The 46,009-nt window shown below is 40.8% G+C and carries 40 protein-coding genes and 1 pseudogene (1 of these 41 only partly in view); 16 read left to right on the top strand and 25 right to left on the bottom strand.

Annotated elements, in window-relative coordinates:
• Positions 1–3,750, top strand: a pseudogene (locus J1G40_RS14900) (hypothetical protein); the annotation flags it as partial.
• 278 nt (positions 3,751–4,028) lie between these two features.
• On the opposite strand, the gene J1G40_RS14895 reads toward J1G40_RS14900, so the two are convergent.
• Together J1G40_RS14895 and J1G40_RS14890 are read right to left on the bottom strand one after the other, a co-directional pair.
• On the bottom strand, positions 4,029–5,429 hold the full coding sequence (locus tag J1G40_RS14895; protein ID WP_265243450.1) for a fasciclin domain-containing protein: 1,401 nt from the start codon (positions 5,427–5,429) through the stop codon (positions 4,029–4,031).
• 350 nt (positions 5,430–5,779) lie between these two features.
• Entirely contained in the window at positions 5,780–6,763 is a 984-nt protein-coding gene (locus J1G40_RS14890; protein ID WP_265243449.1) for a fasciclin domain-containing protein, read from the bottom strand.
• Between the two features lie 170 nt (positions 6,764–6,933).
• Between J1G40_RS14890 and mnmA the strand changes: the two genes are divergently transcribed.
• On the top strand, positions 6,934–8,124 hold the full coding sequence (mnmA, locus tag J1G40_RS14885) for a tRNA 2-thiouridine(34) synthase MnmA (protein WP_265243448.1): 1,191 nt from the start codon (positions 6,934–6,936) through the stop codon (positions 8,122–8,124).
• A 104-nt stretch (positions 8,125–8,228) separates the two neighbouring features.
• The gene (locus J1G40_RS14880; RefSeq protein WP_265243447.1) at positions 8,229–9,173 is read left to right on the top strand and encodes an NAD(P)H-dependent flavin oxidoreductase; all 945 of its coding nucleotides are present in this window, start codon (positions 8,229–8,231) and stop codon (positions 9,171–9,173) included.
• Positions 9,174–9,185: 12 nt separating this feature from the next.
• Here J1G40_RS14880 and J1G40_RS14875 read toward each other — a convergent pair whose 3' ends face one another.
• From J1G40_RS14875 to J1G40_RS14815, 13 genes are all read right to left on the bottom strand, one after another.
• Positions 9,186–10,226 (bottom strand): SMP-30/gluconolactonase/LRE family protein, encoded by a 1,041-nt coding sequence (locus J1G40_RS14875; protein ID WP_265243446.1) that lies wholly within the window; start codon positions 10,224–10,226, stop codon positions 9,186–9,188.
• A 60-nt stretch (positions 10,227–10,286) separates the two neighbouring features.
• Positions 10,287–12,014: a hypothetical protein gene (locus J1G40_RS14870; RefSeq protein ID WP_265243445.1), complete on the bottom strand. Its 1,728-nt coding sequence runs from the start codon at positions 12,012–12,014 to the stop codon at positions 10,287–10,289.
• A gap of 169 nt (positions 12,015–12,183) precedes the next feature.
• Positions 12,184–12,621 carry a PaaI family thioesterase gene (locus J1G40_RS14865; RefSeq protein WP_265243444.1) on the bottom strand — a complete coding sequence of 146 codons (438 nt, stop codon included), beginning with the start codon at positions 12,619–12,621 and terminating at the stop codon, positions 12,184–12,186.
• A gap of 110 nt (positions 12,622–12,731) precedes the next feature.
• Positions 12,732–13,622 carry a hypothetical protein gene (locus J1G40_RS14860; protein ID WP_265243443.1) on the bottom strand — a complete coding sequence of 297 codons (891 nt, stop codon included), beginning with the start codon at positions 13,620–13,622 and terminating at the stop codon, positions 12,732–12,734.
• A gap of 175 nt (positions 13,623–13,797) precedes the next feature.
• On the bottom strand, positions 13,798–17,205 hold the full coding sequence (locus J1G40_RS14855; RefSeq protein WP_265243442.1) for a HEAT repeat domain-containing protein: 3,408 nt from the start codon (positions 17,203–17,205) through the stop codon (positions 13,798–13,800).
• 64 nt (positions 17,206–17,269) lie between these two features.
• Positions 17,270–19,465, bottom strand: coding sequence for a M28 family metallopeptidase (locus J1G40_RS14850; protein ID WP_265243441.1), 2,196 nt, complete (start codon positions 19,463–19,465; stop codon positions 17,270–17,272).
• 55 nt (positions 19,466–19,520) lie between these two features.
• The gene (locus J1G40_RS14845) at positions 19,521–19,931 is read right to left on the bottom strand and encodes a response regulator (RefSeq protein ID WP_265243440.1); all 411 of its coding nucleotides are present in this window, start codon (positions 19,929–19,931) and stop codon (positions 19,521–19,523) included.
• 9 nt (positions 19,932–19,940) lie between these two features.
• Entirely contained in the window at positions 19,941–21,275 is a 1,335-nt protein-coding gene (locus tag J1G40_RS14840) for a DUF58 domain-containing protein (protein ID WP_265243439.1), read from the bottom strand.
• A gap of 21 nt (positions 21,276–21,296) precedes the next feature.
• Positions 21,297–22,316 (bottom strand): AAA family ATPase, encoded by a 1,020-nt coding sequence (locus tag J1G40_RS14835; protein ID WP_265243438.1) that lies wholly within the window; start codon positions 22,314–22,316, stop codon positions 21,297–21,299.
• Between the two features lie 4 nt (positions 22,317–22,320).
• Complete coding sequence (locus J1G40_RS14830) at positions 22,321–23,526, bottom strand: DUF4350 domain-containing protein (protein WP_265243437.1); 1,206 nt, start codon at positions 23,524–23,526, stop codon at positions 22,321–22,323.
• Between the two features lies 1 nt (position 23,527).
• A complete protein-coding gene (locus tag J1G40_RS14825) occupies positions 23,528–24,253 on the bottom strand; it encodes a DUF4129 domain-containing protein (RefSeq protein ID WP_265243436.1) in 726 nt (241 codons plus the stop codon).
• Entirely contained in the window at positions 24,250–25,197 is a 948-nt protein-coding gene (locus J1G40_RS14820; RefSeq protein ID WP_265243435.1) for a hypothetical protein, read from the bottom strand. Before J1G40_RS14820 ends, J1G40_RS14825 begins: the two co-directional genes overlap by 4 nt.
• Complete coding sequence (locus J1G40_RS14815; protein WP_265243434.1) at positions 25,163–26,146, bottom strand: stage II sporulation protein M; 984 nt, start codon at positions 26,144–26,146, stop codon at positions 25,163–25,165. The genes J1G40_RS14820 and J1G40_RS14815 overlap by 35 nt, the downstream gene beginning before the upstream one ends.
• 38 nt (positions 26,147–26,184) lie before the next feature.
• Here J1G40_RS14815 and J1G40_RS14810 point away from each other — a divergent pair, with 38 nt between their 5' ends.
• A complete protein-coding gene (locus J1G40_RS14810; RefSeq protein ID WP_265243433.1) occupies positions 26,185–26,910 on the top strand; it encodes an RDD family protein in 726 nt (241 codons plus the stop codon).
• A gap of 3 nt (positions 26,911–26,913) precedes the next feature.
• Complete coding sequence (locus J1G40_RS14805; protein WP_265243432.1) at positions 26,914–27,528, top strand: trimeric intracellular cation channel family protein; 615 nt, start codon at positions 26,914–26,916, stop codon at positions 27,526–27,528.
• A gap of 44 nt (positions 27,529–27,572) precedes the next feature.
• Here the strand turns inward: J1G40_RS14805 and J1G40_RS14800 are convergent, their stop codons facing one another.
• Positions 27,573–28,286 carry a peptidylprolyl isomerase gene (locus J1G40_RS14800; protein ID WP_265243431.1) on the bottom strand — a complete coding sequence of 238 codons (714 nt, stop codon included), beginning with the start codon at positions 28,284–28,286 and terminating at the stop codon, positions 27,573–27,575.
• On the opposite strand from J1G40_RS14800, the gene J1G40_RS14795 reads away from it, so the two are divergent.
• Both J1G40_RS14795 and J1G40_RS14790 read left to right on the top strand, forming a co-directional pair.
• Entirely contained in the window at positions 28,285–28,926 is a 642-nt protein-coding gene (locus J1G40_RS14795) for an NUDIX hydrolase (protein WP_265243430.1), read from the top strand. The genes J1G40_RS14800 and J1G40_RS14795 overlap by 2 nt on opposite strands.
• A gap of 25 nt (positions 28,927–28,951) precedes the next feature.
• Entirely contained in the window at positions 28,952–29,764 is an 813-nt protein-coding gene (locus J1G40_RS14790; RefSeq protein ID WP_265243429.1) for a lysophospholipid acyltransferase family protein, read from the top strand.
• Here the strand turns inward: J1G40_RS14790 and J1G40_RS14785 are convergent.
• The 4 genes from J1G40_RS14785 to xerD all read right to left on the bottom strand — a co-directional run bounded on the left by J1G40_RS14785 (position 29,761) and on the right by xerD (position 32,797).
• The gene (locus J1G40_RS14785) at positions 29,761–30,405 is read right to left on the bottom strand and encodes a hypothetical protein (RefSeq protein WP_265243428.1); all 645 of its coding nucleotides are present in this window, start codon (positions 30,403–30,405) and stop codon (positions 29,761–29,763) included. The genes J1G40_RS14790 and J1G40_RS14785 overlap by 4 nt on opposite strands.
• A gap of 4 nt (positions 30,406–30,409) precedes the next feature.
• Complete coding sequence (locus J1G40_RS14780) at positions 30,410–30,904, bottom strand: RNA polymerase sigma factor (RefSeq protein WP_265243427.1); 495 nt, start codon at positions 30,902–30,904, stop codon at positions 30,410–30,412.
• A gap of 124 nt (positions 30,905–31,028) precedes the next feature.
• Positions 31,029–31,709, bottom strand: coding sequence for a lysoplasmalogenase (locus tag J1G40_RS14775; RefSeq protein ID WP_265243426.1), 681 nt, complete (start codon positions 31,707–31,709; stop codon positions 31,029–31,031).
• A 191-nt stretch (positions 31,710–31,900) separates the two neighbouring features.
• Entirely contained in the window at positions 31,901–32,797 is an 897-nt protein-coding gene (gene xerD / locus J1G40_RS14770) for a site-specific tyrosine recombinase XerD (protein ID WP_265243425.1), read from the bottom strand.
• Between the two features lie 193 nt (positions 32,798–32,990).
• On the opposite strand from xerD, the gene J1G40_RS14765 reads away from it, so the two are divergent.
• From J1G40_RS14765 to aroQ, 5 genes are all read left to right on the top strand, one after another.
• Positions 32,991–33,485, top strand: coding sequence for an outer membrane beta-barrel protein (locus J1G40_RS14765; RefSeq protein ID WP_265243424.1), 495 nt, complete (start codon positions 32,991–32,993; stop codon positions 33,483–33,485).
• Positions 33,486–33,565: 80 nt separating this feature from the next.
• Positions 33,566–34,075, top strand: a complete 510-nt coding sequence (locus J1G40_RS14760) for a porin family protein (RefSeq protein ID WP_265243423.1) — start codon at positions 33,566–33,568, stop codon at positions 34,073–34,075.
• 139 nt (positions 34,076–34,214) lie between these two features.
• On the top strand, positions 34,215–34,811 hold the full coding sequence (locus tag J1G40_RS14755) for a porin family protein (protein ID WP_265243422.1): 597 nt from the start codon (positions 34,215–34,217) through the stop codon (positions 34,809–34,811).
• A gap of 276 nt (positions 34,812–35,087) precedes the next feature.
• Entirely contained in the window at positions 35,088–35,594 is a 507-nt protein-coding gene (locus J1G40_RS14750) for an outer membrane beta-barrel protein (RefSeq protein ID WP_265243421.1), read from the top strand.
• 97 nt (positions 35,595–35,691) lie between these two features.
• Entirely contained in the window at positions 35,692–36,108 is a 417-nt protein-coding gene (aroQ, locus tag J1G40_RS14745; RefSeq protein WP_265243420.1) for a type II 3-dehydroquinate dehydratase, read from the top strand.
• Here aroQ and J1G40_RS14740 read toward each other — a convergent pair.
• The 5 genes from J1G40_RS14740 to J1G40_RS14720 form a co-directional block, all read right to left on the bottom strand.
• On the bottom strand, positions 36,100–36,387 hold the full coding sequence (locus tag J1G40_RS14740; protein ID WP_265243419.1) for a DUF3817 domain-containing protein: 288 nt from the start codon (positions 36,385–36,387) through the stop codon (positions 36,100–36,102). The two genes, aroQ and J1G40_RS14740, sit on opposite strands and share 9 nt — an antisense overlap.
• Before the next feature lie 46 nt (positions 36,388–36,433).
• Complete coding sequence (gene lpdA / locus J1G40_RS14735; protein ID WP_265243418.1) at positions 36,434–37,825, bottom strand: dihydrolipoyl dehydrogenase; 1,392 nt, start codon at positions 37,823–37,825, stop codon at positions 36,434–36,436.
• A gap of 109 nt (positions 37,826–37,934) precedes the next feature.
• Entirely contained in the window at positions 37,935–38,462 is a 528-nt protein-coding gene (locus J1G40_RS14730; RefSeq protein ID WP_265243417.1) for a DUF1572 domain-containing protein, read from the bottom strand.
• Between the two features lie 32 nt (positions 38,463–38,494).
• Positions 38,495–38,995, bottom strand: a complete 501-nt coding sequence (msrB, locus tag J1G40_RS14725) for a peptide-methionine (R)-S-oxide reductase MsrB (protein ID WP_265243416.1) — start codon at positions 38,993–38,995, stop codon at positions 38,495–38,497.
• A gap of 115 nt (positions 38,996–39,110) precedes the next feature.
• Positions 39,111–39,677 carry a collagen-like protein gene (locus J1G40_RS14720; protein WP_265243415.1) on the bottom strand — a complete coding sequence of 189 codons (567 nt, stop codon included), beginning with the start codon at positions 39,675–39,677 and terminating at the stop codon, positions 39,111–39,113.
• Positions 39,678–39,875: 198 nt separating this feature from the next.
• On the opposite strand from J1G40_RS14720, the gene J1G40_RS14715 reads away from it, so the two are divergent.
• The 4 genes from J1G40_RS14715 to J1G40_RS14700 form a co-directional block, all read left to right on the top strand.
• A complete protein-coding gene (locus tag J1G40_RS14715; protein ID WP_265243414.1) occupies positions 39,876–41,813 on the top strand; it encodes an alpha-1,4-glucan--maltose-1-phosphate maltosyltransferase in 1,938 nt (645 codons plus the stop codon).
• 2 nt (positions 41,814–41,815) lie between these two features.
• Positions 41,816–43,450: a maltokinase N-terminal cap-like domain-containing protein gene (locus J1G40_RS14710; protein WP_265243413.1), complete on the top strand. Its 1,635-nt coding sequence runs from the start codon at positions 41,816–41,818 to the stop codon at positions 43,448–43,450.
• Positions 43,451–43,457: 7 nt separating this feature from the next.
• Entirely contained in the window at positions 43,458–45,353 is a 1,896-nt protein-coding gene (gene glgB / locus J1G40_RS14705; protein WP_265243412.1) for a 1,4-alpha-glucan branching protein GlgB, read from the top strand.
• A gap of 110 nt (positions 45,354–45,463) precedes the next feature.
• A protein-coding gene (locus J1G40_RS14700; protein WP_265243411.1) for a TIM-barrel domain-containing protein crosses the window boundary here: on the top strand, positions 45,464–46,009 show its 5' end (the start). It continues 1,854 nt past the right edge of the window; 546 of the gene's 2,400 nt are visible here — the first part of the coding sequence; the start codon lies at positions 45,464–45,466; the stop codon falls past the right edge of the window.

Below are 46,009 nucleotides of genomic sequence, written 5' to 3'. Positions count from 1 at the left end.
TTTGGGGAGTCTACAGGCAGTGCCACTGCCAATCCAACAGGAGGCGTAGCACCTTTTAGTTACAGCTGGGATAATGGTGAAACCACCCAGACAGCGACGGCGTTGAATGTAGGACTACATTCGGTGATGATCACAGATGCCAATGGGGCGCAAACCAGTTGTGAGATCACATTAACAGAACCTGCAGAATTGACATGCACCATTATGTTGGATAGTGGAATAACTATTAATGGATTAAGCGATGGCATGGCAACTGTTATGCCGGTAGGAGGTACGGCAGTGTATACCTATTTGTGGGATAACGGGGAGACTACTCAACAGGCTATTGCTTTAAGTGCAGGAACCCATAGTGTAACCGTTACCGATGTCAATGGTTGTGAGACCAGCTGCGAGATTTTAATACCAGAACCCGATGTATTGAGTTGTTCAATAGCACTGGAAAATGATGTCTTGTGCTTTGGGGAGTCTACAGGCAGTGCCACTGCCAATCCAACAGGAGGCGTAGCACCTTTTAGCTACAGCTGGGATAATGGAGAAAGCACCCAGACAGCGACGGCGTTGAATGTAGGACTACATTCGGTGATGATCACAGATGCCAATGGAGCAGAAACCAGCTGTGAAATAACAATTAATCAGCCCCCACCTCCAAATGCCGGAGAAGACAATGCAACATCAGTTTGTGAAGGAACTATAGTAGACCTTTTGCAATTGGTAAGTGAACCCGGAGGAACATTTACAGGAGCCGGAGTCAGTGGTACTTCATTTGATACTACAGGATTAACTCCCGGTACTTATGAAATCACATATACCGTTACTACTGGAAACAATTGCCCTGGAGACACTGCAACCATTAATATAGTAGTTGCAGAAGATGTTGTAGAACAGGCCTGTAAGGTAATGGACGTAGATTTCTGTAACCCGGATGAAGAACCATTCTATAGTTTTTACTGGGCGCAGATGCGTGCCCTGGGAGATAATGCTGAATTCTTTTCTCAGAATGCAACGCATACCTTAACCTTTACAGAATTTACCGACGGGACGGCCCTGATAGAAGGCGATGTTCAATCCGGAGCCTGTTCGGCCCAATTATATATTGCTTTAAAAGATAAAAAAGACTGGGCCACCTGGAGTGCCGATGGAGGAAACTTTAAACCACAGGGATGTGATCCTGATGCATTGGTCAAAGAAGCATTGAGGTATTACCTGGTAGACGGCACAAAAAGTTTTATTACTACCACCGGTGGAGATTGTCTTGAAGAAGGAACTTTTGTAGTAACCCAACGCCCGGATCCCTTCGATCTTAGTACACCAAATTTAGGCGTACATGCAGGACCAGGTGGTGCCCTTACAGATTCTGATACCTCTGCAGAAGGGGTAGCCGGATGGGCTTGGATGGGACCTCAGGGTGATGAACAGAAGTACCATATCGATTTCAATTTCCATATAGAATGTGAAGAACAAACCGAGTGTAAAATGGACAATGAGGTTTGTGATGGCGTTGATAATGATGGGGACGGACTAATAGATGAAGACCTACCTGATAGTGATCAGGATGGTATTCCGGATGGTTGTGATGTTTGTGAAGGCGGTGATGACAATCAGGATGCCGATGGTGATGGAATTCCTGATGCCTGCGATACCTGTCCTGATGGAGACGATTCGGCCGATGCAGACAATGACAATGTACCAGACAGCTGCGATGTTTGTGAACAAGGGGATGATAATTTAGATACAGATGGCGATGGTGTTCCTGATGCTTGTGATATTTGCGACGGTGATGATACCGTTGATACGGATCAGGATGGAGTACCGGATGCTTGCGATGTCTGCCCTGACGGCGATGATACCAAAGATGAAGATGGTGATGGAGTGCCTGATGATTGTGATGTATGTGCAGATGGTGATGACGGTATAGACACAGACGGCGATGGTATTCCTAACAGTTGTGATGTTTGTACAGATGGAGACAATAACCTGGATGCTGATAATGATGGCGTACCGGATGATTGTGATATCTGTGCACAGGGAGATGACAATGTGGACACAGACCAGGACGGCGTGCCTGATGCTTGTGATGTTTGTGAGGATGCTGATGATACTGCCGATGCCGATGGCGATGGGGTACCGGATGGATGTGATGTGTGTGCTCAGGGAGATGATAGTGCTGATGCAGATGGCGATGGTGTTGCGGATAGCTGCGATATTTGCGAGTTGGGCGATGACAATATAGATACAGATCAGGATGGGGTGCCAGATGCATGTGATATTTGTGCCCAAGGAGATGATAGTGCCGATGCCGATGGTGACGGAGTTCCGGACAATTGCGACATCTGTGAATTAGGTGATGATAATATAGATATGGACGGAGATGGAGTACCCTATGCATGCGATATCTGTCCGGCAAATGATGATAATACAGATACAGATCAGGATGGAGTGCCAGACGGATGTGATATTTGTGCCCAGGGTGATGATAATGTAGATACAGATGGAGATGGTGTTCCTGATAGTTGTGATGTTTGCGAACAAGGAGATGATAATGTGGATACAGACGGAGACGGCGTACCGGATAGCTGTGACATTTGTGAAGGCAATGACGACAATATAGATTCGGACGGCGATGGGGTACCAGATGGATGCGACCAATGTGAAGGCAACGATGATAGTGCAGACTTAGATGGTGACGGGGTAGCTGATGGTTGTGATATTTGTACTCAGGGTGATGACAATGTGGACTCGGATGGGGACGGCGTGCCCGATGCATGTGATATCTGCGATGGAGATGATAGTCTGGATGAAGATGGCGATGGTGTCCCGGATGCCTGTGATATCTGCGATGGAGATGATAGTGTGGATACAGATGGCGATGGAGTTCCAGACGCCTGTGATATTTGCGAGCAGGGTGATGACAGTGTAGATACAGACGGTGACGGTGTGCCCGATGCTTGTGATGTTTGTGAATTGGGAGATGATAGTTTGGATGAAGATGGTAATGGTATCCCGGATGCCTGTGATGAGGACGAAGAAGCCCCTCCTGCCGGTTGTCAGACTGCCTACGCGCGATACGCTGAAAGCAATAGTTGTTTTATTGATGATGGCTTAGGAGCCAACAGATGGGGATGGACCAATTATCTTCCTACTACAGGTATATTTGAACTGGATCTTTATTCTGGTGCAGGACAATGTGTAATTTCCAACGGTGAGAAGTCTGGGGATGTTTTAGTTACCTATGGCGATGGGGAGATTACTGTAACGATTAATCTTCTTAACGGGTTCACAATGACCGAGGCACAATTGTACATTGGAGATGCACCATATCCGTTAAAGAATGGCGACCCTACAGTGGCTTCAGGGCAGTTCCCGTACAAGGCTGAAAATCTCAACAATGTTACCAGCCACACTTTTGGCCCAATTGATGTAAGCAATGAAGGGGTTCATTTAATCCTTCATGCAGTTACCTGTGGATCTGCTATACCAACTATACCTGTACAACTTGTAACGGTACAACCGTACCATAAACGATTCGAGAATAGCATCGATTTGGAAATTACTACTCCTTACGATGCTGTGATAGATGTTCAGTTTATGGATGTGTCCGGTAAAGTGGTGATGAAGAAAAGAGCAGGTAATGTAACTAAAGGAAAGAATATGTTACCACTCAGAATTCACAGATTGGCTACTGAAGTACATATCATGACAGTGAATACAGGGAAAGAATTAATAAGACAAAAAGTGTATTTCCATAAATAGGATTGCATCTGTTGATTATTAATCCCTTAAATGAAAAAAGCCCTGACGAATCGTCGGGGCTTTTAGCATTAAGTAGTTGGTTATGTTTGATAAGATTTGGGACTACGAATATGGGATTATAGCGACGCAAAAAAAAAGAATAGTTGTAAAGCGTCTGAATTTGTATGTTAACCGTTTCAATTTTGATGTGTGATTTTCAGAGGGCTATAAATTTGGTGTCAAATTAAAATCCCTGCCGTGAATGGCAGGGATTTTATTAAAGCATTAGTCACTTCATTTTAGTTTTGTGTATCAGGGATCAATACACTATTCAATGCATGGATAACTCCGTTGGCAGCCTGCACATCTACCACAATAATTCCGTTGTTACCATTTCCGGCACCATCAGTTATATCAGCTATATTATCACCGGTTCCTGGGAGGTTAATGGTAACATTATCGCCTTCTAAAGTTGGGGCAGAAATTCCATCGGTTAAATCTGCAGAACGAATATTGCTATTGGCAATTACATGATGCTGAAGTACACTGGTTAATAATCCTTCTTCTATATCACTAACGCTGTTCCAATCTCCATTGGTATCAAGTAACGCCTGGAAGGCATTTGCTGTTGGGGCAAATACAGTGAACGGGCCATCACCAGAAAGTACACTTACGAAATCAGTTGCCGGGGTGGCGTCTGTAAGAGCCGTAACAAGGGGTGCAAAGGTAGGATCGGCAACAGCAAAAGTAACTACAGTAGGAATATCAATTACCGTATCTACAGCGTGTATCACACCGTTGGTTGCAACTATATCTGCAGCGGCTACTGTACTACTTCCATTGATAACTACTCCGTTATCTGTGTTGATATAAAGACTAAGGTTATCCCCGTCTGTATTTGTTGCGGCAGTAGAAACGTAAGAGTTGCTAAGATCTGCTGCGAAGGCAGCGGCACCAACAATTACATGATTAGATAAAATGTTTGCCAATTCATTATCATTCGGATTTGTGAATGCTGTAAAAGCTCCATTTACAGGTGCAAAAACCGTGAAGTCGGTTGTGCTTCCAGAAAGTAAATCTGTAAAAGTAGTATTGCCACCTGCTGTAAGTGCTCCCACCAATTCGGATAAATCCCCGTTGGCTAGTGCATGGTCTACTATCGTAGGCAACCCTATTACTCCATCAACAATATGGATAACCCCATTTGAGGCATCAATATCGGCCTGAATTACATTAGAAACACCATTAATACCAACACCGTTAGCAGTATCAATATATAAACTTAGATTATTATTTCCGGCTCCGGCTGTTGATAGTGAAGACACATAACCTGTGCTCAGGGCAGTAGATACGTTTTCCCCAGATACAACATGGTTAAGCAATACCTGTGTAAGCACATCAACGGGGACGTCTTCGAGCGTGGCAAAATTGTTAGCGGTCAGGAAAGCTTCAAATGCCACATTTGTTGGGGCAAAAACGGTAAACGGTCCATCGGCCTGCAGAGCGGTTACCAGGTCTGCTCTCTGAAGGGCAGCCACCAAATTACTAAGTTCGCCAGTTGCAATTGCCAGGTCCACGATATCGTTTTGTTCCATCGGTATAGGATCTTGGTCTTCATCATCATTTGAACAGGATACTGCCAGAAGAGAAAAGAAAACGACGGCATAAATGGGTAGGTACTTAAACATTACTTTTTTCATTGTTTTAGATTTATTGTTTAATAAAATTTAAAATATGTTGAACAAAATAAAAATTGGCTAAAAAATTTTCCATGAAGAGTTTGTTGCTTTTAAAACACATCATGGAATGTTATCTAATTCTCGACTTTAGGATGACGAAATTAAAGAGCGTTGCTTTTGTTTAATTATTATTAGTAAAAGTTTAACAAAAATTCGATGAAATGATAATAATGAGGTGAGTTTAATGGTAAATAATCACTCTTTAATTAAGTTGTAGTGGTTTGATAAACAATGATTTAACTAGGAGTAGTTATCAAATTAATGACCATATCCGTTCTAAAGATCAATCCGAAACGGGTTTTTGGGTAATACTAATTCATAAGATCTGGCAGTAAAACATTATTGACCAATCCGTGAATTACGCCATTGGAGGCCTGTATATCCTGTATGCCTACAATGCTTCCTTCATTACCCGAACCGTCGGTTATTTCCAAATTTCCATCATTATTCTGGAAAGTTATTTCATCACCTTCCAGTGTTGGCAGGGAACTGCCGAAACTAATTTCAGAAAGTCTGAAATTTCCATTAACTACATGATGCTCCAATACCTGAGCTAAAAATGTCTCATCCAAATCGCTGATCATCTCCCAATCATTATTAGTGGCAAGTAAATTTTCAAAAGCGTGCTCTATTGGCGCAAACAGCGTATAAGGTCCGCTTTCTTCAATGGCATCGGTAATATCAGAAAAGGGAGCTGCCAGGTCTAGGGCGGTTTTTAAAGTCTCAAAGTTCAGATCATTGGCCACAAAGGTGGCAATCGTTGGTAATTCAATAACAGCATTTACCTTGTGCATAATGCCATTGGCCGCCAAAAGATCTGCTTGTGTAACGGTGGAAATGCCGTTAAAAATGAGCCCGTTTACGGCATCAAAATATAAAGACAACTTGGATCCGATATCCGGGCCATCGGCTAGTGTTTGCAGATAATTGCGTTGCAAATTAACTAGAGGAGTGCTATCTACCTGTCCCAGGATGACATGATTTAGCAGCAGTTGGGTTAGGTCTTCCAGGGGCACATCGTTAAGGGTTGCATACCCCTTGGCACTTAAGAAGTTGCTGAATGCACTGTTAGTAGGTGCCAATATGGTGTATTTTGTACTCCCCTGAAAAGTGGAAATGAAATTAACCCGTTCAAGGGCTGCAGCCAGAGAGGAGAGTTCAGGATCTGAAATTATATTATCCGCCAGGGTAGTCTCTGGGATAGGCAGGGTATTGCCATCATCCAGATTGCAAGACAACATGCTGGTAAACACCAAAATCAGCATACAATTTTTGAAACTAAATAATCGATCCATAAAAATGAAATTTCATTTATAATTCATGTTATTACTTAAGATGAATTGAAACTAATATGGTTGCTTTTAATCAGGGCTTTTGGATTGTAGAACATCAGCATATGTTTAAGGCTTCTTAAAATGGCTGGCTTGCAATGGGTTTTTCGTATTTTTGCACTTTAAAACAAGTCATGAAAAAGGTAGTAATAGGACTTTCAGGGGGAGTAGACTCCAGTGTTGCCGCGTATCTCTTAAAAGAACAGGGATATGAGGTGATTGGTCTTTTTATGAAGAACTGGCATGATGACTCTGTGACTATTTCCAAGGAGTGCCCCTGGTTAGAAGATAGTAATGATGCCCTAATTGTGGCAGAAAAGTTGGGTATTCCATTTCAAACAGTTGATCTTAGCAAGGAGTATAAAGAAAAGATAGTAGACTATATGTTCCGGGAGTATGAAAAGGGGAGAACCCCCAATCCGGACGTACTATGCAACAGAGAGATAAAGTTTGATGTTTTCCTTAAGATTGCGCTTCAACTAGGTGCAGACTATGTAGCCACAGGGCATTATTGCAGGAAAGGGATTATAGATAATCCGGATGGTACACAGACCTATCAACTACTGGCGGGTAAGGACGGGAATAAAGACCAGTCTTATTTTTTATGCCAGCTTTCCCAGGAACAATTATCCAGAACATTGTTCCCGATTGGGGAATTATCCAAGCCCGAAGTACGCCAAATTGCTGCGGATAATAAATTAATTACGGCAGAAAAGAAAGATTCTCAAGGCTTGTGTTTTATTGGGAAAGTTCGCTTACCCGATTTTTTACAACAACAGTTAAAACCAAAAAAAGGAGTAATTGTAGAAGTTCCTGCTTCTATTCCACAATACCATCGCCCGGAAATAGAGTTTCTTTCCAAGGAGGCCGAGTTGGCCCATTATGCCGAAAAACCGGTATATGAAATTCACGACGGCAAGGTGGTAGGGGAACATCAGGGGGCTCATTATTTTACCATTGGTCAGCGCAAAGGTCTGGATGTTGGTGGCACAAAAGAACCGCTGTTTGTAATAGAGACCGATGTAAAAGAAAATATCATATATACCGGTCAAGGAAAACAACATCCGGGTCTTTACAGAAGAACCCTCTTTGTTTCAAATGACGAATTGCATTGGGTACGCCCGGACCTGGCTTTGGAAGTAGACCAGGGTATGGAGGTAATGGCCCGTATTCGTTACAGACAACCCTTGCAAAAGGCACGCTTGTATAAAATAGACAGCGGACTCTATGTAGATTTTGAAGAACAGCAAGCCGCAATTACAGAAGGGCAGTTTGTTACCTGGTATAAAGAAGAAGAGTTAATAGGATCTGGAGTTATCTCCTAATTTTCTTTTGTTAGGTATAATTCCCGGAAGAAAATTATATTCTGAAAAGCCACACAAGAGGTAGCCAATTCAGTATCTTATCCTTGGGATAAATAACAACTTTTATGCAGAACAGAATTACCGACCTTTTTAAAATTGAATATCCAATCATCCAGGCAGGGATGATATGGGCCAGCGGGTGGCGTTTGGCCTCTGCTGTATCTAATGCCGGAGGATTGGGATTAATAGGAGCAGGAAGTATGTACCCCGAAGTACTAAAGGAGCATATTGCCAAGTGTCAGCAGGCAACAGATAAACCTTTTGGTGTAAATGTTCCTATGCTATACCCGGAAATAGATAAACTTATTGATATTATTATACAATCCGGGGTAAAAGTGGTGTTTACTTCCGCCGGAAACCCCAAAACATGGACTACCCACCTAAAGGCCCATGGAATAACCGTGGTGCATGTGGTTAGTAGTGTAAAATTTGCAATTAAGGCCCAGCAGGCGGGGGTGGATGCCATAGTTGCAGAAGGTTTTGAAGCCGGGGGCCATAACGGACGAGACGAGACAACTACCCTGACCTTAATACCAGCGGTGAGGGAACAAATAAATATCCCATTAATTGCTGCAGGTGGTATTGCCACAGGTGCTGCCATGTTAGCTTGTATGATACTGGGCGCAGATGGGGTACAGGTGGGGAGCAGATTTGTAGCCAGTCCTGAAGCTTCTTCGCACCAGTTGTTTAAGGAAAAAGTAGTAGAGGCCAAGGAAGGGGATACCCATCTTACCTTAAAAGAACTGGCGCCAGTACGGCTCCTCAAGAACCAATTCTATGAGGAAGTTCAACAGGCCTATTCTAATTGCGCAACAACAGAGGATCTCAAGACACTTTTGGGAAAAGCCAGGGCTAAAAAAGGCATGTTCGAGGGTGATATGGAAAAAGGCGAATTGGAAATCGGGCAAGTCTCCGCTATAATTCACGATATTAAACCGGCCGCAGAAATTGTAAGGGATATGATGAAAGAATTTCAACTGGCCAGGGAAGCGGTCAGCAAGATGTCCTGATCGTAATCTTCCTTATTCAGTTAATTTTACTCTTAGTATATAACTGTCTGCTGTAATAAATAGTACAGATTTGTCTGCATTGAACGCACAATTAGAAGTAGCCCGTCCTGTTTTAATTTTTCCTAAAACCTCCCCTTCAGGCGTGAATATAAAAACCCCACCGGGCCCCGTGGCAAATATATTTCCGTTTCGATCTACCTTCAAACCATCAGGTAATCCTTTTTCAGTACCCACTAAATCAGTGGCATCGTAAAATAGTTTGCCGGAACCCAGAGTACCATCTTCCTTTATTTCAAAAACTTTCCAGATAGCCTGTTCCGGGTCAGAGTTGGCAACATAAAGTTGTTTACTGTCGAGTGAGAAAGCAATCCCATTAGGCCGTGTAAATTCTTTGGTCAAGAGGGTAAGTTCTCCTTCGGTATCTAACCGATAAACCCCTTGAAAATCTAATTCCTTTGCAGGATCATCCATTCGTTCTGGCAGGCCATAGGGAGGATCAGTAAAGTAAAGATCCCCATTATTTCTGTATGCAGCGTCATTTGGGCTGTTAAACCGCTTTTGGTTATATTCTGCTACCAAAGCGGTATATGATGGCTTAGGTGCGTCTAAGGTACTGTTCATTTTGGCCATGCGTCTTTCACCGTGCTGACATAGTACAAGCGCCCCTTCCGAATCTAGTAAAAGTCCGTTAGCTCCTGGCTCGCCTCCGGTAAAATTCTCCCCAAGAAAGCCCGAAGGTTCTAAATACACCTCAGCTTCTTTCCCTTCTTTCCAGACATATATGGCGTTTCGCGGAATATCGGTATAGAGCAGCATTTGCTGTTGTTCTACCCATAAGGGTCCCTCGGTCCAATAATGACCTTCAGCTAAAATTTCAATTTTGGCTTCCTTAGATACAATATCCCAGAGGGCTTCCGAATTAGCTGCAATACTAGCTCCTTCTAAAATGGGGTAAGTAATACTACTATTGTCCGTTTCTGGTACAACAGTTTCTTTTTTCTCCTTACAGCTCATTGCTATAAAAAAGACAGCAATTATCTTTATGTATTTCATAATAATTTAGACCAGTTTTGCTATAAAATTAATGTCAGGTAAATATTGTTAGGTTCTGGCTTAATATACTGAAGTGCTTAGTTCCACGTCTGCATCTGCCCAGGCCTTATTATATTCTTCCTTAACGGCTTTGGCTTCCTCCAGTTTACCCTGTGCTTTTAAACTCTGATACAAACCCATTAATGACCAGCCGTTTTGTCTAAGTACTTCCAGATCCTCTTTGTATATTTTTTCTGCCTCAGAGTATTTCTTGTCTTTCATGAGAATTGCACCCAAATTTTGCCTGGTGGGAATATGCCAGGCCGCAGGTTCGGTATAGGTTAAATTATCTTCCCCTTCAACAGCGCTTTTTAAATGTTCGGCAGCCTTGGACAGATCTCCATTAAGCGCGGCTAACTCCCCCGCTACCACCTCATATGCAATTTTCGCAATATTGGAAGACGGATTATGAGCTGTAGCAACAATATCTTCAAGATCAGCATCATCTTTCATCGCCCTGAGTGCATCTAACTCTTCCTGTGCTTCCTTGGCATTACCCTTTCTTATAAAAGCAATACCCCTGGCATAATGCCTTATCAGGTTGAGATGTTTAATTTCAGGATTGGGTGCAGGAATGGTGAGGATATCATTCCATTTGCCAAACCGGGTATATGCCAATAAGGGAGTGGAAGCAAAATCTTGCAAAAATGGCAGGGTAATCAATTCCCCGGTGGGCACTTTCTCGGCTGTTTTTTTTGCAGCATCAATAGCAATTTCACTAGAACCCAATAAGCTGGCAGCAGACCACAAGAAATGAATGTTATGAGGATAATACCCCAAAGGATACATCCCTTGCGAATAACATTGAGAAATATAGTCTTCGTCCGCAAGAATTGCAGCCTGGTTTGCGGTTACTGCATCTTTATAACGCCCCACACGAATGTATATATGTGATGGCATATGTACAATGTGCCCAGCAGCCGGCATCAAAGCTCCTAATTTATCGGCGCTTGGAACAGCAAGATCTGGTTTTGGTAATTCTACCATATGGATGTAATAGTGATGTGCTCCGGGATGATCCGGATTAATTTCCATAGCCTTTTCCAAAGCAGCTTTTGCCTCTGATATATTAGGAGAAGGATTCCCCTGAGCATCCCAATAGTTCCATGGTACAGTATTCATTACAGCTGCCGCATATAATACCTGAACATTAGCGTCTTCCGGGAATTTTTCCAAAACACCTTCCATGGCCTTCATGTAAGCCACATTAAGTTTAGCGACATCTGCTCCTAAATCCTCACTGTACCGAGAACTTAAGGCCTTTATTATTGCCTGCTCTTTTATGGTAGCATTTTTTGAATGTTTTACTGCTTTTGCAAGAGCTTCGTTGCATTTTGTTTTGCGCTCATCATCTGGCAAGGGATCATTAATATTGGGGCCTAAGGCGTAGGCCTGTCCCCAATAGGTCATCGCGGCATCCGGATCTAAACGGGATGCTTCCATAAAAGACCTGTGCGCTTCGGCATGGTTAAAGGCATATGTCAGCTTTAAACCCTGATTAAAAAAGGTCTGTGCAAGTGCTTCCCTGGTAGAAATAGCCGAATGCAGGTTACCCAAATTTTCGAATAATGGTGATATTTGTTTTGTGGTATCCACATCAGAAAGCAGGTATTTGGCTACTGTACATTTTATACTGCCAAAGGAGGCAGTCTGTATTTTTTTGGTGTCGTTTTCCCGGGATTTAGGAATTAAAAAAATAATTGCACATAGCAATACTGCTACTATTGCAAATTGAATTTTGGTTTTCATGGTATTGTTCTAAATATTAAACCTATTAAAAAACGGGGGAGCTACAGCCAGTAAATACAATAGCCCTGGCTTATACGGCTTACTAATATACTAAAATGTAATTTTTAATTTTTGCTTGGCCTAATTAATTTAAGACCGGTTACTATCGGAATATACCACTGCTTTATGCCTAGTTATTTTCATATGCAGACTTCATCAGATTGGAATATCCCCTGGCAATCATTCTGGATCTGTCTTCGTTCCAAACCTCGCACTGGGCGTTTATTATTTTGTCTCCAGCTTTAATTATAGTTCCTATAGCAATAATCGTCTCCCCTATACCGGCCTTGCTAAAATAGTCTACTGCCAGATTTACAGTAGTATATACATGTGATTTATCAAGGGTAAATACCGTGGCCCCAACTATTTCGTCTATTATGGCCGCAGTGGTTCCACCGTGCAAAATCTTCAGTGGATTGGTCATTTCCTCAGTCACCACATAGGAGAATTCCAGATGTCCTTCTTCAACCCTCAGCACTTTTGCGTTTAGCCCATTAATCAATGGGGAAGGGGAAGACAGAACCTCCTTTCCAACAGAGGCTTTTAAGTACGCTAATATTTTATTCATGGGTTCAGGAAATTGGTATTCGTTAAATTAATCCTTTTCAGTGAAACCTATCAAAAAAAGGACGGAAACAAATTGCAGGAATCCCATTTAAATATATGTAGATACGAAATTTATATTTTCTGATAGACTTTACTTTTTTTATTGCCAGATGCTCCCCTTTTGGTACTTCTGGTTAGGGTAATATCGCCATTGGCTTTTAGTTCAAAGTGCAACTTATCTTCCATGCCCGCTGGCATACCACTATAAGCAAATTCGTTATTGCCAATATATTGGTAGTACTGACCAAAAACTTCATTTTTTTTGCAAAGCAATCCATTGTGTTCAAAGAAGGTAAGTTTACCACCTTTGCCTTCCGGATTATAGGTTCCGGTAATCTTATCAATGGCACTGAAAGACGCTTTCAATTCGTCATTCATATTACAGTCAAAAGAGACCTGTTTTACTCCATTTTTGTCCTTGACCTCTAAAATCCTGTTTTTGGCGGCAACATCGGCCGAGGAATCATCAGATTTCAGATAGGGATCCCCAACAAAGTAGATCTGCGTAATAAGGCTTTGATATCCCGGTGCAGAAATTAGCAAATGAAAATGTGCAGGTCTGTAATTTCCGCCGCCTGCATCATAAGGCACTGGCATCTGAGTGGTAAACTCGTATTTGCCATTTTCGTCGCAATAAGTGGTGCCTCTATACCTGAATTCATCGGTTTCATTATCGTACACTTCTGTGGCCGAACAGTGCCATAATTCAACCTTAGCACCGACATAGGGCGTGGTGCAATCTTTATGTCTGATGATTCCTGAGAGTTGGGTCAATTGCCCGGGTGCTCCTTCAACGACCAGGTTGTTCCTTTCCGGACTGCCTGGCCGGTAAAACGGACCAAGGATATCAGAAGTGGTTTCACAGTCTCCGACGTACGACTTGCCATTGTATTTGATAAATCCCGTAGTGCTTACGGCTACTGCTGCCAGGCCGCTTAATCTGGTAAATGTTCTTCGTTTCATTTTGGTTGGTTTTAGTGGTTGCTGTTATCGGAGGGAATTAAAAGATAATGATTTAATTCCGAAGATTAACATCTATAGCTGCTATATCCTGGCAACCTACACACATTATTATACACTCAAATATTTCCAAAAGACCGCTATAGTTAACAATAGCACCGTACAAAACTCTAAATACTTATTCTTTTAAATTCGCTAAAAATTCAATTAAGTCACGCAGTTCCCTTTTGGTGATCAAACGCCCCATTGCCGGCATGGCAGAAGGCATGTTTTCGCGCTTTGCAATGCGGTTCAAGGCTATTTCCAGGGGCTCTGCGTCTGAGGTCCTCAGTATTATTTCATGATCGCCTTCAGCCACAAGGAGGCCACTCACTTCCTGTCCGTCAGTTAGGGTGAGTTGCACGGAGCCGTACCCTGGCGCCAGACGCGTACCTGGTTCAATAAGCGATTCCAGTAATTGTTCCCTGCTAAGTACATTGGCAATATTATCTAAAGGTGGCCCAACGGTACCTCCTGTACCTCCAAGGGCATGGCATCTAACACACTGGGCCGTTGGGTTATTCTGGAACACGAAATACCCTTGTCTCCTGTTACCACCATAAAGTGTTTCTTCATATGCTTCTACGGTATGCCCTCCTTTCTTTAATGCGCCCAACTGGGCAATCAGTGGATCTGAAGTTGTTGCCTCTACGGCCTCAATAAGATCCAAGATAATCCCTTGTTCTAACTGATCGCGACCGGCTCTTTTTATCAGATCGCTAAGAACAGATTCACTTTTGCTTATTGGCATATCACCAAGAACGCCTAACATTCTTTGCTGTTCCCTGGTAGAACCGGTATTAAAAATTGGCCTTACAATACCAAGTAGCTCGGTTTTATTGATATCTAATTGAGGAATAAGCCCCAGGGCAGCGGCCCTGACCCCCTGGTCTTTATCTCTCATTCCCTTCTGCATTACAGCAGCTATTTGGTCATAATTGAGACTCCCCAACGTTTCTAGTACAGCCGACCTGACGGCGGCAGATTTGTGGGTGTCAAAGATTTTATTGAGTGCTGAGTTAAAACCATCAATCCCCAGATTGCTCAACACCTTGGTGACCCCAATGATCATGTTTTCATCCTGATCTCTAAGGAATTCGGGTATATCACCTTCAATCTTTTGCTTAACAAGGAGAGAATCTCTTTTTATTTCACCCCGTAATCGGCCATCAACCCTATCTAGCACGGAAGGGGAAGCCCAACTTCCAATAGTGGCCAATGCTTCACCCCTTAGATTTCCCGAGATATCTTTTCTTTTTGCAAAATCAATGAGATTGGTAAGTTCTGTATCACCGCCAACTCGTAGTGCTGCATTTATACTTCTCCTAAGAACAGGTTCTGAACTAAATCTTGTCTGGGTGAGCAAGGATGCTAACTGAGGCAATGCTGCTTCTATAGACCAATCGTCATTAATTGCCCTGGCTGCTTCTGCTACAATGTACTCCTCTTCATCATTTAAGAATTCTGCCACGCCGGGATGTTGAAGTCGTCTTAATACCAATACTGCCGCTATTCGCAGACTGCGATCTTCATTGTTTACAAGTGCTAACATAGGCGCATCCTCTCCAATTCTGCTTAGCGCCAAAACTGCAGCATGTCTCAGGTATACGTCTTCATCATTATTGGCTACAATAAGATCTAACAAAGGTTGCAATGCCTCTTTGTGTTTGATTCTGCCGAGTGCCTGGGCTGCGAAAAATTGCACTCTGGGATTTTCATGCTTCAATAGGGGTAAAAGTAAAGGCCCGGAATCTTCATTTCTTACATCGCCCAGGACCTTGGCTGCCTGTGCGATAATTTCGGGATCCTGATCGGACAGAAGATCCAGTAAGGGATCTGCTTTTCCTGGTTTATTATCCGCAATCTGACCTATACCCCATATGGCATGTATTCTGGCCAGTTGATGCGTTTCTTCTTCAATCACATTTTTGAGCGCTCTATACCCCCAAAATGTTCTTGTGGCCAATTCAAATTGGGCTTTTTGCCGGATGCGCATATCGGGGTATTTTAAGTACCCTACCAGGGCATCGGTGTCCTGATCTTTGTAATTCAGGGTCATGAGTCTTTCTGTCTCTTTCCTTTCTTCTTCCAGATCTTTTTTATCTTCTTCCACATCCAGTTTCCATACCCTTCCGTAGTTTTTGGTTCCCCAGCCATTCACCCAGTCTGCCAGATATAAAGCGCCATCCGGGCCAAACCTAATGCCGGTTGGTAATACTCCGCTTAGTACATCGGTTTCATTATCCAGTTCAAAAGAGGCCCCTTTAGGTTTTAGTCCAAAACTCCAGATATGCGACCTGTTGGGATCTCCTATAAATTCTACCAGAAAGAACTGGTTTAACCAATCTTTTCCCAGCGCTGTTCCCGGGTTGTACACCATTCCTGTTGGGCCGTTGTGATAATTTTGTATAGGTGGAATAATGTAAGCTGCCTGTCCTTCCCAACGCGGGAGGTACAGCTTTTCATCCATCCAAACTTTGTAACTATTATTCTTTGGATCTGTGTATTTTCCATACTGCCAATTGGCACGCCAACCGGCATCAGAACCTTCAACGATATGTACTAGTCGTTCACTTTCACCCCTGTGATCACCATCATTGTCCGAAGAGATAAGGTTCCCATAGGCATCAAATACAAACTCATGGGTGTTTCTGAGGCCTCTGGCATAAACTTCAAAATTGCTCCCATCCGGGTTACACCTTACTATCATTCCCTGGTTTGGATAATGGTGTTTACTACCATCAAGAGCGGTAATGCTGGCACCGATATCCCCAATACCCCAATATATTTTACCGTCCGGGCCTTCAATAACTCCAGACATTCCATGGGCTCCAAATCCAATATGTACTGCAAAGCCATGGGCAAGAGATTTCTTAGTGTCCATTACACCATCTCCATTCGTGTCCCACAAACGCCACATATCCGGACCAATACCAACAAACATATCATCATCGCGAACCAGAAGAGCTCCTGCGACATCAGTAATCTCCTCATTAAAATCTTCTAAAATCCTGGTGGAAATATCTGCAATCCCGTCGCCATCCCTATCCTGGATTTTCCAGACTTCGTCTTTCTCTACGGTAAGGTCTTTCCAGTCGTGAATACTATCGTTGTTCAGATCTGGAAACCACTCATTTTCCTCACTCTTTTCGGGGGCGAATGTTTCCCTAAGAAATGCCCTTCTGTCCTCAACAGTTTGCAACGAAATTGACGGTGTCATCCACTCGCGGTATCCCCTGATATCAAATTCGGAGTTTTTCTGGCGGTTAGTTCTGGTTACATATAGACTGCCCTCATCGTCTATGCTTAATGCGATGGGATCGGGTGCCAATGAATCTGAGGCCCATAAGCTGAGGGTTAAGCCCTCTGCAATTTTTGGTGCAATATTTCCCCTGCTTTCCAATGCTAAATTCCTGGCTGTTATTGAATCTTGTTCTTTGGCCAATGGTATTTCTATTGGAATATCCGACTTCCTGTTGCAGGAAATCGCAATAAAAGCAATTACAATTACTAAATAACTGAGGAGATTCCGTTTTCTGATGTTCATCTTTTTGGATTTGTTAGGTTGTGATCTTCTTGGTCTGTACTTCTGGTTAAAAAGGATGATTATATTATTTTCCACTAATGCTGAGTATGTTTTCCAGATGGGTATTAAAATTTCTGAAGGTACCGGCTAGTTTTACTATTTGTTGCTGTGCCTCTTCCCAGGCTTCCTGTTCTATTGCTTCTCTGACAGCGGGTAGTGTTTTAACTCCATATCCGGTATAAAATCCGGGGGCATAGATCTGATGTTTATACCAACCTCTTCTGGGCAAACCGCTATCATCTGTCAGGGTTTGCTCGGATTTTAATAAAAGGGCATTCAGCTCCGACCGTTGCTTTGCCGGGAGTTCATTGAAATTTTTAAGCGAGATGGCATGGATACTTTTTTCTAGGACAGCCAGTTGATTTTGCAAAGGCGAAAAATCCAGGTAGGGAACTGAAGCTTTTTTGGCCGGTGGGGTAAAAGGCTTAGTAGGGTCTGCCGCCAGTTGAAATACATTTTTTTCCAAAAGGCTATTGTGTTTATCGGCTTCCTTTCTCATTTTGTCGCACTGCGTCATAATTTCTTCCAGATATTCGGAAACAGTACTGTGCCACTGTTTAAACTCAAATGGCAATACATCTGCATTGGCCAGTCTTAGTACAATTCTTCCGGCGGTTTTGGCCAGGGTAGCTCCGTAGGCTAATTCCGGATCTTTAAACCTTTTATAATGTGCATAAGTATCGTAAATAGTGTGGTATTCACCTCCGGCATTTTCACCCCCAAAACCTAAATTCAAGGATGCAATTCCAGCATGTTGAATAAATGGGGTATAGTCCGAGCCAGAACCAAGGGCATATAATTCAAATTTATCATTCCCACCATTAGTGAGATCTCTAGCTATTCTTCGCTCCTTTACGGATACGTTCTTTTGCGGGTCAATAACCGCTTCTGCAACTTCTGATACCATGGCCTGCAAACTATGCGAACCTCCGGAGCTGAGAAAACCTCTGCCGTTTCCATCTGTATTAATATAGGCTACCGCTTTTTCCTGCAATTCCTGTTTGTGATCCTCTACCCATTCAGTAGAACCAATTAAGCCGGGTTCTTCAGCATCCCAACCACAGTACACCAGCGTCCTTTTAGGACGTTGTCCGTTCTTTGCCAATTCGCCTATGGCTCTGGCTTCTTCCATTAGGGCTACCATCCCACTTACCGGATCTGCAGCTCCGTGCACCCAGGCATCGTGATGATTTCCCCGTATTACCCATTGATCGGGAAAATCTGTTCCCTTTAATTTTGCAATGACATTATAGGCAGGTTGTAGTTGCCAGTCGAATTCTAGTTTTAGATGCACTTTAGCCGGGCCGGGGCCAATATGATATGTTATTGGGAGGCCTCCCTTCCATGCATTAGGGGCCACAGGCCCTTCAAGCGCTTTCAAAAGAGGTTGTGCGTCTTCATATGAAATGGGTAAAACAGGTATTTTGGTAATTGTGGGTGCTTTGCTGCGTTCTAATCTTTTCGCATCCTTGGTAGCTGCATATCCGGGGGTGAGCACATCACCCGGGTACAGAGGCATATCCATTACAGATCCGCGTTGAACACCCGTCTTATTTTTAAATGCTCCTTTAGGGTAAACATCCCCCATTACATAGCCATCATCTTTGGGGTCCGAATAAATAATGCAGCCAATAGCACCTTTCTCGGCGGCTAGTTTGGGTTTTATCCCTCTCCAGGAGCCGTAGTACTTGGCAATAACAATTTTGCCTTTAACGTCTATCCCCCGACGCTCTAATTCCTCATAATCTGCCGGGATGCCATAATTTACAAAAACCAATTCTGCTTCTACATCTCCATCGGTAGAGAATGCATTGTAACTGGGAAGTAAAGCGCTACCCTGCTCGGTATAAGTATCCCCTTCAACGGGTACAGCGGTTAATTTAGCAGTATAGGAAGTAGGAGACTTCAGCTCTAGCACCCGAATTTTTGGATAGGGAAAAAGAACATAATAGGTGGCTATTTCTGTGTCATATCCCCATGATTTAAATTGCTTGGCCATCCAATCAACATTTTTTTTGCCATATTCTGTACCTACCCAATGCGGTTCTGCAGACATTCGTTTCATCCAGGCATCTAAATTGGTTGTTGAAATTTTATCTTCGAAAGCCTTTTCCAATGACAGTTGTTTGGAAGTATTGGCCGTTTTAAAACCAATTATTTTCTGGGCCTGACAGGGGGTTAAAAGAAGTATTAATAGAGCAGTAAAAATGAAATGCTTCATAGGGTTAGATTTAAGCCCATCAAGATAGCATTTTTTAAATGTTTAACGGTAATTGTTACCGGTCAAAATACTGCTTATACAATTTTTTAACCATGGCGGTGTTCAGGGGTTTATTCATAAATCCATCAATAAGAGGATTAGCCCTGGCTTTGGACATTTGCTCAGGACTTAATGGAGCGGTAAGCATCAAAATTAATTTAGCTGCCTGCTGCGATTTCTCTAATAACTGATAGTTTTCCAGGAATTTCCAACCATTCATAACAGGCATATTTATATCCAGTAGAATAAGATCTGGTTTCGGAAAATATCCTTTATCTCCCGATTGTAAATATTCCAGCGCTTTGAGACCGTTTTCGACGCTCACAATTTCCTTTGGACCAACAAATTGTTTAAGCAGCGTTTCATGAATGAAATTGGTAGGGCTGTCATCATCTACCAGTAAAATACAATCAATGGCCTGCTTCATAATATTTGTTTACAAAAGCCCTCTGGCTTTAATTTCAAGATATTTGTTAATGGTCTTTAGCGTAAGATCCTGGGGTTTGGTAAGGATGGTTTGTATGCCATGCCTTTTTAACTCATTGACTATAAGTTTTTTCTCATAGACGAATTTTTCAGCAATAGTTTGCTGAAATATCTGATGTACAGTATCGGCCTTCTTTTCCGCAAAGGCGGTAAGCTCTGTATTTTCAAAGAAGATTACAACCAGTAGGTGTTGTTTACTTATAGCAAGTAAATAGGGGAGTTGGCGGTGCAGGCTATCTAACGTTTCAAAATTGGTATAAAGTAATAATAGGCTTCTGTGGGTAATATGGCGTTTTATATCTATATATAACCGGCTGAAATCACTTTCAACAAATCCGGTTTGTAAATTGTAAAGGGTTTCAAGGATTATGTTCATTTGAGAGCTTCGCCGATCTGCCACAACCCTGTTTTCTACGCCATTGCTAAAAGAGAACATTCCTGCCTTATCCTGTTTTTTTATAGCAATATTGCTAATAACGAGGGTAGCATTAATGGCATAATCCAGCAGGCTTAATTCTTCGAAGGGCATTTTCATTACCCTACCTTTGTCTATTATAGAATATATGGGTTGCGATTTCTCATCCTGATATTGATTCACCATCAACTGGCTTTTCTTGGCGGTGGCCTTCCAGTTTATGTTGCGAATATCGTCGCCCTGTACGTATTCCTTAATCTGTTCAAATTCCATGGTATGTCCTATACGTCGGATCTTTTTGAGGCCATATTCGAACAATCTATTGGTGAACGCCATCAAATCGTACTTTCGAAGCTGCAAAAAAGAAGGGTATACCGGTACTTCCTGAGCCTTGTCAAAACTGTACTTTCTAGCCAGCAACCCAAGGGGTGATGTGGCAAAAACAATCAGATTACCAAAGGCATATAACCCGCGCTCTGTAGGCCGTAACTCATAACGAAAAAATTTATTCTCTTTTACCTTCAAAGCTGTTTTAATTTCAAAATCTCGTTTCTGAAATTGATGGGGGATTTCGTCAATTATTCTTGTCGCTGTTCTAAAAGAATAGCTGTTAATAAGCCGGATTTTAATTTCATTTATATCGCCGTTCGAAAGTTTCTCCGGTACAATTCGCTCACCAGAAATGCCCTTTTTTTGAGAATAAATAAGAAGAGCGTCGATAAGGGTTAAGGTAATAAACAGGTAGAATACAAAGGTGACCACTCCAATTAGATTGGGATAAATATATGATATCACAAATCCAATTATAATAAGGATGAGAACGACAAAGAATCGTTCTTCCAAATAGGTATTTTTAAAGAGTTGTTTCATTCCTAGTTGCTGTACACCATCTTACCTTGGCACTTCAATGCTATCTACTATTTGCTGTATAACTTTTTCCGCTGTAAATCCTTCCATTTCCCTTTCCGGGGTAAGGATGATCCTGTGGCATAATATGGGTGCCGCCACCTTTTTAATATCGTCCGGGGTGATAAAGTCCCGTCCCTGTATTGCTGCAAGGGCTTTTGAAGCTTCCATAATTGCAATAGAAGCTCTTGGGGAAGCCCCCAGATATAAATTGGCATTGGTACGTGTATCGTCTACTATGGCAGCAATATATTTTAGCAAATTGTCTTCTATCAAAACCTGCCTTATAGCTTTTTGATACTCTGCAATCTCATCAGCGGTGAGTACAGAACTGATCAGGGAAGCAATTTCAGAACTTTTTTGCTGATGTTTACTTTCCAGTATTTTCACCTCTTCTTCCAGGGAAGGATATTTTACATTTATTTTAAAAAGAAACCGGTCCAATTGGGCTTCTGGCAATCTATAGGTGCCTTCTTGCTCTATGGGATTCTGAGTGGCAAAAACAAGAAATGGTGGCTCCATTTGATAGCATACACCATCTATGGTAATCTGCCTTTCGGCCATGGCTTCGAATAACGCTGCCTGGGTTTTGGCCGGCGCCCTGTTTATTTCATCAATTAAAATGATATTAGAGAATATCGGGCCTTTTTTAAATTCAAATTCAGAGGATTTTACATTAAACACAGAAGTACCCAAAATATCACTGGGCATTAGGTCTGGCGTAAATTGTATCCTGCTAAAGTCAACGTTCATGGTCCTGGCCAGTAATTTTGCGGTAACGGTTTTGGCAACTCCGGGAACTCCTTCAATCAATGAATGCCCGTCGGCCAAAATTGAAATTATCAGTAACTCTATCATATCATCCTGACCAATGATGACCTTACCTATTTCTTGTTTAATCTCGGACACTGCTGTCTGTAGTTTGCCCAAATCTATTCTATTGCTGAAGGATAAGGGATTATTTTCCGCGGGTTTTGACTGTTCTTGTTCCTGATTTTCTTCCATATAATTATTGCTTAAATGATGCTATTTTTTTGTTTAATGCTATAAGGTCCTTTTCGGTATGTGAGCTCTTGTTTTTAAGGTAAACAATGTGCTCTAACAGGGCCTTAGTTTCTATTAATGATTTCCCGGACTTTGCCGCCAGGTCTGCTGCTGTTTTTTCTGTGATTGTACTGGTATTCAGATAATAATGACTTCTTACGAATTCCAGAAAATAATTCAATTTTTTAGTAATAAGATTGGTATAATTTCTATGCTGGTAATATAACCCACCGACCGTTTTTGCGAAGTCGACCGAAGTGTTGGGCAGGGGATCAATAATCGGAATTATCCTTTGTTCGCGTTTTGCTTTGAAAATGACAAAAATCAGCAGCCCGATAATAGTGAGGTAATAAGCCCACTTTAATGCCTGCTGATTTAAAACAAAACGCATAGGTGAGGTGATAATAATTCTCCCGGCTTTTTCATAGGCATCCCAAATTACATTTTGGCGTTTTAAATAAGACAAGCTATTGGCGGCGTATTGCTGATTGTTATTCAATAGATAGTAGTTAGTATATGCCTGTGGAAGGGTATTTAAATAAAAATGCCCTTCCCCAAACTTCACTTTGATAAAATTCACTTCCTTTCTGGTGGTATTTCCACCATTGATAAAATCATTGCCATTGAACTGTAAACCACCCAGTATGGTAGTGTTTAGCGTATCAATTCTGGTAAAGTGCGTTTTGTAATGGCCCCTGTCCATATAATATATTTCATTGGCAAAGGCAGCATTGGTGAAATTGAGCGATATGGTATCTTGTTGAACGGCATATTCTGAATATACTTCAAGATTTAAAGTATCAGATAAAGGATTACCAAAAAATGATGCGGCCATAAATACATCATTTCCACTATCCACGAATTCTAACAAGCTGTTGGTCTCCTGCTCATCAAAGTTAAGGGCTGAATTAATAAAAATGTAACTGGCATTCACGATGGTATCCCGTTCAAACAAAACATTAAAAGGCGTTTCTTCCGCCCTTTTAATTTCTGCTTGCGGAAAGAGATTTGGGAGTTCTTGGAAGAGGACATAGCATCCAAATGGTATCTTATCATTGGCCGTATAAGAAGGCCGCCAATTTAGCGGTTTTGGTTTCACTACCTCTGTCACAATGATCCCCAGGAGCACTGCAATAAAAAGGCCGATAATAATTTTTGTGCGTCTGTCCAATTTAGTTCGGGATTTGATTTGCCAGTAACTCGAATCTGTTTTCGGCAAGGCCGTATATCTTTTCATCAATAGGTTGCTCCCCGTACCATATATAGTCGTACAAATAGGAAACTTCCTTGAACAAAGTTTTAATTGCGGGGGTATTTATTTCCCGGAGGTAATCGCTATTCGTTTTTTCATAGTGCCAGTCTATAATACTTTTTTGAGAAAGTGTTTTTAATGTTCTCAAATACTGGTATCTGATGGCCAGTCTGAAGTCTTTTGCCTTTACGGCATTACTGAGTAATGCATTAAGATCAAGATGTTCTATATGTTCTTCCGAGAGGTTGATGTCTATGATATCAGAAGGGCCTTTTTTGAAGATGGAAGAAACATGTTCTCCTACCAGGAAGCGCATCAGTAAATATATTACAAGGCCACCCATAAGAATATAGATGATATATTCTAATATTTTCATAGCCTCAGGAGAAATATCTATACCAAAATTCTCACTTAAGGTCTGAAAAAACCACTGCAAAAATCGCTCAATCAGGTTCTGTGCCTCCCCATCTCTTACATCATAGTTAAACTCTTCGCCCTGGTACTTCTGACTTAATTGTTCATCAAAAGTTCTGAGATCAATGGCCTGGTCTGTATCTTCCTTTAATTGCAAAGTATCTGTATCCTGTTGCGAATACAAGGCAAAGGATAGCAATAAGAATAATAAGCTCAGGTATTTGCTTTTCACTGTTCGGAATTTCCTATTTGTTCAATTTTACTTCTGGCATTGGTGTTATACGCTTTTTCATGGAGGGAGTAGTAGAGTATTCCGTTTACAAATTGCGAGAGGCACTGGCCAAAGACACCTACTATTAAAATCAGGCAGGTACCCAGGGTATATATGACTGTTGGGATGATACCGGCATCTATATCTACATTGTTCTCTACTACATGAAAAGTATACACCCCTACAATTACTCCGGGAATGATCATCACCACTAAAACCAGAATTCCATTTAAGAAGCCAAGTATAAAATTTACTCCTACAGATTTCCAAAAATTCTTATAGACCAGGTTCCAACCCTCTCCAAAGGCCTCAGTAACACCCTTGTTTTCCTGCAGCATGGAGAAAAATGAAACTCCAAACCATGCCAGTACAAAAAATATCAGGATATAATAGGCAAAAATTCCAAGTATGGGAATAAGAGACATCACTGCTCCGGCTATTGAGACTGCAATATAAATGGCGATAAGCAGCACCACGAATAGCACAATACTTCCCAAGCGGTTTTTAAATAAGTTCCATACTTCTTTTTTATCAAAGTTGTTTCCCCTTTTTTCTTCGTATTTAATCATATACGCCCCCGCCAGACTATAATTTAATACTGCTACCGCGATAAAGACAACAAAATATAATATCCCTCCAGCCAGCAGGTAAAAAACATAATCGTCCGTACCGCCAAGACTTCCGACTGCTGCGGTATTACTGCTAACAGTGATCATACCAATAAACCCCGAAACCAGGAGATAACTCACAATCAGCAGGGCTATTAAAAAAATACCGTTGTAGCTGATAAACACATTGGTAAATTTTTTGAGATTCTGTTTAAGGAAATCAAAGTACAAGGTGATAATATCGCCAAAGTCCCGATTTACCTTAAGTTCCAGATAGTGGTCCTGCTTGTTTTGCATTAATTCTGTTTAAAATTATTGGGTAAAAAATATAATAATATAGGACGAGTGCTAAGGACGATCCGATTATCAGAAATGCCAGCCAATTGGGCATATTGGAATATCGGGTAATAAAGCCTTCAATAAATCCGGCTATAATAAAGAAAGGAATGGTACTTACTACCACTTTAAGTCCGTCTTTAGCTCCTTTCATAAAGGAAACCCGTCTGGAAAATGTTTTGGGAAATAAAATGGAATTTCCCATGATTAATCCGGCACAACCCGCAATAATAATGACAGAGATCTCAATAGTGCCATGAAGCCATATTTGCTTATTGGCTTCAAAAAAAACATCCCGGGTATAGAAAAATGTTATAAAGGCTCCAAGCATTACTCCGTTGCTAAAAAGGATATAGGCGGTGCCCAGACTGGTAATTACTCCAAAGGCAAATGCCAGGAGTGCCACTCTGATATTGTTTATGGTAATTCCCAGAAAAGTACCAATTTCACTTCCTCCCTTATAAATTGCTGTCGGGTCTCCTTCAGCAATATTATTGAGGGTTTCATTGACATATGCATCCCCCAGAATTAACCTAACAAAAGAACTGTCGTTTAATGCAGATATGCTGCCTATGGCAGTTGCCGATGCAAAAATTAAAAAGGCAATGCCCAATGTTCTATGGTACTGTTTAAAAAACAATGGAAATTCTGTTTTCCAAAAATCAACGATCCGATTTCTGTTTTCCTTTTTGTTTTTGTAAATCTTTTGGTGTGCAAGAGAAGCCAGGGAATTTAAATACAATAATGTCTTACTTTCTGCGTAATAGGTTTGTGCATAAGCCAAATCGTTGGTAAGGTGGATATAACCATCTGCGAGTTCATCCGGACTAATGTTGGCATTAAGGGTGATGGCCTTTTCGAAAGCTATCCATTTTTCTTTATTTTGCTTTACAAAAGCGGCTTCGCGCATTGTGAGAATTTGGTTTCACTATTAAAATTAAGACTAATATGTCCAACCTTCAAATCAATACAACGCAAAATGTCTATTTAGATTATAAAATAGTCAGTATTGGTGAACGAATAGTTGCTTTTTTAATAGACGGATTTATACTTTATCTATATCTGATCCTTGTTCAGTATATTGGCAAGGCTATAGGATATATTTATGAGGATACCTGGACCCAAAGAGGACTAATGAGTTTGATATTCTTGCCGGCAATGTTCTATAGTTTAATTATGCATAGCCTTTTCAACGGCCGGACGGTAGGTAAATTATTGCTTAAAATGAGGGTAGTCCGTGTAGACGGGACCCCGGTGCACTGGAGTAATTATCTGGTGCGCTGGATGCTAAGACTGGTAGATATCTGGTTATTTTTGGGATCAGTAGGATTACTTTCTATTTTGTTTTCGGATAAAAGACAACGTTTGGGTGATGCGGCCGCCGGGACCGTTGTAATTAGTACAAAAAACAAAACGAAAGTGAGCCACACCATCCTGGAAGAAGTGGAAGATACTTATATGCCAAAGTTTACAAATGTTACCATGCTGACAGACAAGGATGTCCGATTAATAAAAGATACCTATAGAATTGCCAGGGATAGCAAGGATTATAAGACCATGAAGGCTTTACGTGTAAAAGTGGAAAGTATATTGGTGTCTGACTCTGAACTTTATGATGCACAATATCTCGAGACCGTCTTAAAGGACTATAATTTTTACACCCAAAAACTGTAAGCTGTGTTTTACTTTACCATTGATATTTTAGGGACTATTGCTTTTGCCATTTCGGGTGTGCTCGTTGCTATGGAGAAGAAACTGGATATCTTCGGGGTTTTCATTATAGCCTTTGTCACAGCTGTAGGTGGGGGCACACTTAGGGATTTACTTATTGGGAACACCCCGGTGGTTTGGATGCGAGACAATATATATGTCTTTGTTATTATCGGGACAGTGGTTTTGGCTGTTTTATTTAGAAACCAACTCAAATATTTAAGGACTTCTCTTTTTTTATTTGATACTATAGGGATAGGGTTGTACACCCTGGTGGGCATAGAAAAAGGGCTGGCTGCTGAAATGCTTCCTTTAATGTGCATTGCCCTGGGGACCATAACAGCTAGTTTTGGCGGAGTAATTCGGGATATACTTTGCAATGAAATTCCTGTTATCTTCAGAAAGGAAATCTATGCCACAGCCTGCATTCTGGGAGGGACGTCTTATTTCTTTTTGAGAAAACTACCATTTGATGACCAGTACGCCTATGCGGTGGCTATACTAATTGTAATTGGTATTCGTTTACTGGCCGTAAGGTTTAAGATTGCCTTACCTAGCGTATACAGTAAAGATCGTAACTAGATTAAAACCGAGTTGTAACAAAGCAAGATTGAAAAGTCTGTTAATTACTCCAGGACTTCCGCCTTTTCTATATAGACATTTTCCTTTGGCCAATCTCCGCTATCTACGGCAACATTATTAATTTTATCTACAACGTCCATCCCTTGAATCACTTTGCCAAATGGCGTATAACTGCCATCTAGATGATAAGATCCTGGTTTTGTGACTACGATAAAGAATTCATAAGGAGAAGCCAGCATGTGCGGATTATCAATTTCACTGCTCGGCATTGAAAGTGTTCCTCTATGGTGCTTATAACCTTTTCGGGTGTCTGGAGGTAACAAGTACTTGCCGATATCCCTGCGTTTTCTGGAGGTTTCTTTATTGTCCGCATTACCTCCCTGAATGATAAAGTTTTTTACAACCCTGTGGAACATTGTATAATCAAAGTATCCTTTTCGGGTCAGATATATAAAATTTGCTTTGTGATAAGGGACGTTATCATATAATTGAACGGTAAAACTCCCCAAATTTGTGGTTAGTTTTACTTTATTGACGGTTAGGTTCTTCTGGTAATCAAAGAAGAAATCTATGGCATTTTCCTCGGTGAGTTCAAATTCGTCTTCGGTTTCCTCTTCTGGTTCAATTACAGTTGGCAAGGTATCCTTAACAGCAATGGTTTTAATCGCTTCCGTGTTATTTTCCTTAGGATTTTCTTTACAGGCCCCTAAATAAAATAATAGTATTATTGTAAAACAGCTAGTTATTTTGTTCGACATGGAATATGAGAATTTTTCACAACAGCTAGTAAAAATAAAAAATCTGCCGCTACCGGGCGTTAGTTCGCACTATAAAATGGCTCCTGAGATCAGGATAAATGAACTAAAAGCCGGGTTTTCGTCCAGGAAACCCCCCAGGAAAGCCGGGGTGATGGCATTATTTTATCCAGACACAATTGGTATTACTCATCTGCTGTTGATCCTTAGAAAAAGCTATCCTGGAGTGCATTCGGATCAGGTTGGGTTTCCCGGTGGTAAAGCAGAACAAGCCGACAGGGATATTCTGGATACCGCTTTAAGAGAAACACATGAGGAAGTTGGGGCACATCCGGACCATGTAGAGGTAATTAGATCGCTTACTAAAGTATTTATTCCACCAAGTAATTTTGAAGTGCAGCCTTTTATGGGCCTTTATAAGGGGAACAACCCTTTTGTACCCCAGGAATCAGAGGTTGAAGCATTGTTAGAAGTATCGCTTTCAGATTTTATGGATGAGCGCAATTTAATAACACAAAATTTAACCACATCCTACGCCAGTAATATCGAAGTTCCTGCATTTAATCTAAATGGTCATACAGTCTGGGGAGCTACCGCCATGATGTTAAGCGAAATCAAGGAAATTTTTAATAGCACCCTATGAGGCTTATTTTGTAATTTAGCAACTTATGGCATTATTTAAAGAGAACCCCTTTGGACATATTCTGTTTTTAAAAAAATGGCTTATTCGAAGTATGGGAGTAATAACCCATCAACGTTATAAGGGTTTTAATACATTAGAAATCGAAGGCTCCGAAATTATAAGGCAACTTCCAGAGACCAATGTATTATTTGTTAGTAATCATCAAACCTATTTTGCCGACGTGGTTGCAATGTTTCACGTATTTAATGCCAGCCTTAAAGGGAGAGATGATTCTATAAAAAATGTCGGCTATCTGTGGAATCCCAAATTAAATGTCTATTACGTGGCAGCAGCAGAAACCATGAAAAAAAGCCTGTTGACCAAGATCCTGGCATATGCCGGGTCTATTAGTATAGAACGCACATGGAGGGCAGAGGGGAAAGAGGTGAACAGACAGGTTAAGATGAGCGATATTTCCAATATTGGAATGGCCCTGAATGACGGTTGGGTAATTACTTTTCCTCAAGGCACAACTACTCCCTGGAAACCCTTAAGGAAGGGCACGGCACATATCATTAAAAAATACAAACCAATTGTGGTTCCTGTGGTTATCGATGGTTTTAGACGTTCATTTGACAAAAAAGGTCTCAGAGTCAAAAAGAAAGGGATTCTGCAGTCTATGGTGATCAAAGAACCTTTGGAAATCGATTATGAGAACGAGTCTGTAGCATCTATAATCGAAAAACTGGAATATGCTATAGAACAACACCCTTCATTTTTAAAGGTAATTTCGAAAGAAGAATTACTGGCATACGAGGAAGAAAACAAAGAACGCAAATGGCGCAAGAAGAAAAGCTAGACTTCCAGCTTTTTCAACTCTCTGTAATTTACTCTTAATCGCTTTAAAAGAATCCCGTATATCAGTCTGTAGAATAACCAGATCAGGATGAGAATAAGACCTATAATTACCAGGCAGATGGCCCCGAACATGATCCAAAATACTGTTTCGTTCCCCGATTTGGATGCCGCACTCAGAATTTTTTCGCTTTCTTCGCCGTATTTCAAAGAGCCGTAGAGCAACAACAGAAAAGAAATGGTGAAGATCCCAATGTTAAACCATACATATTGTGTTACCGTCCTCTTTACCTTTAGTATGGATTTCATGAGTTTTGATGCTGAATCTGTAACCGTAATTTGCTTATAGTTCTGGTAAAACTTGTAAATAAAAAATATCAGTACAACGTAATATATTGCATTGAGCACTGTAGATATTTCATAAATGTGCCACGCTTTTTCAAGCTGAAAACTTTCCTGATTATAGGAAATAAGATTTAAGGTTGCCCAGAGCACAAATTCTATCATGCTGATATAGAATATCCATTTCACTATGGATGAAGATTTTTTCCAGATCATTTTATAGATCTCATCAAAAGTCAGGCGCGGAAGGTGTTCTTCCTTTTTCTGCCAGTCTTTCTTAAGTAATTCCAATTCGTCCATCATATCCTTAAGGATTAAGTATGGTTCTTAGTTTATTCTTAATACGGTTCATTTTTACCCGGGCATTCACTTCGGTTATCCCAAGTGTTTCAGATATTTCCGTATAATCTTTATCTTCCAGATAGAGAAATACCAAAGCTTTATCAATATCTCCCAATTGCTTAACTGCATTGTACAAGAGCTTTAGCTGTTGCTCCTCGGTTTCATCATAGTCATCTGCCTTTATTCTGTAAATAACAGCATCATAATCCTGTGTCTTTACTCTTTTTTTAGATTTTCTATATAAGGTAATGGCGGTGTTTAAGGCCACCCTGTACATCCAGGTGCTAAACTTGGAATCGCCCCTGAATTTGGGGTATGCCTTCCAAAGTTGTATGGTAATCTCCTGAAACAGATCGTTATGGGCATGCCTGTCGTTTGTATATAAAGTGCATATTTTGTGAACAATATTCTGGTTGTTCTCAAGCTCCGTAACAAATTTATGTTCCAGTTCTTTATTCACTTTTTTGGCTAGTTGTTTCTAGGTTAGTAGGGGTAAACGAAAAATTGTTACACATATCTCCTAATAAGTCTATGAATAAATATTTACATTGAAAGTAGGGGAAACAATTTATAGTCGCAAAAAGTTATGACCATAATTTTTCTGTTGTTCGTCTATGGCGAAGCGCTCCGAAAATGATAAGGAATTGAGCGTATCCATAGGTTAGCATAATCAGCAAGTCTGCAAATGCAAAGGAGCTATAAAACTTGTTTAATGCCAGCAGGGAATCAGAGATCATGAATAGCAAAGCCCCCGAAAGCACCAGGTAATAGCTCTTAAGTACGGTATCATGCCGGACAATCGCGGTTAATACCATCAGCAGTAATACCACCATATAAAGAACTACATATGGAAAGAGCCCGTCCAACGTGCCCCCGATGAATTTAAAGATGACCATCGCATAGAACAACAGTACCATAGTTGCTAAAAAGGTTTTTGTAGTTCTAAAATTATCTATCTTGAAGAAAGCCGAAATATACATGATATGGGCAATCAGAAAAGACAACAGCCCTCCAATAAAATACCAAGATACCTCTGATGGAAGTAAAAGAAAGATATCTCCGCTCAATGAAAAAATCAGGGCCAGAATTAAAAAGCGTTTAAGCATTTTATTGTTCTTCATTTTTAACAAAACATAGGCCAGCAATACTATAGTGATTGCCGGCTTACTAAAGTATCTCAGGTATTGTGGCAGGTCTGCCCCTATAACAAGCAGGTCTAAAATTAGCACCAGGGAGAATGCGATTATTATGGACTTATTTTTCATTTTTATTTGGTTTGATCCGGTAGGGGTAAAGGGGTTAAACAATAAGTAGTATCCCTTGTCAAACACTATTTTATCAATGGTCTTAATTTATTATTTTCAAAGGTACCTATTGAGATAAAAAAGAACAAAAAATTGATTGATAGCTTAATGCGGTGGGGTCTCTTTTTTTATAGATATTCAAGCTGAACTTTTTATTTTCTGGGATGGTATTTATTAACGATCTCAGATAAATGCGTCCTGTCTACATGCATATACACTTCTGTTGTAGTAATGCTCTCATGTCCCAACATTTGCTGAATAGCCCTGAGATCTGCCCCGTTTTCCAGTAAGTGGGTCGCAAAAGAGTGCCTAAAAGTATGCGGACTTATCGTTTTCTGTATTCCGGCTTTTTCTGCTAGTTGTTTTACAATGGTAAATACCATTGCCCTGGTCAGTTGTGCTCCTCTTCTGTTGAGAAACAAAATATCTTCAGCGCCTTTTTTTATGGTCTGATGCACACGTACCTGATTTTGATAAATTGAAATGTACTTCTTGTTTATTCCACTTATAGGCACAAAACGCTGTTTGTCACCTTTACCAGTGACCTTGATAAAATCTTCATCAAAAAAAAGATCTGATATCCGTAGTCCCGTGAGTTCGGAAACCCTCAGACCACAGCCATACAGCGTTTCTATCATGGCCCTATTGCGTTCGCCCTCTGGTTTGGAGAGGTCAATAGCCATGATAAGTTGATTAATCTCCTTGGTAGATAAGGTATCGGGCAATTTACGCCCAATCTTTGGAGATGCGATAAGGTCCATGGGGTTGTCCTGTCTGTAATCTTCGAATATCAAATAGTTGAAAAAACTTTTAAGACCGGAAATAACTCTGGCCTGAGACCTGGGATTTACCAATTTGGCCAGTTCATGTATAAATAACTGTACAGTTTCTCTGTTGACCGCTAACGGACTTTCATTGAGTTTTCTTGATACAATAAAGTGCTGAAGCTTCTGAATATCCCTGGTATAGTTTTGAATAGAATTCTGCGCTAATCCCCTTTCAATTCGAAGATAGTGTTGATAATCCCTAAGCGCCTGCTCCCATTTCATCTGCTAAAGATAGTACAATAAGGGGCTAGATTAAAGCCAGAATACCTTTCAGAAATCCCCTATTTTGAAGCAATTGATAGCAAAAAAAGGACTTTTTACAACAATTATGACCAGTTACACAACTAATATTCTTTTGTAATAGTAGCTAGAAGTAGGTTTGAGCCGATTTAAAAGATAATCTAAACATTAAAACATGAGAAAATTAGTAATTATTGCTGCTTTGGCAGTATTTGGATTTAGCGCTAACGCCCAGGAGGGTTTAAAAGCTGGTATAAATCTTGGATTGCCTGTAGGCGATGCCGGAGATGTATCTGGTTTTAGCATTGGTTTGGACGTATGGTACCATTGGGCCGTTTCAGACGATTTTAATGCAGGTGTTGCCACAGGTTTTAGCAATGCTTTTGGTAAAAGTGTTGATATTGGTATTGGTTCAATAGATGTACCAGATGTGCAGTTTATTCCTGTTGCCGCTTCTGGCCGGTTTAATGCATCCGATGAATTTACCATAGGAGCAGATCTTGGTTATGCAGTAGGACTAAATGATGGAAATGATGGTGGTTTCTATTACCGCCCTATCGTTGGCTACGGTGTTAGCGATAATATTGAATTAAGCTTGTCTTATACCGGAATTAGCCTTGATGGAGCCACCTGGTCTACCATTAATTTGGGTGTAAACTTCGGTCTTTAGGATCATCACATCATAAAAACATGAGGCGGGAACCCAATAGTTCCCGCTTTTTTATTTATAATATTAATTACCAATTCAATATGAAAAAATTAATGTTCTTGGGCCTGCTAATGAGCCTTATTTTCAGTGCTAATGCGCAGGACGCCGATTTTGGTGTCAAAGGGGGATATCTGAATGTAAGAGCAAGTATAAAAGCTGACGACATTTCAATTTCAGCATCAGAATCCGGATTCTATTTGGGCGTCTTGGCCGTTCTAAAGTTTTCTGATAAATTCCATTTACAGCCAGAATTGCTCTATGCCAGGGTTAGCGAGGCTGATGCGATTTTTTTACCCGTCATCGGAAAAATATATCTTACCGATAAATTGAACCTGCAAGTGGGTCCGCAGTTGGTTTTTTCTACCCAGGAGGTGCCAGATGATTTTACAGGGACAGAGTTTGATCTCGCTGGAGGCCTCGGGATTGATATTACTTCGGTAATATTTACTGAAGTCAGATATACAGTGCAGATAAATAACAGTTATACCGGTCAGGAAGATATTAAGGTAAGGGGCAATTATTTAACTCTTGGAGTGGGTTTTCGCTTTTAACAATACCATAAATTAGATAGGGGCGGAGACATATTATGTCTCCGCTTTTTTTTTACGGCATGGTTTGTGGTACTTCAGAATTGGAATTGATTAAATTTTCTATATTTGAAAGCATACACGAACCAAACACTATAACATTATGAAAAAATTAATATTGTCTTTTTGTATTGCCATTTTTGCGCTGGGAAGCGCAAACGCCCAAGGAGTAGATTTTGGGGTCACGGGCGGATTACTCAACACCAACGCAGACATCAACATATCAGCCCTGGGCTTTAATATTGCCAACCTGGACGCGGTGAATAAAACCGGCTTTTATATAGGGGTGTTAGTTGATATAGAGGCTACAGAGAAATTTCACATTCAGCCAGAGTTAACTTATGGTAGCGCTGGGGATCTTTCCTTTTTTTATTTACCGATAATGGCCAAATTTTATGTAACTGATGGTTTGCACCTGCAGGCAGGACCACAATTTAACTTTTCTTCCAACCTAGATGAGATTAAAGGGGCAATTGAAGATATAGAAGGTGTTATAGGTACAGGCGGTAATGTTGACGACGTTCTAAAATCGACGGCAATTGACCTCGGATTTGGTGCGGGATATGACATCAATGAAAACATTATGGTACAGGCCAGATATGCTATTGCGTTGACCGATAGATATGACGGACCTTTAGGAGGTTCCCTGGACATTAAAAATGCCACATTCCAATTAGGACTCACTTATTTCTTTAAATAGGTATTTTAAAACATATTACTAAATCGGGTAAATCAACTTGTAATTTACCGATAGAATAACTGAATTAGCGGAAGAATTTTCTTCCGCTTTTTTATGTTATATAGTTATTTGTGCTTTTTATCTTCTATGAATTTGCTTGGAATGTTCATAAAACAACACTTCATAATTACAATTTTTAGCTCCCCACAACCAATTTTAGGGGTTTGGCAACATAAATGCTTCATATTTTAAAGAGGAATTTAGTTTTGTACTCACCAAACTTTTAAGTTGATACCGATGAGAAACAGATTTTTAGTAGTATGTTTTACTTTATTAAGCGGCTCTTTATTTGCTCAGGAAGGATTTAAACTTGGGATTCAGGGTGGATTACCACTGGAGAATGATGCTGTATCGCTTTCAGTAGGCCTGGACACTGGTTATATGTATGCCCTGGGGGAAGTAGTTGATATAGGCATTATGACAGGCTTTATTTACGGTTTTGCGGAAACTTTCCAATCTGATGTTGTGGTTGCTGATCTACCCGATATTCAATTTCTTCCGATAGCTGCAGGGATAAGAATATGGCCCTCCAATTCATTTTCTATTGGGGGAGAAATAGGCCAGGCAGTCGGCATCAATGATGGTAATGACGGCGGACTTTATTACAGGCCGGTTATTGGTTACATGATGGGGGCAAAGACCGAAGTGAATTTATCTTATACCGGGATACAATTGGATGGAGACAGCTGGACATCAGTGAATTTTGGTATTATGTACACCTTTACTTCCAAAAGATCCAGGTAGATAGTTAGAGCCTTGTTATACGTCTGGGACTGCTCCGGGCAAAATTCTGATCTGCATCATCCTTTTTTAATGCATAACAATTCCCTATTTTTAGGCCATGCAAATTATGATCATCAACGGCCCCAATCTTAACCTTTTGGGCAAAAGAGAACCGGAAGTTTACGGTAACACTACCTTTGAAACCTATCTGTCGCAATTGCAGGCAGATTATCCAGAGGTACAAATAGATTATTTTCAATCCAATATTGAAGGGGAGATCATAGATAAATTACAGGAAGTGGGTTTCAGTTTTGATGGGATTATTCTTAATGCAGCTTCCTATACGCATACCTCTGTAGGGATAGGGGATGCTGTAAAAGCCATAACTACGCCAGTGGTTGAAGTACATATCTCCAATACACATAAAAGGGAGGACTTCAGACATATTTCCTATATCTCTTCCGGAGCTAAAGGGGTTATTTTGGGCTTTGGGCTACAGAGCTACGAGTTAGCGCTTCGCAGCTTTTTAGGTTAGGGCAAGGGGCTTTAAATATTTCTTATCCGCATAAAAGGTTCCGAAAGGCAAAAGAGAAGCCAGAAAAAGAACTGCAAACCGCTTTATATTCCATTTATTCTGCCAGCAAAAGACCGCTGCCAACGCCACAAATACTATGAACAGGAAGCCGTGGGCATATCCTACGTAGATATTGGGCTCAGGAATTTTACCCCAGTATTTTAAAGGCATGCTCAGGCCAAATAGGGAAAGGTAGGAGATGCCTTCAAGAATAGCAATAAACCTAAATAACTGCAGCATTATTAAGCAATCTGGATTTAAATAGTGTTCTTTCTTTCTCTTTTGGTTATAAATGGATAACCTCGCCATATGCTGCCGCAACGGCCTCCATAACTGCTTCGCTCATTGTCGGGTGTGGATGCACAGCTTTTAATATCTCATGCCCGGTGGTTTCAAGCTTCCTCCCTACAACAGCTTCAGCTATCATATCCGTAACCCCTGCACCTATCATATGGCAACCCAGCCACTCGCCGTATTTGGCATCAAAAATTACCTTTACAAAACCATCGGCATTGCCAGAGGCTTTTGCCTTACCACTTGCTGAGAAAGGAAATTTGCCGATTTTTAATTCATATCCTTTTTCTTTTGCCTGCTTTTCCGTCATGCCTACAGATGCTATTTCGGGCATGCAATAAGTACAACCTGGAATATTGCCGTAATCCAATGGTTCAACGTGCATACCGGCAATTTTTTCTACACAAAGGATACCCTCAGCTGATGCCACATGGGCAAGAGCCGGCCCGGCAGTAACATCCCCAATGGCATAATAACCAGGGATATTGGTTTGGTAGTAGTCATTTACAATGATTTTATCCCTATCAGTAGCGATCCCTACTTCTTCCAGACCGATATTCTCAATGTTGGTCTTAATCCCAACAGCCGAAAGGACTATATCTGCCTCCAGTATTTGCTCTCCTTTAGCCGTTTTTACCGTGGCTTTTACCCCTTCTCCTGAGGTATCTACTTTGGTGACTTCAGAGGAGGTCATAATTTTCACCCCTGTCTTTTTAAAACTTCTTTCGAGTTGTTTCGATACTTCTTCATCTTCCACAGGAACTATATTTGGAAGGAATTCAACTACGGTTACCTCAGTACCCATAGCATTGTAGAAATAAGCAAATTCTATCCCGATTGCGCCGCTGCCGACAACAATCATTTTCTTGGGCTGCTTGTCTAAAGTCATCGCCTCCCGGTATCCGATAATTTTCTTGCCATCCTGGGGCAGACTAGGTAGTTCCCGGCTTCTGGCACCTGTGGCTACAATAATATGAGACGCACTGTACTCTGTTTCTTTCCCGTCTTTGTCTTTTACAGATACTTTCTTACCCGTTTTTAATGTTCCAAATCCGTTGAGTACTTCAATCTTATTTTTTTTCATCAGGAATTGAACACCTTTGCTCATTCCGTCAGCAACGTTTCTGCTTCTTTTTACGACGGCATCAAAATCTTTGTCTGCGCCCTCTACCTTCAGGCCATAATCTTCGGCATGTTTCAGGTATTCAAAAACCTGAGCGGATTTCAATAACGCTTTGGTAGGGATACAACCCCAGTTGAGGCATACACCCCCAAGATTTTCCTTTTCAACAATTGCGGTTTTTAAACCGAGCTGTGAAGCCCTTATTGCAGTTACATAGCCTCCGGGACCACTGCCTAAAACGATAACATCAAAAGTGTTCATAGAAGAAATTTTTAGCTACAGAATTGTGCGGTGGCAAAGTTACAAAACCAAATTGGAGAAAATGAATTTCCTTACTTCAATTTCTAAAATAGGATATTATTACCGGGGGCTATTTTCCAAACATTGCTTTATTGAAGGCTTCCGAGCCTCCACGTGGTATAGTAGGGGATGCCCAGTCTGCTCCTTTGATCATCTTTCCCAACATCACAATGTGCCCTACATGGCTGGCGTAATGCGCCAATTGTCTGTTCAATGCTTCGGTAACAGAATGCGCCTCATTTCTGATTTTGACCGTCTGCTGAAAATTATTGGTATTTACTGCATCTATGGCATCAAAAAGACATTTCCAACCCATATCCCAGGCCGCAATCATTTCTTTTTTTGTAGCGTAGGTATTATCAAATTCGGCTTCTCTCTGCCGCCAGGGTTTCTCCCCGTCTTCGGTCAGAAAATTGGTAAAACGGCTTAGCATATTGCCGACAATATGTTTTACAATTACAGAGATACAATTATCGTATTCCTGATACTTCCAATGTATATCCTGATCTGTGAGTTGTGCAAATGTTTTTTCTCCATAACCCTTGTAACGAAGAAATTCTTTTTGAATACTTTCCAGAAAGTTTTCCTGTAGTGTCATTGGTTTTTAATTATCGTCCTATCTGCTGACCCTTATTGCTCCGGCACAAAATCCAGGGCCGCCCCGTTAATACAATGCCTTAAACCTGTAGTAGCTCTTGGCCCATCTTCAAAGACATGGCCCAGATGTCCGCCGCAAACTGCACAGTGTTCTTCGGTTCTCTTATAGCCTATTTTGTAATCCACATCATATGCAACATTACCCTTTATTTCTCGGTCAAAGCTTGGCCATCCAGTACCAGAATCAAATTTGTGTTCGCTCTTGAACAAAGGGGTGGCACATCCCGCACAGACATAGGTGCCTTTGCGCTTATTGTCCAACAAATCACTGGTACCCGGATTTTCAGTACCGGCCTTCCTTAAAATATAAAATTCGATATCTGTAAGTTCCTTGCGCCATTCTTCTTCCGACTTATTTACGGCGTATGCTATTTCCTTTTCATCGGTGTTGGCATCTACCATCTCCTTTTCCTGTGATACTCCTTTACAACTTAAAAAGAGAATACATCCTATAACTACAATTTGCTTTATCATAACTTTTTTTTGTTTTAGACGTAATAAGATTACAAGCCTGTCAAAGTTAGGAATTCAATTTATAAAAAACCCCGTACTGTAGAGTACGGGGAGTCCAATTATTATAAAATATCTTCTAGTTTAGGATTACGCGGTTAATGTTTTCCTCTTTTACGTTTAGGGTGCTCATTACTGCATTGATATCAGAAGTATTCAGTTTCGCACCAGAGTTAAAATCTGCCGGCATGATTGCAATCCTAAAGACCTGATTGTCTGTGTCCCCAGCGGTAAGCGTGCCCAGGTCAAAATCAGATTCAAGAAAAACACTTACATCCAAAAAGGTATGATCAAAATTATACTGCAATAAACCCTGATCTAAAATCCGGGTTTGTGGTAATAATCGCCATATATCTACCGGCTCCCCATTACCATCTTCGGTCTGATCCCATAAAATATAAACCAGCACCACATCAGATTCAAAAACTTCAACGGTTTGAGGAAATTCATAAAAAATGGCATAATCGTTACCGGCATTAAAATCTCCTTCAATTTCCAGGACCTGCCCCAATATATTTACCCCGTCCAGGCCGTCCAGACCGTCACGCCCATCTAGTCCGTCAAATCCCGGAGGACCCACAGGCCCTTCACATGATACAAATATCAAGGTTAAAAATGCGCTGAGAAAAAGTAGTGTACTTTTCATAATTCTTACTTTAATGATTATTAATTGGACTTATCTGCTAAGCCTTTATTTGCTTGTCTGACTATCTATTCAAAAAGCGTTCCAAAAAATTAATTCTAATAATTTACTTTTAATTTAAAGCCACTAAAATATCCGTGGAAGCATCTAAATTTTAGGAAGAAATCGTTACATTTAACCGCAACCAAAGCTAGAAACCAAATGTTGAAACAAGAACGGGTAATTATAGAAAATGTTTCACCTCAGGTACAGGGAGGTACCAATTTCATTAAAAGGGTAATAGGCGAAACCGTAACCGTGTATGCCGATGTTTTCCCAGACGGACACGATGTTATTCAGGCAGAATTATGCTATAAAACCGATAAGGCCAAAAAATATGATACTATCCCCATGGAGCATTTGGGGAATGATGTTTACAAGGCCAGTTTCCCGGTAACCCAACAAGGTTTTTATCAATACAAAGTAAGAGGTTGGGTAGATTATGGATTAAACTGGCAACATGGTATTGAGGCGAAACTTGCTGATGGGCAGCATGTTAAAAGTGAATTGTTAGACGGCGTTAAATACCTGGAGTATCTTATAGGGCAGGTTACTGCAAAAGAAAAGGTGGCATTAGAGGAAATGAGTGTACATTTCCAGGAAGACAAACACTATGAAACGGCTGTCAAAGAGGCGTGTTCCAAGGAACTTCATAAAAAGCTCTTAGCGCATCCTCAGCGGTTATTTTCCAATGAGAGTGCCACTTTAAAAGTATATGTTGACAGGAAAAAAGCCAATTTCAGTACCTGGTACGAATTCTTTCCAAGGTCTTCCGCACCTGAACCAGGAGCACATGGTACCTTTAACGATTGTGAAAAATTATTACCCAGGGTTGCCAGGATGGGCTTTGACGTCTTGTATTTTCCTCCCATCCATCCCATAGGAGAAGTAAACAGGAAAGGGAAGAACAATACCACTGACGCCCTGGAAGGAGATTCAGGAGTTCCATGGGGCATAGGATCTAAACTAGGAGGGCATAAATCTATTCATCCCGAATTGGGCACTGCAGCCGATTTTAAATCGCTTATAAAAAAAGCCAAAGATCTTGATATTGAGATAGCAATGGACCTGGCATTTCAGGCCGCGCCAGATCATCCTTATGTCACAGAGCACCCGGAATGGTTTAGAAAACGCCCGGATGGCACCATACAATATGCAGAGAATCCACCCAAGAAATATCAGGACATAGTTAACTTTTACTTTGAGACTTCAGGGTACAAGGCCCTTTGGAAGGAACTACTGGATGTTACCATGCATTGGATTAAGATGGGGATTACTATTTTTCGTGTAGATAACCCGCATACCAAGCCCTATTATTTCTGGAGCTGGTTGATAGATGAGGTGAAAAAGAAACATCCGGATGTATTGTTTCTTGCTGAGGCCTTTTCCAGACCAAAGGTAATGCAGCAATTGGCAAAACAGGGGTTCTCCCAATCGTATACTTATTTTACCTGGAGGGTTCAGAAACATGAGCTCATAGAATATATGGTAGAGCTGACCCAAAGTGAAATGAAGGAATATTACCGGCCAAATTTCTGGCCGAATACTCCGGATATCAACCCGTATCACCTTCAGGGAGCCAACGAGGCCATGCATTTGATTCGATATGCATTGGCGGCTACTTTATGTGGGAATTTGGGAATTTATGGCCCGGTATTCGAATATATGGTCACCGATGCCATGCCGGGAAAGGAAGAATACCTGGACTGCGAAAAATACGAAGTACGCCACTGGGATTGGTCTATTGAGAATAAAATCACCCATCTGATAGGCAAAATTAACCAGGTCAGAAAAGAGCATAAGGCTTTTCAACAAACCAACAATATTCGTTTTTGCGGAGTTGAAAATGATCAGCTGCTGGCCTTTTATAAATGGGATGACGATAAAACCGATGAATTTTTGGTTGTCATTAACCTAGATCCCCATTACGCGCAGAGAGGGCAATTACAACTACCATTGGATGCATTGGGAATCCACAACGGTCAGGCACTTGAATTGCGAGATGTTATCACTAATAATGGGTATATTTGGCACAATGAATGGAATTATATAGAACTTCATCCGGCGCTACCATTTCATCTTTTTCATCTTAAGAAATAAACATGTCTAAAAAGAAGCAGGAATCCATATTGCAGCCCCCCTACAAATTTGATGTGGAATGGGAAAATCTGTTGGATGACAAAAAGTTTGTAAAAGTATTTCTCTCCGATATTTTAGAGGAGTATATACTAAAACAACGCTGGTACGGAGGTAAGTCGAGCAAACTAAAATATATAGAACTTCAGGAGTATTTCAGGATACAGCAGAATGAAGAAATGTATTATGGGTTGCTTTTGGAAGTAAATTTTGAAGAGGCATTCTATCAGCACTACTTTTTGCCCATTGCCTTTGTTTCTGATGAGAGTTTTGCGGAAAAAGACCGGATATTGCCTTTGTCCATAAAAGGACAGGAAGGTTTTATAATTGATGCGATTAATCTGGAGTCTTTCAGGAAATTGGTCTTTGAAAGGATCATTAACGCCGAACCCAATGACACTACCAGGGTACAATACCACAAGAGTATAAATTTTACGGAAACCGAATATATTTCCTCAAAATTTATGGGACTGGAGCAGAGCAATACTTCGATAATTATTAATGATACTTCAGTAATTAAATTTTTCCGAAGAATATATGCCGATAAGAATCCGGATTATGAGATGAGCAGATACCTGTCCGAGCGCAGGGAGTACAAAAACACTCCGGCCTATCAGGGGAGCCTTAACATAATAGATGTAGAGAATGTGTATATCACTATAGCATTAATGCAGGAGTTGGTACCCAACCAGGGAGATGCTTGGGATTATTTTCTTAAGGAATTGCACAAGATTTTCAGTAATCTCGAATACAAAAAGATCCATGTAGATAACCTCCCTTCAACAGAATTATTTCAAAGATTAAAAATTGGAGATGTTCCTCCTGAAATTATAGATTGGGCCGGGCTCAATATCTTTTTAAAACTTCAGGTACTCGCAAGGCGTACTGCAGAAATGCATGTGGCCCTGGGATCAGAGTTCGAGGATACCGCTTTTACACCAACCCATTTTAACGGGGATTATGAAGTGTGGTTAAAGAACCGCTTGCTGTATCAGTTTCAGAACCGCTTAAATACTGTAGAAAACAGCCTGCACAGGCTCGAGGGCAGATCTTTGGATCTGGCGAAGGAATTTCTTGAGCGAAAAAACGAAATTAGAAAACGGTTTGTGGCTTTCGACTGGACGAAACTCAAAGGGGAGCGCATACGCGTGCATGGAGATTACCATCTGGGGCAGATTCTGGTAAAGGATGATGATTTTTATTTACTGGATTTTGAAGGGGAGCCAGAAAGTACCATTAGGGACAGAAAGGTGAAGCAACCACCTTTAAAAGATATAGCTGGGATATTCCGGTCTTTTCATTACGCAATTTATGCAACCATATTTAACCAGGGAGATAATTATCCTTATTCTCAGGAAGAACTCTTTAAGGCCGGGGAATTGTTATATAGATATTTCATCGGGGTTTTTATGGAGAATTATGTCAGCCTTATCCAGGAACACAATCTAAACATTGGCTATAGCCAGGAGCGGATATTTTTGCTAAAGTATTGCATGTTGGAAAAAGCTGTTTATGAGTTGGGCTACGAAATGAACTCCAGGCCAATGTGGGCTGTAATTCCTTTAGAGGGGATTATGGGCATTATTAATGATAGAAACTAAGAAGATTATGAGTAAAGTTGTAGTACACAGTCTATTCTCCGATTTCGATATAGCACTTTTCAAATCAGGTAAACATTACAGGCTGTATGACAAACTGGGATCGCACCCAATAGAGGTAGATGGGGTTAAGGGCACCTATTTTGCTGTTTGGGCGCCTTCGGCAAAATCTGTGGCCGTTATCGGCGATTTCAATTATTGGTTAGAAGGGGATCACAAACTAAATGTCAGATGGGATGAGAGTGGAATCTGGGAAGGATTTATCCCGGGGGTAGATTTGGGGACAAAGTACAAATACAAAATAATTTCAAATAACCAGGATATCGCTACAGAAAAGGCAGATCCTTTTGCCAGGTATTGCGAGCACCCACCAAATACAGCCTCTGTAGTCTGGCACGAAAATTACAAATGGAAAGATAAAGCCTGGATGGGGTATAGGGGAGAGAAAAATGGTCTGGACAGGCCATATTCTGTATATGAAGTACATCTGGGATCATGGCGCCGGACAAAAGACAATAAGTTCATGAGCTACAACCAGCTCGCCGAAGAACTGGTGGCCTATTTAAAGGAAATGAATTTTACCCATGTAGAATTTATGCCAATCATGGAATATCCGTACGACCCCTCATGGGGCTATCAGTTAACGGGATATTTTGCACCTACCAGCAGGTTTGGAAAGCCGGAGGATTTTAAGTTACTGATAGACAAACTACATCAAAACGACATAGGGGTTATTCTGGATTGGGTGCCATCACATTTTCCTGAAGACGCCCATGGCCTTGGATTCTTTGACGGTTCTCATCTATATGAAAATCCCGACAGAAGAAAGGGATATCATCCGGATTGGAAGAGTTTAATATTCAATTATGGGAGAAATGAAGTAAGGGCTTTCTTAATTAGTAACGCCTTGTACTGGTTAGATCAGTTTCATGTTGACGGTTTAAGGGTAGATGCTGTGGCCTCCATGCTTTATTTGGACTACTCCAGGGAGGAAGGGGAGTGGGAGCCCAATATATATGGCAATAACGAGAATTTAGAAGCCATTTCATTTATCAAAGAACTCAATAGTGAAATTTACCGGAGTTTTAATGGGGTACAGACCATTGCTGAAGAATCTACCGCGTTCTCCGGAGTATCCAGACCGGTTGATTTGGGCGGACTTGGTTTTGGCATGAAATGGATGATGGGCTGGATGCACGATACCCTTGAATACTTTAAAAAAGAACCTGTTTACAGAAGACATCATCAGGATGATATTACCTTCAGTATGACCTATGCTTTTACCGAGAACTTTATGCTTCCTTTTTCCCATGATGAGGTGGTCTATGGAAAGCAGTCATTGCTTTACAGGATGCCAGGTGACGAATGGCAACGATTTGCCAACTTGAGATTGCTTTTCGGATATATGTTTACCCACCCGGGAACTAACCTGATTTTTATGGGTGGTGAGTTTGGACAATCATCCGAATGGAATTACGATCATAGTCTGGATTGGCATTTAACCGAATTTGAATTCCACAAAGGCATACAGCAAGTAGTAAAAGAACTGAATACCATTTATAAGACCTACCCTGCTTTATACGAAAAGCAATTTAGCCCGGAAGGATTTAACTGGATAGATTACGGAGATTATGAGAACTCTGTTCTAAGCTATGTAAGAAAGGGGCACGACAAAAAGAATGATCTTATTGTGGTGTGCAACTTTACTCCGGTAGTGCGGGAAAATTACAGAATTGGCATTGCGAAGGCCGGAAGGTTAAAAGAGATTTTTAATAGTGATGACACGATATACGGGGGCAGTGGAATTAAAAATTCTTCGATTAAAAAAGACAAAATTCCCTATCATGGTCAAAAAAATTCTATCGAAATCACAATTCCACCCCTTTCTGTAGTGATAATTTCTTAAAAAATGGCACTAAATCGTTATAGTTCGTAAATGATGATAAGATCATTTCCTTATTAAGGACGAATGTCTTTTTTTTGTTGGTCCGAAAACGCTATAAATAGAAACCGACAATGATTACCAATACCGAACTGGAGTACAAGGGTAATTTATATCCCAACCAAATTGTAGATTTTAAAAAAGATACCCACAAGCTATATTTTACTACGGAGAATGGTGTAATCTTGGAATTGTCTGTACTTCAGGATGGAGTAATTAGATTTCGATACGCGACAGAGCACGTATTTGAGCCCGACTTTTCATATGCCATTAGTGAAAATGCCACCAATGGTTATAACAAACTACAAACCTCTGAAACCAAAACCGAATATTTGGTAGAAACTTCCAAATTGAAGGTACTGATTGACAAAAAATCTTTAAGAACTCAAATTTCCGATCTTCAGGGAACAATATTAAATGAAGATGAAATAGGATTTCATTGGGAAGAAAATTATACTCACGGCGGTAATACGGTAAAGATGAGTAAAATTACCCAGCCTTCGGAGAGTTTCTATGGCATGGGCGATAAAGCTACCCATTCTAATTTAAAAGGCAAGAGGGTAAATAACTGGTGTACAGATCAGTATGCCTATGGGAAGGATCAGGAGCCGCTCTATAAA

Source organism: Muriicola sp. Z0-33 (assembly GCF_026126425.1).
Classification (GTDB): Bacteria; Bacteroidota; Bacteroidia; order Flavobacteriales; family Flavobacteriaceae; genus JAFMPW01.
This window is presented reverse-complemented; position numbering and strand designations above follow the sequence as displayed.

Excerpts from the sequence above, each read along its gene's own strand:
- xerD (WP_265243425.1), bottom strand. The coding sequence starts at position 32,797 with ATGAAATGGGAGCAGGCGCTTAGGGATTATCAACACTATCTTCGAATT.
- J1G40_RS14875 (WP_265243446.1), bottom strand. The coding sequence starts at position 10,226 with ATGAAATACATAAAGATAATTGCTGTCTTTTTTATAGCAATGAGCTGT.
- J1G40_RS14815 (WP_265243434.1), bottom strand. The coding sequence starts at position 26,146 with ATGCGCGAAGCCGCTTTTGTAAAGCAAAATAAAGAAAAATGGATAGCT.
- lpdA (WP_265243418.1), bottom strand. The coding sequence starts at position 37,825 with ATGAACACTTTTGATGTTATCGTTTTAGGCAGTGGTCCCGGAGGCTAT.
- J1G40_RS14880 (WP_265243447.1), top strand. The coding sequence starts at position 8,229 with ATGCAGAACAGAATTACCGACCTTTTTAAAATTGAATATCCAATCATC.
- J1G40_RS14760 (WP_265243423.1), top strand. The coding sequence starts at position 33,566 with ATGAAAAAATTAATGTTCTTGGGCCTGCTAATGAGCCTTATTTTCAGT.
- J1G40_RS14775 (WP_265243426.1), bottom strand. The coding sequence starts at position 31,709 with ATGAAAAATAAGTCCATAATAATCGCATTCTCCCTGGTGCTAATTTTA.
- glgB (WP_265243412.1), top strand. The coding sequence starts at position 43,458 with ATGAGTAAAGTTGTAGTACACAGTCTATTCTCCGATTTCGATATAGCA.
- mnmA (WP_265243448.1), top strand. The coding sequence starts at position 6,934 with ATGAAAAAGGTAGTAATAGGACTTTCAGGGGGAGTAGACTCCAGTGTT.
- J1G40_RS14715 (WP_265243414.1), top strand. The coding sequence starts at position 39,876 with ATGTTGAAACAAGAACGGGTAATTATAGAAAATGTTTCACCTCAGGTA.
- J1G40_RS14795 (WP_265243430.1), top strand. The coding sequence starts at position 28,285 with ATGGAATATGAGAATTTTTCACAACAGCTAGTAAAAATAAAAAATCTG.
- J1G40_RS14840 (WP_265243439.1), bottom strand. The coding sequence starts at position 21,275 with ATGAAACAACTCTTTAAAAATACCTATTTGGAAGAACGATTCTTTGTC.
- J1G40_RS14845 (WP_265243440.1), bottom strand. The coding sequence starts at position 19,931 with ATGAAGCAGGCCATTGATTGTATTTTACTGGTAGATGATGACAGCCCT.
- J1G40_RS14750 (WP_265243421.1), top strand. The coding sequence starts at position 35,088 with ATGAGAAACAGATTTTTAGTAGTATGTTTTACTTTATTAAGCGGCTCT.
- J1G40_RS14800 (WP_265243431.1), bottom strand. The coding sequence starts at position 28,286 with ATGTCGAACAAAATAACTAGCTGTTTTACAATAATACTATTATTTTAT.
- J1G40_RS14710 (WP_265243413.1), top strand. The coding sequence starts at position 41,816 with ATGTCTAAAAAGAAGCAGGAATCCATATTGCAGCCCCCCTACAAATTT.
- J1G40_RS14755 (WP_265243422.1), top strand. The coding sequence starts at position 34,215 with ATGAAAAAATTAATATTGTCTTTTTGTATTGCCATTTTTGCGCTGGGA.
- J1G40_RS14855 (WP_265243442.1), bottom strand. The coding sequence starts at position 17,205 with ATGAACATCAGAAAACGGAATCTCCTCAGTTATTTAGTAATTGTAATT.
- J1G40_RS14740 (WP_265243419.1), bottom strand. The coding sequence starts at position 36,387 with ATGCTGCAGTTATTTAGGTTTATTGCTATTCTTGAAGGCATCTCCTAC.
- J1G40_RS14835 (WP_265243438.1), bottom strand. The coding sequence starts at position 22,316 with ATGGAAGAAAATCAGGAACAAGAACAGTCAAAACCCGCGGAAAATAAT.
- J1G40_RS14720 (WP_265243415.1), bottom strand. The coding sequence starts at position 39,677 with ATGAAAAGTACACTACTTTTTCTCAGCGCATTTTTAACCTTGATATTT.
- J1G40_RS14850 (WP_265243441.1), bottom strand. The coding sequence starts at position 19,465 with ATGAAGCATTTCATTTTTACTGCTCTATTAATACTTCTTTTAACCCCC.
- J1G40_RS14870 (WP_265243445.1), bottom strand. The coding sequence starts at position 12,014 with ATGAAAACCAAAATTCAATTTGCAATAGTAGCAGTATTGCTATGTGCA.
- J1G40_RS14860 (WP_265243443.1), bottom strand. The coding sequence starts at position 13,622 with ATGAAACGAAGAACATTTACCAGATTAAGCGGCCTGGCAGCAGTAGCC.
- aroQ (WP_265243420.1), top strand. The coding sequence starts at position 35,692 with ATGCAAATTATGATCATCAACGGCCCCAATCTTAACCTTTTGGGCAAA.
- J1G40_RS14810 (WP_265243433.1), top strand. The coding sequence starts at position 26,185 with ATGTCCAACCTTCAAATCAATACAACGCAAAATGTCTATTTAGATTAT.
- msrB (WP_265243416.1), bottom strand. The coding sequence starts at position 38,995 with ATGATAAAGCAAATTGTAGTTATAGGATGTATTCTCTTTTTAAGTTGT.
- J1G40_RS14890 (WP_265243449.1), bottom strand. The coding sequence starts at position 6,763 with ATGGATCGATTATTTAGTTTCAAAAATTGTATGCTGATTTTGGTGTTT.
- J1G40_RS14865 (WP_265243444.1), bottom strand. The coding sequence starts at position 12,621 with ATGAATAAAATATTAGCGTACTTAAAAGCCTCTGTTGGAAAGGAGGTT.
- J1G40_RS14765 (WP_265243424.1), top strand. The coding sequence starts at position 32,991 with ATGAGAAAATTAGTAATTATTGCTGCTTTGGCAGTATTTGGATTTAGC.
- J1G40_RS14895 (WP_265243450.1), bottom strand. The coding sequence starts at position 5,429 with ATGAAAAAAGTAATGTTTAAGTACCTACCCATTTATGCCGTCGTTTTC.
- J1G40_RS14820 (WP_265243435.1), bottom strand. The coding sequence starts at position 25,197 with ATGCAAAACAAGCAGGACCACTATCTGGAACTTAAGGTAAATCGGGAC.
- J1G40_RS14730 (WP_265243417.1), bottom strand. The coding sequence starts at position 38,462 with ATGACACTACAGGAAAACTTTCTGGAAAGTATTCAAAAAGAATTTCTT.
- J1G40_RS14790 (WP_265243429.1), top strand. The coding sequence starts at position 28,952 with ATGGCATTATTTAAAGAGAACCCCTTTGGACATATTCTGTTTTTAAAA.
- J1G40_RS14785 (WP_265243428.1), bottom strand. The coding sequence starts at position 30,405 with ATGATGGACGAATTGGAATTACTTAAGAAAGACTGGCAGAAAAAGGAA.